General features: G+C 67.9%; 41 protein-coding genes and 7 pseudogenes (1 of these 48 cut by a window edge). 18 read left to right on the plus strand and 30 right to left on the minus strand.

What is annotated here, in order from left to right; genetic code table 11:
* Window positions 1–108: the beginning of a TIGR03620 family F420-dependent LLM class oxidoreductase gene (locus ACFYPA_RS34655; protein ID WP_389136490.1), read on the minus strand. Its footprint begins 774 nt before the window's first position; the window shows 108 of its 882 coding nt (coding positions 1–108); it begins with the start codon at window positions 106–108; its stop codon lies off the left edge, out of view.
* Entirely contained in the window at window positions 105–1,031 is a 927-nt protein-coding gene (locus ACFYPA_RS34660) for an NmrA/HSCARG family protein (RefSeq protein WP_389136492.1), read from the minus strand. Before ACFYPA_RS34660 ends, ACFYPA_RS34655 begins: the two co-directional genes overlap by 4 nt.
* 120 nt (window positions 1,032–1,151) lie before the next feature.
* Here ACFYPA_RS34660 and ACFYPA_RS34665 point away from each other — a divergent pair, with 120 nt between their 5' ends.
* The 4 genes from ACFYPA_RS34665 to pyrF all read left to right on the plus strand — a co-directional run bounded on the left by ACFYPA_RS34665 (window position 1,152) and on the right by pyrF (window position 4,439).
* On the plus strand, window positions 1,152–1,739 hold the full coding sequence (locus tag ACFYPA_RS34665; RefSeq protein ID WP_359086542.1) for a TetR/AcrR family transcriptional regulator: 588 nt from the start codon (window positions 1,152–1,154) through the stop codon (window positions 1,737–1,739).
* Between the two features lie 162 nt (window positions 1,740–1,901).
* Window positions 1,902–2,708 (plus strand): GPP34 family phosphoprotein, encoded by an 807-nt coding sequence (locus ACFYPA_RS34670; RefSeq protein WP_359086541.1) that lies wholly within the window; start codon window positions 1,902–1,904, stop codon window positions 2,706–2,708.
* A gap of 575 nt (window positions 2,709–3,283) precedes the next feature.
* The gene (locus tag ACFYPA_RS34675) at window positions 3,284–3,565 is read left to right on the plus strand and encodes a hypothetical protein (protein ID WP_389136496.1); all 282 of its coding nucleotides are present in this window, start codon (window positions 3,284–3,286) and stop codon (window positions 3,563–3,565) included.
* 172 nt (window positions 3,566–3,737) lie between these two features.
* Entirely contained in the window at window positions 3,738–4,439 is a 702-nt protein-coding gene (gene pyrF, locus ACFYPA_RS34680; RefSeq protein WP_359086539.1) for an orotidine-5'-phosphate decarboxylase, read from the plus strand.
* A 26-nt stretch (window positions 4,440–4,465) separates the two neighbouring features.
* Here the strand turns inward: pyrF and ACFYPA_RS34685 are convergent, their stop codons facing one another.
* On the minus strand, window positions 4,466–4,948 hold the full coding sequence (locus ACFYPA_RS34685) for a transposase (RefSeq protein ID WP_389136499.1): 483 nt from the start codon (window positions 4,946–4,948) through the stop codon (window positions 4,466–4,468).
* A gap of 75 nt (window positions 4,949–5,023) precedes the next feature.
* Between ACFYPA_RS34685 and ACFYPA_RS34690 the strand changes: the two genes are divergently transcribed.
* From ACFYPA_RS34690 to ACFYPA_RS34700, 3 genes are all read left to right on the plus strand, one after another.
* Window positions 5,024–5,518, plus strand: a complete 495-nt coding sequence (locus ACFYPA_RS34690; RefSeq protein WP_359086537.1) for a hypothetical protein — start codon at window positions 5,024–5,026, stop codon at window positions 5,516–5,518.
* 610 nt (window positions 5,519–6,128) lie between these two features.
* Window positions 6,129–6,596: a hypothetical protein gene (locus tag ACFYPA_RS34695; RefSeq protein ID WP_359086535.1), complete on the plus strand. Its 468-nt coding sequence runs from the start codon at window positions 6,129–6,131 to the stop codon at window positions 6,594–6,596.
* A gap of 702 nt (window positions 6,597–7,298) precedes the next feature.
* Window positions 7,299–7,724, plus strand: coding sequence for a DUF4259 domain-containing protein (locus ACFYPA_RS34700; protein WP_359086534.1), 426 nt, complete (start codon window positions 7,299–7,301; stop codon window positions 7,722–7,724).
* 156 nt (window positions 7,725–7,880) lie between these two features.
* Here the strand turns inward: ACFYPA_RS34700 and ACFYPA_RS34705 are convergent, their stop codons facing one another.
* From ACFYPA_RS34705 to ACFYPA_RS34720, 4 genes are all read right to left on the minus strand, one after another.
* Complete coding sequence (locus tag ACFYPA_RS34705) at window positions 7,881–8,294, minus strand: DUF6415 family natural product biosynthesis protein (RefSeq protein ID WP_359086532.1); 414 nt, start codon at window positions 8,292–8,294, stop codon at window positions 7,881–7,883.
* Window positions 8,295–8,615: 321 nt separating this feature from the next.
* Window positions 8,616–9,458: a helix-turn-helix transcriptional regulator gene (locus ACFYPA_RS34710; RefSeq protein WP_359086531.1), complete on the minus strand. Its 843-nt coding sequence runs from the start codon at window positions 9,456–9,458 to the stop codon at window positions 8,616–8,618.
* A gap of 177 nt (window positions 9,459–9,635) precedes the next feature.
* A complete protein-coding gene (gene bla, locus ACFYPA_RS34715; RefSeq protein ID WP_359086529.1) occupies window positions 9,636–10,595 on the minus strand; it encodes a class A beta-lactamase in 960 nt (319 codons plus the stop codon).
* A 62-nt stretch (window positions 10,596–10,657) separates the two neighbouring features.
* Entirely contained in the window at window positions 10,658–12,307 is a 1,650-nt protein-coding gene (locus ACFYPA_RS34720; protein ID WP_389136504.1) for a penicillin-binding transpeptidase domain-containing protein, read from the minus strand.
* Between the two features lie 224 nt (window positions 12,308–12,531).
* Here ACFYPA_RS34720 and ACFYPA_RS34725 point away from each other — a divergent pair, with 224 nt between their 5' ends.
* Entirely contained in the window at window positions 12,532–13,404 is an 873-nt protein-coding gene (locus tag ACFYPA_RS34725) for a LysR family transcriptional regulator (RefSeq protein WP_359086525.1), read from the plus strand.
* Complete coding sequence (locus ACFYPA_RS34730) at window positions 13,401–14,315, plus strand: serine hydrolase (protein ID WP_359086523.1); 915 nt, start codon at window positions 13,401–13,403, stop codon at window positions 14,313–14,315. The genes ACFYPA_RS34725 and ACFYPA_RS34730 overlap by 4 nt, the downstream gene beginning before the upstream one ends.
* 642 nt (window positions 14,316–14,957) lie before the next feature.
* Here ACFYPA_RS34730 and ACFYPA_RS34735 read toward each other — a convergent pair.
* A pseudogene (locus ACFYPA_RS34735) lies at window positions 14,958–15,164 on the minus strand (hypothetical protein); the annotation flags it as partial.
* A gap of 153 nt (window positions 15,165–15,317) precedes the next feature.
* Here ACFYPA_RS34735 and ACFYPA_RS34740 point away from each other — a divergent pair.
* On the plus strand, window positions 15,318–15,638 hold the full coding sequence (locus ACFYPA_RS34740; RefSeq protein WP_389136506.1) for an STAS domain-containing protein: 321 nt from the start codon (window positions 15,318–15,320) through the stop codon (window positions 15,636–15,638).
* A 175-nt stretch (window positions 15,639–15,813) separates the two neighbouring features.
* Here the strand turns inward: ACFYPA_RS34740 and ACFYPA_RS34745 are convergent, their stop codons facing one another.
* Entirely contained in the window at window positions 15,814–16,164 is a 351-nt protein-coding gene (locus ACFYPA_RS34745) for a PRC-barrel domain containing protein (RefSeq protein ID WP_389136564.1), read from the minus strand.
* A gap of 868 nt (window positions 16,165–17,032) precedes the next feature.
* Here ACFYPA_RS34745 and ACFYPA_RS34750 point away from each other — a divergent pair.
* A pseudogene (locus ACFYPA_RS34750) lies at window positions 17,033–17,391 on the plus strand (hypothetical protein).
* A 91-nt stretch (window positions 17,392–17,482) separates the two neighbouring features.
* Here ACFYPA_RS34750 and ACFYPA_RS34755 read toward each other — a convergent pair.
* From ACFYPA_RS34755 to ACFYPA_RS34780, 6 genes are all read right to left on the minus strand, one after another.
* The gene (locus ACFYPA_RS34755; protein ID WP_359312355.1) at window positions 17,483–17,794 is read right to left on the minus strand and encodes an SCO5918 family protein; all 312 of its coding nucleotides are present in this window, start codon (window positions 17,792–17,794) and stop codon (window positions 17,483–17,485) included.
* Window positions 17,795–17,850: 56 nt separating this feature from the next.
* Complete coding sequence (locus tag ACFYPA_RS34760) at window positions 17,851–18,255, minus strand: CBS domain-containing protein (RefSeq protein ID WP_359086514.1); 405 nt, start codon at window positions 18,253–18,255, stop codon at window positions 17,851–17,853.
* A 46-nt stretch (window positions 18,256–18,301) separates the two neighbouring features.
* Window positions 18,302–19,819: a DEAD/DEAH box helicase gene (locus ACFYPA_RS34765; RefSeq protein WP_359312352.1), complete on the minus strand. Its 1,518-nt coding sequence runs from the start codon at window positions 19,817–19,819 to the stop codon at window positions 18,302–18,304.
* A 318-nt stretch (window positions 19,820–20,137) separates the two neighbouring features.
* A complete protein-coding gene (locus tag ACFYPA_RS34770) occupies window positions 20,138–20,341 on the minus strand; it encodes a cold-shock protein (RefSeq protein ID WP_056786685.1) in 204 nt (67 codons plus the stop codon).
* A gap of 671 nt (window positions 20,342–21,012) precedes the next feature.
* Window positions 21,013–21,351, minus strand: coding sequence for a MerR family transcriptional regulator (locus tag ACFYPA_RS34775; RefSeq protein ID WP_389136511.1), 339 nt, complete (start codon window positions 21,349–21,351; stop codon window positions 21,013–21,015).
* Window positions 21,352–22,602: 1,251 nt separating this feature from the next.
* Window positions 22,603–23,256, minus strand: coding sequence for a hemolysin III family protein (locus tag ACFYPA_RS34780; protein ID WP_389136514.1), 654 nt, complete (start codon window positions 23,254–23,256; stop codon window positions 22,603–22,605).
* Between the two features lie 385 nt (window positions 23,257–23,641).
* On the opposite strand from ACFYPA_RS34780, the gene ACFYPA_RS34785 reads away from it, so the two are divergent.
* Window positions 23,642–24,196, plus strand: a complete 555-nt coding sequence (locus ACFYPA_RS34785) for a hypothetical protein (protein ID WP_359086506.1) — start codon at window positions 23,642–23,644, stop codon at window positions 24,194–24,196.
* A 78-nt stretch (window positions 24,197–24,274) separates the two neighbouring features.
* Window positions 24,275–24,609: pseudogene (locus ACFYPA_RS34790) on the plus strand (transposase); the annotation flags it as partial.
* Between the two features lie 101 nt (window positions 24,610–24,710).
* On the opposite strand, the gene ACFYPA_RS34795 reads toward ACFYPA_RS34790, so the two are convergent.
* The 3 genes from ACFYPA_RS34795 to ACFYPA_RS34805 all read right to left on the minus strand — a co-directional run bounded on the left by ACFYPA_RS34795 (window position 24,711) and on the right by ACFYPA_RS34805 (window position 26,658).
* On the minus strand, window positions 24,711–25,148 hold the full coding sequence (locus tag ACFYPA_RS34795; RefSeq protein WP_389136518.1) for a hypothetical protein: 438 nt from the start codon (window positions 25,146–25,148) through the stop codon (window positions 24,711–24,713).
* 126 nt (window positions 25,149–25,274) lie between these two features.
* Complete coding sequence (locus ACFYPA_RS34800; protein ID WP_389136520.1) at window positions 25,275–25,712, minus strand: hypothetical protein; 438 nt, start codon at window positions 25,710–25,712, stop codon at window positions 25,275–25,277.
* 77 nt (window positions 25,713–25,789) lie between these two features.
* Window positions 25,790–26,658 (minus strand): IS5 family transposase gene (locus ACFYPA_RS34805; protein WP_389136523.1). Its coding sequence is split into 2 segments (ribosomal slippage): window positions 25,790–26,266 and window positions 26,269–26,658, totalling 867 coding nucleotides; the frame shifts between segments, so codons are not numbered across the junction.
* A gap of 268 nt (window positions 26,659–26,926) precedes the next feature.
* Here ACFYPA_RS34805 and ACFYPA_RS34810 point away from each other — a divergent pair.
* Both ACFYPA_RS34810 and ACFYPA_RS34815 read left to right on the plus strand, forming a co-directional pair.
* Window positions 26,927–27,865 carry a MerR family transcriptional regulator gene (locus tag ACFYPA_RS34810; protein WP_389136525.1) on the plus strand — a complete coding sequence of 313 codons (939 nt, stop codon included), beginning with the start codon at window positions 26,927–26,929 and terminating at the stop codon, window positions 27,863–27,865.
* An 85-nt stretch (window positions 27,866–27,950) separates the two neighbouring features.
* Window positions 27,951–28,583 (plus strand): annotated as a pseudogene (locus tag ACFYPA_RS34815) (transposase); the annotation flags it as partial.
* 238 nt (window positions 28,584–28,821) lie between these two features.
* On the opposite strand, the gene ACFYPA_RS34820 reads toward ACFYPA_RS34815, so the two are convergent.
* The 3 genes from ACFYPA_RS34820 to ACFYPA_RS34830 all read right to left on the minus strand — a co-directional run bounded on the left by ACFYPA_RS34820 (window position 28,822) and on the right by ACFYPA_RS34830 (window position 31,373).
* Window positions 28,822–29,193 (minus strand): STAS domain-containing protein, encoded by a 372-nt coding sequence (locus tag ACFYPA_RS34820; protein ID WP_389136528.1) that lies wholly within the window; start codon window positions 29,191–29,193, stop codon window positions 28,822–28,824.
* Between the two features lie 162 nt (window positions 29,194–29,355).
* Window positions 29,356–30,579, minus strand: coding sequence for a PP2C family protein-serine/threonine phosphatase (locus ACFYPA_RS34825; RefSeq protein WP_389136531.1), 1,224 nt, complete (start codon window positions 30,577–30,579; stop codon window positions 29,356–29,358).
* Between the two features lie 455 nt (window positions 30,580–31,034).
* Window positions 31,035–31,373, minus strand: coding sequence for a MerR family transcriptional regulator (locus ACFYPA_RS34830; protein WP_389136533.1), 339 nt, complete (start codon window positions 31,371–31,373; stop codon window positions 31,035–31,037).
* A gap of 1,110 nt (window positions 31,374–32,483) precedes the next feature.
* Here ACFYPA_RS34830 and ACFYPA_RS34835 point away from each other — a divergent pair.
* Window positions 32,484–32,900: an ATP-binding protein gene (locus ACFYPA_RS34835; RefSeq protein ID WP_389136535.1), complete on the plus strand. Its 417-nt coding sequence runs from the start codon at window positions 32,484–32,486 to the stop codon at window positions 32,898–32,900.
* Window positions 32,901–33,114: 214 nt separating this feature from the next.
* On the opposite strand, the gene ACFYPA_RS34840 is transcribed toward ACFYPA_RS34835, so the two are convergent.
* The 4 genes and pseudogenes from ACFYPA_RS34840 to ACFYPA_RS34855 all read right to left on the minus strand — a co-directional run bounded on the left by ACFYPA_RS34840 (window position 33,115) and on the right by ACFYPA_RS34855 (window position 35,502).
* Window positions 33,115–33,807 carry a hypothetical protein gene (locus ACFYPA_RS34840; protein ID WP_389136538.1) on the minus strand — a complete coding sequence of 231 codons (693 nt, stop codon included), beginning with the start codon at window positions 33,805–33,807 and terminating at the stop codon, window positions 33,115–33,117.
* 324 nt (window positions 33,808–34,131) lie between these two features.
* On the minus strand, window positions 34,132–34,287 hold the full coding sequence (locus tag ACFYPA_RS34845) for a hypothetical protein (protein ID WP_010059700.1): 156 nt from the start codon (window positions 34,285–34,287) through the stop codon (window positions 34,132–34,134).
* Between the two features lie 305 nt (window positions 34,288–34,592).
* Window positions 34,593–34,918, minus strand: a pseudogene (locus tag ACFYPA_RS34850) (transposase); the annotation flags it as partial.
* A gap of 146 nt (window positions 34,919–35,064) precedes the next feature.
* Window positions 35,065–35,502, minus strand: coding sequence for a hypothetical protein (locus ACFYPA_RS34855; protein WP_389136541.1), 438 nt, complete (start codon window positions 35,500–35,502; stop codon window positions 35,065–35,067).
* Window positions 35,503–35,887: 385 nt separating this feature from the next.
* Between ACFYPA_RS34855 and ACFYPA_RS34860 the strand changes: the two genes are divergently transcribed.
* Window positions 35,888–37,996, plus strand: coding sequence for a HEAT repeat domain-containing protein (locus tag ACFYPA_RS34860; RefSeq protein ID WP_389136543.1), 2,109 nt, complete (start codon window positions 35,888–35,890; stop codon window positions 37,994–37,996).
* Between the two features lie 64 nt (window positions 37,997–38,060).
* On the opposite strand, the gene ACFYPA_RS34865 is transcribed toward ACFYPA_RS34860, so the two are convergent.
* The 4 genes and pseudogenes from ACFYPA_RS34865 to tap form a co-directional block, all read right to left on the minus strand.
* Window positions 38,061–38,657, minus strand: a complete 597-nt coding sequence (locus ACFYPA_RS34865) for a hypothetical protein (RefSeq protein ID WP_389136546.1) — start codon at window positions 38,655–38,657, stop codon at window positions 38,061–38,063.
* An 84-nt stretch (window positions 38,658–38,741) separates the two neighbouring features.
* Window positions 38,742–38,920 (minus strand): annotated as a pseudogene (locus ACFYPA_RS34870) (transposase); the annotation flags it as partial.
* Between the two features lie 581 nt (window positions 38,921–39,501).
* Window positions 39,502–40,056, minus strand: a complete 555-nt coding sequence (tpg, locus tag ACFYPA_RS34875; RefSeq protein WP_359080414.1) for a telomere-protecting terminal protein Tpg — start codon at window positions 40,054–40,056, stop codon at window positions 39,502–39,504.
* 10 nt (window positions 40,057–40,066) lie between these two features.
* The gene (gene tap, locus ACFYPA_RS34880) at window positions 40,067–42,211 is read right to left on the minus strand and encodes a telomere-associated protein Tap (RefSeq protein ID WP_389136549.1); all 2,145 of its coding nucleotides are present in this window, start codon (window positions 42,209–42,211) and stop codon (window positions 40,067–40,069) included.
* A gap of 495 nt (window positions 42,212–42,706) precedes the next feature.
* Between tap and ACFYPA_RS34885 the strand changes: the two genes are divergently transcribed.
* On the plus strand, window positions 42,707–42,943 hold the full coding sequence (locus tag ACFYPA_RS34885; RefSeq protein WP_389136552.1) for a hypothetical protein: 237 nt from the start codon (window positions 42,707–42,709) through the stop codon (window positions 42,941–42,943).
* Window positions 42,944–42,952: 9 nt separating this feature from the next.
* On the opposite strand, the pseudogene ACFYPA_RS34890 reads toward ACFYPA_RS34885, so the two are convergent.
* Window positions 42,953–43,515: pseudogene (locus ACFYPA_RS34890) on the minus strand (IS5 family transposase); the annotation flags it as partial.
* Window positions 43,516–43,609: the final 94 nt, after the last annotated feature.

Genomic DNA, 43,609 nt, shown 5'->3' on the forward strand with positions numbered 1-43,609 from the left:
GAGCTCCTCGATCGTGGTCACGGCCTCTCGGACACCGGCAGCCGAACAGGTGTCGAGTTCGCCGGCCCAGATGCCGATTCGCCCGAGGTGGGGCCTCTGACCGCTCACGCGTCCTGTCCCTCCACGTCCTGGGCGTCCAGGAATGCCGTGATCTGGGCCGCACCGGTTCGCCCCAACCAGGTGCGGAAGTCCATCGCGGCGGGGTGGATCCGCCGTGTGGCGGAGATGTCGGCGCGGTAGCCGCGTTCGCTCAGCCACTCGTGGGCGAACGCGAACTGCTCGTTGACGGCACGGATGGTTTCCATCGGGATCTGGGCGTACGGAAGGGGGCGCCCGATTGCCGTCTCGATGTGCGCGGCGATCTGGACCGGGGTCAGTTCGTCGCCAGCCAGGGCCGTCGATCGCCCAATCCACTCCTGGGGCCGGGAGAAGGCCAGCTCGGTGACGAAACCGAGGTCGTCCACGGCCGTGATCTGCAGCGGAGCGTCGGGGGCGATACCGGAGACGAGGTTGCCGCCTTGCAGGGCGTATTCACCGGTGTAGTTCTCCATGAAAGACACCGGCCGCAGAATCGTGGCGGGCAGGCCGAGCTTCGCGAGGTGCTGCTCGATCCGCCACTTGCTAATCAGGTTCTGGGGCAGCGCCTCACTGTCGTGGCGGTCCGCGCCGGCGACCGAACTGAAGACAAGGTGCCTGATGCCGGCGGTGTGGGCGGCCTCGGCGATGTTCATTCCCCAGCGGACCTCGTCCTCGGCGGAGAAGTCCGCCGCCGTGCCGGGGGAGCCCACCGTGGGCTGGACGCTGAACAGCCCGTAGGCGCCTTCGGCAGCGTCGACGAGAGAGGAGATGTCCTCCATCTGCGCGCGTACGATCTGCGCGCCGGCGCCCGCCAGGGCCTTGGCCGGAGCGCCGTCCGGATTGCGCGTGAGGGCGCGCACTTGCCAGCCACCGTCGAGCAGATGCCTGGTGACTGCCCGGCCCTGCGGGCCGGTCGCGCCCGTCACGACGATGGTCTTGTCCGTTGGTTCCACTGTCTCTCCTGGATCTCACACACACCGGGGAGGGGCACACCCATAAATGGGGTGACCCTCCGGTTAATGCTCGATACGATATGGAGGACCACCCCGGTTAGCAAGCCGTCAGGAGCTCCCGTGTCCCAAGACGCCACCATGCCGTCCTCGCCCAGGCGTCCCATGCGCGCCGACGCGCGGCGCAACTACGAACGGATCCTGGCCGCCGCCGGGGCCGCCATCGCCCAACACGGCGTTGAAGCCTCCTTGGAAGAGATCGCGCGCCATGCCGAGGTCGGATCAGCCACACTGCACCGGCACTTCCCCTCCCGGCAGACGCTGCTGGAGGCCGTCTTCAAAGACCGGGTGGAGACCCTCTGCGCCAAGGCACGCGACCTCGCGACCGAGCCTGACCAGGAAGCCGCGCTCGTCACCTGGCTACACGCCGTCGGGGCACACGCCGTAACCAACAAGGGCCTGGGGGCAGCCCTGATGCCTGGCGCCGGCGATCCGACGCTCGGGGACACCTGCCACACACTCATCGTGAACGCAGGCAGCGAACTACTCGCGCGCGCTCACCAAGCGCACGCCGTACGCCCCGAAGTCACCATCACCCAGCTACTCAAACTCGTCGGAGCCATTGCGCTGGCCACCGAACACGACAGCGACGGCGCGGCCGAAACCGACCGCCTGCTGACACTCGTCATCGACGGGGTGCGCCAGCACTGACGGCGCATAGAAAATCGTCCGACACGACACGCGATGACCAGTAGAGCGTTGCCATCGCCCTGAGATCCCTGGGCTTCCGCCGCCTTCGGGCCTATCCTCGGTCGCTTTAAGCATCCTGCCGAGCTCTCCCTTCCGCGGACCGCCGCGCCTACCCTGGCAGGCATGACTACGGGGGATGAACTACTCCTGCTCGCAATGGTCCCGGGCTGGCAGCGCATACGCATACGCATACGAAGCTTCAATCGGCTTCGGTACGCCCTGCGAATCTCGGAGTTAGCGGAGCTGTGCCAGGCCGGACGGACCGCCGTCGGGCGCCGACGGATCGAGGTGTTGGACACCCGGCCTGTCGAAGACCGTCGCCTGAACAATGTCCTCCAAGGTCTCGGCGCAGCTACTCCCCCGCACAGCCTCAAGGACTGGCTGCGCCGGACACCCCGCTCCCTGACCGTCGAGTACCTCTCCCGACTGGAGGACCAGAAGGCGGTCCGTGTCCGTCGGTGGCGCGATTCCAGCGGCCGTACCCGCAACGACATTCTTTCCCTGGACATGCCGCGCCGCCAGGCGCTACTGACCCGCCTCGACAGCGTGGTCCGCTCCGGCTCCGCAAGGTCCACCGCTGACCGCGACGTCACCCTCGCCGTGCTTGCCCAGGCCGCGGGCCTCGCCCCAGCCGCCTACCCTGGACTGCGCGGCATCATCGACCGCCGCCGTATGGCCGCCCTCGCCGCAACGCACCGTCTCACCCCCGCAGCCGCTGGAGCGGTACCGGTCGCCGACGTGGAGCTCGCTGAGGCACTGACCACCGGCGCCGACGTCCTCACCCGCCAACTCCTCGGCGAGCTCAGCGACCTCTACGCTGACTTCACCACCGGCGGCCACGATCTTGGCCACGGCTTGGACTCCGGCGGTTGGTCCGAGGGCGGCGCAGGCGGCACCGGCCACCACGGCGACGGGCACGCCGACTGGTGACTCCGACAGCCGGGAGGCGCACGGAACAGCTGCCGACCCTAATGCCGACGCGATTGAGGAAGTTGCCGCCTGGCCGTAGGCCTGGTGCCGCGGCCCGTCCGGCGGCTGCCGGTAGTGGCCGGCTCGGCGAGACGTACCGGGTTTCGTCAGGATCTGTGCCCGCACGCAACAACGGGGATCGGGCGACAACCCGGAGTTGTCGCAGCACAGCACCCCAGACACCTAGGGAAAGAATCAACAGAGTTTCCCACCCCCCTCTGACCTGCGGAAATGCCAGAGGGGAGCAACCCCGGACACCCCCCCGATTTGGCCTCGCAGTCGGCAGCCGCACGGGCCCGGTCGTTGGTCGGGTTAGGGGTTGGTCAGGTGAGGCGGGACAGCATGCGGTCGGCGCGCCGGCGCTTCGTCTCGTCGCGCTCGGTGGTGCGGGTGCGGGCGGCCCCGTACCCGGCACCCGGGGAGCAGCCGCGGCTGCAGACGGAACAACAATGAGGAGAGGAGCAGCTGCGCCGCACGCCTTCCGTCGGCAACCGCCCGGGAAGCTCCCACTTCCCCAGCCGCGGCAGGACCAGTCGGTGAAGGTGGAAGAGCCCAAGCGACCCGCCAAGAAGGCGGCTCCGGCCAAGAAGACCACGGTGAAGAAGGCGGGCTCCGCGAAGAGTGCCACCAAGAAGCCGGCAGTGAAGAAGGCCGCTGCCAAGAAGCCGGTGGCCGCTCAGACTCCGGCACCGGAGGCCGCCACCACCTCGGAGGCGCCGGTGGAGAAGGCAGCGGAGAAGAAGTCGGGGCCGACGCTGCGGCAGCTGATCCTGGACATCCCTGGGCCTGGCAGCGCGCTGGGGAACCAGTTGAGTTGAGCGAACAGGCCACTGTTCGCTGCCGTTACTTCGATTCTGCATGGGAGGGGAGACGGCGAGTGCTGTGACCGCATAGGTTCACCGGGTTCGATGGCCAGAGCTGCCGGTGAGGGCGGTCGGCCGCGACGGGGGCCGCTGATGCCTCCAACGCCGCATGGGTGACAATGACGCTGTGGAGCCAACCAGTCGGATCATCGTTGCTTTGGATTTTGACAACCGCCGAGGGGCCGAAGAAGTCGTCGACCGGCTTGGTGAGGAGTGTCGTTTCTACAAGGTCGGGATGGAGTTGCTCACGGCAGCCGGGCCGGACCTGATTGAGCACCTCGTAGCCAAGGGCAAGGAGGTCTTCCTGGACCTGAAGCTCTTCGAGATCCCGAACTCTGTGGCCAGCGCCGTCCGCGCCGCTGGCGCTCTGGGTGTCTCCATGGTGACCGTCCACAGTATGGGCGGCACCGGCATCCTGGCCGCCGCTGTCGCCGCGGCCCGCGACTTTCCACACCTTCGCGTGCTGGCCCTGACCGTCGTCACCAGCATGACGAGTTCCGATCTCGCTGACATCGGCATCACCGGCCCGACCACGACCGAGGAGCAGGTGCTGCGGCTGGCTCGGCTGGCGGAAGGCGCTGGTTGCCACGGCGTGATCGCATCGCCGCAGGAAGCTGGGCCACTGCGGGGGGTGTTGGGAGCCGGCAGCCTGATCGTCACGCCGGGAGTCGCGCTTCCTGGCGAGTCTCCAGGCGAACACGCCCGGCCCGGCACCCCGCGTGCTGCCGTTGCCGCGGGTGCGTCACATGTTGTCGTGGGCCGGACGGTCACCCGTGCCGCGGACCCGGCGGCCGCATTCCGTCTCGTCAGCGCCAATCTGGAGCTGTGAACGGAAGCGATCAACGGACTGGATGGTCAGGCCGCTGCCGACGAGAGCGGCCGGCCGCTCCAGCGGATGCCCTTTTCACCGCGGATGCGAGCGCGTTCTTTGCGTTGGGCGGCCAGGACATCGGGGTGGCGGGCGTTGCGCCAGCGTAGGTAGGCGTGCAGTGCGCGGGTCTGGACGGTGTGGTTTGGGTGGTTGGAGTTCGCCAGGGTGAACTGCCGCAGCGGCCCGAAGTGCGCCTCGATCGGATTCGCCCAGGAGGCGTTTGTTGGGGTGAAGCACAGCTCGGCCTTGTTCTTCCGTGCCCACTTGCGGATTTTGCTGCCCTTGTGTGCCGAGAGGTAGTCCAGGATCACGTAGATCGGGGCGCCGTAGTCACCGATCAGGCAGAGCGGGTTGCCGGCCTGGACCCACGCCGGCTGGTTGAGGGTGTTGATCACCTCTTGCGGGACGTTGGTGTCTTCATTCCTGACGTTTGTCACCGCCTCATCATCCACACCGCCACACGCCATCGAAGGGGAATGCCGCCTGCGGAGCGGGCAGAAACGCGGCGTAGCCGACGGCGATGGTGGGGTAAAACGGTCGACATGACGGTCTTCTACTGCGCGAAGTGCGGTGTCCAGCTCACACCGGACCTTCAGGAGCTTCCAGAAGTCCCCGACGCCTTCGTGCACGACAAGGAGCGCGACCGAAGAACCAGGCTCTCGCCCTCGACCGTCCCGCGCGGCCACTACGCCATCGACACCGAGCCGTGGGGAGCCCCCTTCGCGGCTCCGGACCCCATGCAACCAAGCGCTTCGGGAAGTCGCACTCTGCTCATGCCGCCCGACATGACGGGCATGGTGTCCGCAGGGCCCAGGAACTCCGTGGCCGTTCACCGGGATGACACGGCCACCCTCCAGCTGATCGGGGCCTCAGACATCCACTGGGGGTGCTGCGGGCCGCTCGGAACCGGAGGCCGCAACATGGCATGTGCCTGCGGGACACTCGTGGCCACCCTCGCGGCAGACTGCCTGGGCCCCTATGAACTGCACCTCGATCCAATCCGCGTGTACGCCTATACAGCCGACCCGATGACGTGATCACAGATCGCTCGGACACCGCAGCGAAGCTCCCCCGGCACAGTTGCAGGAATCGGGCAGCTGCAAGCTGCACTATGACCGCCCGGGCTGTTGGGGCGTTTCAACTGGCGGGCCGTCGGCATCGACGTCACCCAAACTCACCGGCCACGCACTTGAATCGTCGGCCTTCGAAACAGCGGGCCAGACGCCCCCGCCTCGTCACACGGCCGAAGCGTCCCCTCCGGTCCCGCGCTCGCCTAATGTGCCGGCATGACCTCGACAGAGACGTCCTCGCTGGTGCTGCACGGCAGACGCCGTGCCTCCGCCCGGCTGCGGGACGGGGCGGTGCTGCTGGAGACGGACGGCGTGCGCGCCGGATACCGGTGACGGCGATAGAACGAGTCGACGTTCACGGCGCCAAGGCCCGACAGCTGACCGTCGTACTGACGGGCGACGAGCCCGCGGCGTACCACCTAAGGTGCCGCAGTGCCCCCGCCGTGCACGAGTTCGCGCAGGCCGTCCGCCGTGCACTGCCCACACGGGACGCCAACGAGCCGCGGCCAAACGGGGTGGAGCTGGTGAGCGAGAAGCCGCTGGAGCGGGCGGCACCGAACCGGATCTTTCTGCTCTGGTGGGGCTCGGGGGCGGGTATGTGCTGGTGCTCGTCCTGCTGCTGGTGAAGGGCGCTTTTTCCGGGGTGGTCCCTGTGGTCCTCTGGGCGGTGGCCCCCCTCGTGATCGGCGGCGGGGTGGGGGGCGTGCAAGCCGGGTGGCAGGTGTTCCGGGAGCCCTGGGTGCTGCGGACCCGGGGGATCACCGTCGAGGGAGAACTACAGGAGACCCACTGGCACGAGGGTGGCAAGCAGTACTACTACGCGTACGTCGACAGTCACGGCGTACGGCGTGAGTGCAAGAGCTCGGACGGAGGTGCCGAGCGGGCCGAGATCACGTACGACCCCGTGAACCCCGATACCGCCATGGTCGGTCACCGTACGACGGGATGGCTCGTGTTCGGTGCGGTACTCATTCTGCTCATGGGCTCCGTGCTGCTGGCCGGTGTCGCGTCCGCGGTGGTGGGGGTGATGGCGCTGGTCATCTGATCCTCTGCCGAGCCCGCAGGAGATGCCCTCCGGACTCTCTGCTGTGGGGTGGCGGCCAGATCATCCGAATCAACGACCTGCGAAGTATGGGTCTAGCGCCGCAGCGTCGCCGAGGACCATGCCACATCGGTCGACCGGCAGGTCGCCGAGGTGCAGGGTTCGCCGTCCTGGAGGCCGACCGAGGCCGACCTCCAGGACGGCGATCGTCGGTTCCCCATCGAAGGGCGAGGCCGATGTCTGGGCCCGAACCCGCAGGGGCCGGTCTGTAGCGGCTGCTACGGCGATCGCGTCGCACATCCAAGCAGACGGCTCACTGTCCTCGGGTCCGTGCAAGTGCCGCCGCCGGTGGCTATTACGACCCGGGGCCCGCTCGGACAGCGGTCGGCCCACCTACGGCCAGTAGCCGATCCAGCCCGCCATTCCCAGCACGAGCAGCCCGGGGGGCGCGGTGACGGTGCCAAGGTAGCCATCGGTCTCAGTCATCTGCTGATTGAGCAGGCACGGAACCGAAAGGAGCAAGATGCCGCCGCGTCCGCGGCCCACGTGGAGCGGTCCTGCGGGGTGCGTTTCTTCAGGAGCGGGCCGAGGTGCAGGTGGCGGTCCCTGCGACGGGACACGAGTGGCCGCCCCGGTTCGGACCGCGCGGCTGCTGTCAGTGGTCTCTGTCAGCATTCCTCTGTCAGCACCATGATCGGGGAGGCTATGGGCACTTGGGACGTCGGCTCCTTCGATAACGACACCGCGGCGGATTTCTGCGGCGACCTTGACGAGGCGGCCGCAGGCGAGCGTGAGGGCATCGTTCGCGGCGCTCTCACACGTGTGATCGACATCGTGGGCTACCTCGAAGCGCCCGAATCAGAGGTAGCCGTAGCTGCGGCCGCCCTCGTCGCGGGGCAGTGGCCAGGGGGTAAGCCGGCTGATCCCATTTATGGGCCCAAAGAGCTCGTGCCTGCTCTCACGGGCCTGCGCGATCTCGCCCGTGAGGCCCTCGACCGCGTCATGACCGAGCCGTCCGAGCTGATGGAGCTGTGGGCCGATGCGGGTGGCGACTCCTGGCGTGCGAACGTCCGCTGGTTGCAGAACGTGCTCCTGCCACATCCTCCTGGAGAGCAGGTCAGCCTGATCTGACCGACCGCGACCGCTACTCGAGTCCTACCTGAAAGGCCACCATGAGCTGGGACGTGCTCCTCCTCCGCCTGCCCGACGACGTCACCTCGATGCACGAGCTTACCGACGACTACTCGCCGGAACCGTTCGGCCGGCCACGCGACGTGCTCGCGGCGGTCACCCCTGATCGGCTGTGGGCGCGGCAGACGGGCCGTTTGCGGTCTCCAGGCGGTCCAGGCGGGCGTAGAGGGCACGAACAAGCCGGGCACGGTTCTGGGCACAGCGGACGGTGCCCTCGATCATCGTGGCCAGTCGGCCTTCTGCCTCACGTAGGACGACGTCGGCGAGTGCCTTCGGCCCGCTGTCCTTCGGCAACTGGTCGGCGCGGCGGCGGACGTTGGCGGCGACCGCGCGGGCGTAGCCGGTGAGCTGGAGGGCGATCTGCTCCAGGTCGCGGGTGGTGAGCGTGTCCTGCCCGGTCCACGCCAGGACGGCCTTGACGAGGCACTCGTACGGCTCGCGGTCGAGCGGAAGCTCCGCCTCGATCAGCCCGTCGGGGTCGTACAGGACCGTGTGGGAGCTGGTGTGCATGGCGGGCCTCGTTGCCGGGAGTGTCGTGTGCGGGTGGCTGGCGGTCACCGCTGGGGGTCCTCGCTGCCGCCGGCTTGGTCGTCCTGGTCCTCGTCGTGCTGGCCGAGGAACCGGGCGAAGCCTCGGTCGGCGCGGGCCAGTAGGGCCGGGGAGGGGACGCCGTAGGCGGGCGGCTGGGCCGCGGCGCTCCGGGGCCTGGGCGGTGGAGTCGGTGGGTGCGCGCATGAGGCCCCGCCTTTCCGGCTGGTGGTCCGTCGGTGCCTTCGACGCTACGCACCTGCGGTCCGCGCTCTCAACGAAGTTGCGGAGAATTGCGGAGGTTCACTCCAGGGCGTCGATCGCGGCCCGGATGAGGGCGCGGGCGGCGTCGCCGTAGACGGCCATCTCCGCGAGGCCGGCGCACGCCTTCGCGTAGTCGGCGAGCTCGCGCGGCTGCGTCACCTTGGTCTCAGCCGTCAGAGTCTCCACCACGGCCATGGTGTCGTCGTGGACGTAGAACGCCTCCAGCGGCCACACGGTGCGCTGCGCGGTGAACGGGATGATCCCCAGCGAGACGGAGGCGAGCGGCATCACGGCCAGGAGGTGGCGCAACTGTCCGCGCATTGCCTCGGGGTGGGCGGTGCGGAAGCGCAGGACGGATTCCTCGAGGAGGACGACGTAGCGGTGGCCGCCTTCGTAGAGGAACCGGGAGCGGGCGATGCGGGCGGCGACCGCTTCGGCGACGTCGTTGGGGGTGCCTTGGAAGGCGGTGATTTGCTTCATGAGGGTGGTGGCGAAGCCGGGCGTCTGGAAGAAGCCCGGCGGGACGTTGGAGGCGTAGACCCGGCAGACGCGGGTCCGCTCGTGCAGGGTGTTCCAGTCCTGCTGGACCTTGCGCATGCCGTTGCGGTGCAGGCGGCGCCACTCCAGGTACATCGAGTCGACCGCGCGGGCGGTGGCGATGAGGTCCTCCGCCTGGTCGTCAGCGCCGCACGCCGAACACCAGGTCCGGATGTCGGTGTCCGAGGGCGCAGCGTCGCCCTTCTGAAGGCGGGTGGTCTTCGCGGGGTGCCAGCCGCACCGGGCGGAGATGTCCTTCCCGGTGAGGCCGGCGTCCTTGCGCGCGTGCTGCAGGCGTACCGCGAGCGCTACGCGGGCCCCTTGGGCGCTGGACGAGGGCAGCACTGCCGAGGCGGCCCTCGCCCTCCACGCGGATGATGTGCGAGGCGCCGGCGCACCCACCGGACACTTCGTCGCCGAAGAAGACCCCGACTGGTTCACTACAACCCTGACCAGCTTCCTCGCCTGACGCCACCTCGGGGTCTGTGGGGGTCCGTCTGCGGGCTGTGACAGTCGGCGGCTTCAGAAGCGTCCTGCGTCGTGGGCGAAGGTGCCGAGGGTGACTTCGGTGGCGTGGGCGATGAGGACGTCATCGTGTTCGGCGTTCTTGGTGTCGCGGCGGGTGAGGATGGCCAGGGTGATGGGAGCGGCGGCCGGGGGCCAGAGGATGGCGATGTCATTGCGGGTGCCGTAGCCGCCGGTGCCGGTCTTGTCTCCAACCTGCCAGCCGTCAGGTGTGCTGGCGCGGATGGTGTGGTCGCCGGTCGTGTTGCGTGTGAGCCAGTCGGTCAGCACGGCGCGCTTGTCCGTGGGGAGCGTGGCACCGAGGACGTACGCACGCAGGTCACCTGCGAGGGCGCGGGGCGTACTGGTGTCGCGGAGGTCCCTGGGGACCGCGTCACTGAGCGCGACTTCATAGCGGTCGCAGCGGGTGACGTCGTCGCCGAGAGCGCGAAGGGCTGTCTGCAGGCCCCGAGGGCCGCCGAGTTCGCGGAAGAGAAGGTTGGCGGCGGCGTTGTCGCTGTAGCGGACGGCGGCGTCACACAGTTCGCGCAAGGTCATTCCGGTGGTGACGTGCCGCTCGGTGATCGGTGAGTTGCTGAGGAGGGCGTCACGTCCGTAGTTCACGAGCCGGTCCATCTGCCGGAGGGAGTTCTTGTCCAGCACGGCGGCGGCGAGCAGTGCCTTGCAGGTAGAGGCGTAGGCGAAGCGTTCGTCGGGCCGGTGGGTCAGGGTGCGGCCACTGCCGGTGTCGAGCGCGTAGAGCCCCAGCCGGGCATCGAACCTGCGTTCAAGATCGGTGAACGCGCGTTCTATGCGGGGGTCGGTGGACGCCGGTGGGGAGGTCTTGGCAGCGGAGCGAGTCGGACCGGTGGAGATGGGCGGGGAGGAGGTGGCAGTGCAGCCGGAGAGAGGGAGGGCCATGATTCCGCCCAGCGTGGCGAGTGCGGCACGACGGGCGACGGGGGTCGGGGTGTGCATGAGGTACCAGTTCCCTTCTGACGACTTCCGAGCGCGTTGTTCCGGTCCGGCCGTTCTGTGCTTCAGCGGGCCAGGCCGCGAAGAAACCGTGCGGCGACCGGGCCCGCGTCGGCGCCGCCGGAGCCGCCGCCTTCGAGGAGCACCGCCCATGCCAGGTCGGAGTCGCCCTGGTAGCCGATCATCCAGGCGTGGGTGCGGGGCGGATCGTCGCTGCCGAACTCTGCGGTTCCGGTTTTCGCGTGGGGCCGGCCGGGCAGGTCCTTCAGCGCGTGGGCGGAACCGGAGGTAACGGTGGCACGCATCAGCTCGCGAAGCCGGCCGGTGACCTCGGCGTCCAGTTCGGCCGGGGCACGGTGCTTGTTCTTCACCGCGCTCGGCACCAGCACCGGCTGGTCGAACGTCCCGCTCTTCACGGTGGCCGCGACGGATGCCATCACTAGCGGTGACGCCTGGAGACGTGCTTGTCCGATGGTGGCGGCGGCCTTGTCGTTGTCGCTGGTGGTGACGGGAACGCTGCCGTCGAAGGTGGTCGTGCCCACGTCCCAACTGCCACCGATGCCGAATTTCTGGGCCGTGTCGCGCAGATCGGTGTCGGAGAGCCGGCTGCGGGCGTCGACGAAGTAGGTGTTGCAGGACTGGGTGAAGGCGTCCGCGAAGGTCGATCCGGCCGGGAGGTCGAACTGCTTCTGGTTCTCGAAGCGCTGTCCGTCGACGTGCGCGAACTTCGGGCAAGGCGCCGGGTCTTCGGTTTTCGCGCCGCTTCCCAGAAGGGCTGCTGCGGTGACGACCTTGAAGACGGAACCGGGCGGATAGCGCCCTTCGAGGGCGCGATTGAAACCGCCGGGCCGGTTGGCGGCGGCGAGGATGTGGCCGTTGCGCGGGTCTATGGCGACGATGGCCGCGTTGACCTCGACACCGGTCAGTGCGTCGGCTGCCGCCTCCTGGACGCGAGGGTCGATAGTGGTGCGCACCGGGCGGCCCTCGGCGGACGGGGCCTCGCTGAGGTCTTTCACGGCGCGACCGCTCTCGCGGTCTGCGATCACCAGGGATCTGTTCGGCTTCCCGCCGCCTCCGGAGAGGATGTCGTCGTAGCGGGACTGAAGACCGGACACGCCTTTGCCGCTGACGGGGTCGACGGTTCCGACGAGGCTGCCGGCGTGGAGCGGGTCGCCCTTGGCGTCGAGTACCTTCGCTCGGTGGTCGCCGCTCTTCAGGGCGAGGGTCTGCCCGGGTTCGAGGTCCGGGTGGATCGTCGGCGAGGTGAACTTAATCTTCCACGTTCCCGATGTGTCGACCACCCGCGCCTGGGAGCGCCAGGTGATGTCGCCCGCTCCGGGCACCGCCATGGTCACGGTGAAGGGGAAGCCCACTTCTCGCTCGCCGTTCTTCCGTCCTTCTCCGTCGATGGCGGTGGTGGTCCTGGAGGGCTTGAGGTTCGTCATCACTGACGTGAGGAGTGAGGCGGCGGCGTCAGGGGTGTCGGTGTTTCCGGCCGCTTTCGTCGTGTTGTTGCCGGCCCAGGCTGTCAGGAACGCGGTCAGGGGTCCGCGGGCGGCTGTCACCTGTGCGTCGTCCTCCCGGAGATCGTCGTCCCGGAGGTTCAGGACGGCGTACCCGCCTCCCGTCAGCAGGAGGAGGGGTACGACGATGCCGAGCAGTCGCCGTGGCCACTTCCGTGGGGCGGGAATGGTCCGGTTGTGGGTACCTGCCATGGTGCTCTCCGTTCCAGGTCCGGTCTGGGTCGAGCCGCGGAGTGGCCCCCGGCGCTTGCGAGGCCGGCGTCCATGCTTCGTCGGCAGCCTGGTGACGGTTCTGCCGGTGCCGGTGCGGGTGGCCCCGGTTCGGAGTCAAGCCCGCCCCGGAGCGGCATGTCGAATACGCTCTCGGCACCTCGGCGATTCACAAGACATATCGCCGCACGCCAGGGGGGCTCGGAGTGCTGACCGAACGGCATCTGGAAATTTTCGTCGCGCTGGCGGAGGAGGAGCATTTCGGGGCCGCAGCGCAGCGGGTGGGCATCACCCAGCCGCCTCTGTCCCAGGGGCTGCGACGGTTGGAAGCCCTGTTGGGTGTCCGCCTGTTCGACCGTGGGAGAGGGGTGTCCCTCACGGAGGAGGGGATGGCGCTGCTCCCGCACGCTCGTCGGGCCCTGGCCTCGCTCGGGGAGCTGCACGAGATCGGGGCCCGGGAGCATGCCGACGGCCGGCGGCTGCGGTTGGGGCTGGCTCCCGAGGTGCCGACCTCCCTGGCGGCCGAGGTGGCGGCCGCGCCGGTCCGGGCGGGTGGTCGGGTGCGTATCGGCATGGTGACGGCACCGACCGCCGGGTTGCTCGGCGACGTGGCGGCCGGGCGGCTCGACGTCGCCGTGGTCCGTCACCCCTCGGTGCTGCACGGCCTGGCGGCCGGCCGGGTGATCCTTCTGCCGACCTGGGTCCTCGCCCCCTCCGGGCGGGGGGATGGGGAGGGCCGATCGGTGTCCCGGCTGCCCGTTGCCGTGCGTCCGCGTGCCGAAGCCCCGGCGGCGCACGACCTGTTCGTCGATGTCCTGGCCAGTCGCGGCCGCCGGGTGGAGACCGTGGTGGTCTCCGACGAACGCGCGGGCCTCGCCCTCGTAGCCGCCGGGCAGGCGGTGCTGGTCACGGCGGACGGCGCATTGGGGGCCTCCGGGGTCGAGCGGCGAGCGGCGGTGGATCCACCGCTTCCGCTGCGGCTGCGGGTGACCTGGGACCCCCGCCGCCCGGACGCGGAGGAGCTCGCCGGGACGGCGCGACTGCTCGAGGAAGCCCTGAACCGGAAGGTGGCGCCATGAGCGGAACACGGCGAGGTGGCGGTGTGGAGCAGGCCATCCGCGGCATGTTCGACGACGCGGGCGTCCGGGGCTGGCTGCACGTGGCGGACCTTCAGCGTCCGTCGGACCGGGTGACCATAGATTCCGACGAGCAACTGCCCATGGGCTCGGTCTACAAGGTGCCTCTGACGGTCGCCTTCTGCCGACTCGCGGACGCGGGGCTGATCGATCCCTGCCACCGGCTGACGCTGGAGCCCGGGGAGCGCGTTCCCGGCCCGACCGGGATCTCCCTGCTGCAGGACGCGGTCACCCTGTCGCTGCGGGACATGGTGGTGCTGATGATGACCATCTCGGACAACACCTCGGCCGACGCCGTGCTCCGGGTGGTCGGTGCGGAGGTGGTCGATGCCGTGTGCCGTGAGCTGGGCATGCCCCACACCCGTATCCATGGGGGCGTCGTCAGTACGTTCGACCGGCTCATCGCAGAGACGGGCGCTCACTCACTGGAGGCGGCCCTGGCGCACGTGGCGGACAACGACACCGTCGTCCCGCCGGGCGTGTACGACCCGGCGTTCAAGGCGTCCACCACACCCTCGGACATGGCACGGCTCCTGCGGGCGATCTGGACCGGCCAGGCCGCCTCCGAGAACCGCTGCGCCTTCATCCGCGAGGTGATGCGGAGGCAGCCGTGGACCCACCGACTCGGGGCCGGATTCCCCTACGACGACGTCACCGTCTACGGCAAGACCGGCACCTTCGGCGCGCTGCGCCACGAGGCGGGCGTCGTCGAACTCGCCGACGGCAGTACCTACAGCGCTGTGGTCTTCACCCAGGCCGCCCGCTCCGACCACAAGCTGCCCCGCGCCGACGCAGTGATCGGTGCTGCGGCCCGGGCCGCGGTGGAGGAACTTCGGGGACGCCAGGGCATTTGACCGCGAGGCCCCCGCGTCCTGGGCGGGTCCTGGGCGGGGGTGCCGGCTGGCGGTGCCCGGCAGCGGGCGGGCCCGGATCGAGTGGGTACTGTCCGTGCCTACGGGAGCGAGGGGAGTGGACCATGGGAGTAGAGCCGTCGATTCCGCCGAGTCGCTGGTGGAGCGGAGCCGGTCGGGGCGCTCTTGCGGGTGGTGTGACCGCGGTGGTAACTACCACTGTGATCGGCAGGGCGTGGGCTGCTTGCGACGTCGGCGGCAGCGCGGCTGCCAACGGCATGGCTCTGCTGTTCCTCATGCCTCTCATATGGGTTGCCGTCGCGGTTCCGTGGGTGGTCCTGCACGGCACCGTCGGGAGACGTCATCACACGGCAGCCCTGACTGCGGGTTTCGTCCTCACCCTGTGGCTGTCCTGGTTCCTTGTCACATGGCCCGGCATGCCGGACTCCTACCCCGCCCCGCTGTGCCCGGACAACATCCCACCCTGGTGGCCGTCCTTCCTCCCGTCGTGACTCACCCCCTCAGTGGGTGCCTGATTGGTACGGAAGGCCGACGTGCAGCGGGTGCACGGGCTTGAGTCTCCAGCAGGGGGAGACCTGAGAAAGAGGTCATGAGCGGCCACACCTTCTACTCGATCGGCGAGCTGGCCTTCAGACCCTCCCACCCCGGCTCCCAGCCGCCCGTGATGTAGACGGCGGCATACAGCGGCGCCCACAGCCACACCGGGGCGCCGAAGAGATCCAGCAGGAGAGCGACCACGAACAGCACCAGCGCAGCCAGCGCCCACCGGGCCTCCGGCAGCGCCAGCACCCGGGTACGCCGCTTCCGCCGAAAGCCCGAAGGGCTGTTCATGGAAGCGCCTGATGCCTTTCCGGGGTGCACGAGGAGAATTCGCGGCGCCAAGGCGATGCTGGCCACCCGCGGCCGGCTCAAAGGCGGTCGCCCGCAGACCACTTGGCACTCTGATCAATGACGCGAGGGTCGACGGCGAGCGATACTCTCTTTATGGCGTCTTCCGCCCCCCGGGGTCCTGGTTTCGGGCCACTGCAGGTGATCGCCCCTCGCGGAGAATTCGACTTCGAGTCCCTGCCGTCTCTGCAAGCGCAGATCGAATCTGCTGTAGCGGCCAGCGGGGGAGTGATTCTGGATGCCAGCGGCATCACGTTCGCCGATTCGATGTTCCTCGTGCTGATCCTCACCACCCATCAGCAGGCCGACCTGCGCATTGTCAGCCCTTCTCCCAAGCTCACACGCCTGTTCAGCATCCGCGGCATCGACGCAGTCCTGGACATCTACCCGACCCTCGACGCGGCTCAGATCATCTGATCACACTGCAACACACGACCGACGCCCTCGCTGCCGCTCCGCCCCGAACAGGGGCGGAACGGCTGTCCGTCGGCACACCGAAACCGCAGCTGCCGAGGTAGGCGTACCAGGGCCGTTCTCTGCGCGGCGGAGGACCAGCGCCCCTGGTAGGTGGGCCCGCCGACTGCGCCCAGGTTCAGCGAAGGGGCGCGGAGCGGAGAGAAAAGTAGTAGTCACCGACTGCCGACAGGTAGTCGGGATCACCTGTCTCGCTGTCGGTGGTGAATCGGGGAGCGGCTTTGATCTCCTCCCGGGACGGTACGACCTTTACCGTCTGCGCCCTGGTGTCGATGGCAATGACGGCACCGGCCGGGATCAGGACGCTTCTGCCGAACTTCCACACACCGGTGTCGACGACCAGGTGCTGCATGCCGGGCTGGTCCTGCTGCCGGTCTACATGGCCGATGCTCCCGTCCGCGGCCTCCACGGTGAAGCCCACCAGCGACTGACCGTACGTATGACCGCTGTCCTGCGCGTACACCCACATGCTGCTCACAGACCTAGCCCTTCGTCCCGGCCAACCGCGGACGGTGGCCTGGTCTCCTACTACGGTCTCTCCTTTCCCTGCCACGCGCCGAGCAATCAGGCTTTCGATGCGATGGTCGGTGCGTAGGCAAGTCAAGTCGGCTGCCGGCGGTGCGGGTTGGGTGGTGGCGCCCGCGACCGCTGAGGCCCTGCGGCAGAGGCGGCCGTTGTGCGCAAGGCGGGCCAGGGGCGGCCCGAAGAAGTACGGCAGCAGTGTCCGGAGACGTGGAGCAATCGTTCTGGCACATGTGACGAATGATCTTGGGGCCGAATCGGACCACGGCGCACCGACCGGCAGCGGCAAGCGCAGAACTGGCCCTCGCCTTCCGGAACAAGCGCGCGGCAGACATTCCAGCAGCCCGGCCCACGCCCGAGGGCAGGCCTCTGACGAAGCGATCGCTCCCCTTACTCGCCCGTCCGCGGACCCCCGAGGCCCCACGCCTGCGCGCTTGCCGCCACCGTGATGTGTCTGGACTGGTTCGGAGCCGGCTCCACCCGCCGCGACGCGGACCACGGAGCCGACGTCTCCGAAGCTTCCCCGACGGTAGGACAGCACATCTCTCCCCCACCACCCGCAGGGCCTGGAGCTGAAGGTGCCCGGCCGGACGCATCCCCGTAACGGAGCATGTGCCGAGCGCAAGGACCGACTCGATACGGAGGTGAGCCGACTCGTCTCCCTCTCGGAGCAGGCGTCCGGAGGCAGGAGGAGTGTTGGCTGCGGTGCCGCTCACAGGCGGTTCAGCGCCTCCGGCAACAGGGCTTCAGCGCTGTCCTGCCCGGAGCGGCAGCGCGGGAAGGCCTGCCAATGTTCGACGAATATAATCGGCCTCATGTCGAAGCCTGACGCGCTGCTTTTTGACGTTGTCGCCCTGGTGGAGTCCGGGCGCAGCAATCAGATGCCTCTGACCGTGGTCGCCGGTGGAGTGTGGTCACGGGCCGGCTGGCTCCCGAAGCCGTCTGGCGGCAGCGGGTGTCGGAGGTCCTTGCGGACTCGGCCCGCCTGAGCGGCTTTTCCGCCACGTTCACCAGCGCTGCACCCGAGGAAGGGCCGCCCACGCATCTGCACTTTCACGTGGCGCGGATTTTGCAAGGCGCGGTGGGGATCCCGGAGACGGGCGGGATGTACCGGGTCGCGATCGAGGACGTCAGCGCCTGGACGATGGGCGACTTCAGCTATTCCGACCACTGACCCGCTGCCTCGCCGGGTCACCTCGATACGCGGTGAGGGTCCGGCCGGACCCTCACCCATGCTTGCCGACCGGCTCGCGCCTGCCCGTCCGTCAGGCGGCCACAGGGGCGCCGAGCATCGCGGATGCCTGCTGCATCGGGTTGAGAGCCCGGGTGGGTGCGGGGGCCTGGGGAAGTTCGCGGCAGGTGAAGCCGAGTTGGGTCATGGCCCGCAGGACTTCTCCGGCGCTGAAGTCGCGGCGGTCCTGGCGTGTGATGACCTGTCCGACCTGCTTGACGGGGTAGGTGCGTCGGCCGATGATCACCGAGTCGCCGGAGGCGTGCTCGGGCTTGATGCCCTTCATCGATTCCAGGACGCCGCTCCTGGTCAGGTCGAACGGGAATCGGGCGATGACACAGCGCATGTTGCCTCACAGGGAGAGAAGCGAAGAGGGAGAGGTCCTGCTGCGGTGGGCACGGCTCAGCGGGCAAGGGCGAATACGCCCAGGGCACTGCCGTGTTCGTCGACTACAGGCAGGGCATCGACGTCGCTGTAGCGCATCATGTGGCCGGCTTCGACCATGGTGGTCACGGGCGAGGTGAACGGCCCTCGGTCGCCGAGAATGTCCCGCAGCCGGACCCTGTCCGAGTACGCGGAGCCGTCACGATCTGCTGCAAGCTGGGCGTGGGTGACCAGTCCGGTACACCGGCCTGTGTCGTCGCAGACCAGCAGATGCCCGGTACGAGCACTGGCCATGACGGACAGGGCCACCTCGACGGTCATGTCGTCACTGACCTGCGGCCCGGCGGTGTCCATGGCGTCGGCCACCGTCCTGCCGACGGCAGTGGCATGCGTCGTGCCGGGCTGCATCTGGACGAGCGTCAAAAGGTACCTCCTGCAGTGGTGGGTGAGTTTCCGGATCACGGAGTTCTCAGGCCGCCGCGTCGAAGGAGGACTGATGTGTGGTCACGCGCCGGGCTGCCGAGGCGGGGCTGCGCCGGCCGCGAGAGGATGCGCTGCGGCTGCGCTCGCGCCGCGCGGCCACTGGCGCGGTGATCGTCACGGGAATGCCTGAGGGGGTCTGGGCGCCGGTGATGCGGCCGAGTGCCTCTTCGCCGGAGCGGACCTGGGTGGTCTGGGGCACGATGCCGGCGGCGGTCATGAGGCGGGTCATGTCGCGGCGCTGGTTGGGGGTGACCAGGGTGACGACGCTGCCGGACTCCCCTGCCCGCGCGGTACGGCCGCCGCGGTGGAGGTAGTCCTTGTGGTCGGTCGGCGGGTCGACGTTGACGACGAGGTCGAGGTTGTCGACGTGGATGCCGCGGGCGGCGACGTTCGTGGCCACGAGCACGGTGACGTGCCCGGTCTTGAACTGGGTCAGGGTCCGGGTGCGCTGCGACTGCGCCTTTCCGCCGTGCAGAGCCGCCGCCCGCACTCCGCTGGCCAGCAGGTGGTCGGTGAGCTTGTCCACGGCCCGCTTGGTGTCTAGGAACATGATCACCCGGCCGTCTCGGGCCGCGATCTCGGTGGTCGTACGGTTCTTGTCCGCGCCATGCACGTGGAGCACGTGGTGCTCCATCGTCGTGACCGCGCCGGCGGAGGGGTCGACGGAGTGGACGACCGGGTCGCTGAGATAGCGGCGGACCAAGCGGTCGACATTGCGGTCCAGGGTGGCGGAGAACAGCATCCGCTGGCCCTCGGGGCGGACCTGGTCCAGCAGCTCGGTGACCTGGGGCATGAAGCCCATGTCAGCCATCTGGTCGGCCTCGTCCAGGACGGTGATCGCGACCTGGTCGAGTCGGCAGTCACCGCGGTCGATGAGGTCCTTGAGCCGGCCCGGCGTCGCCACGACGACCTCGGCGCCCATGCGCAGCGCGTTGGCCTGCCTGCCGATCGACATTCCGCCGACGACGGTGGCCAGGCGCAGCTTGACCGAGCGGGCGTACGGGGTGAGCGCGTCGGTCACCTGCTGGGCCAGCTCACGCGTCGGCACGAGGACCAGGGCCAGCGGCTGGCGGGGCTCCGCACGCTGACCCGCGGTGCGGGCCAGCAGGGCCAGGCCGAACGCGAGAGTCTTGCCGGACCCGGTGCGCCCACGGCCCAGGGCATCGCGGCCGGCGAGGGTGTTGGGCAGGGTCGCCCCCTGGATCGGGAACGGAACGCTCACCCCCTGCGCGGTCAGCGCCGCCAACAGCTGCCCCGGCATGTCGAGATCGGCGAACGCCTCGACCGCGGGCAGCGCGGGAGTGACCGTGACCGGCAGAGCGAACTCGCCCTGTGCCGCGGTGGGCCTCCGCCCCTGGCCACCCGAGCGGCCCGAACCGCCGGAACGGGCCGGGGCAGTCGAACGGGTCGGGGCGGTCGAGTTGAAGCGGCTGCCGCCTCGACCGGAGTCGGCGGTACGACTGTGTGCGCGCGCAGAGCGGTTGTTCGTACGTGTGGGGTTCATTCAGAACCTTCCTTGATACGGCACGTATCAAGGAATTCCCGCAGCGGAAGAACAGCGCAAGGAATCACAAGAACGGGCCGAGCGAAATGTAAAATCAAATGAGACCTGCGGTTTATCCCGGAGTGGGATACAGGTCATGGAATGAGTGACACCATAGGGACGAGAAAGCCAGCCCGCTGGCGAGTGGGACTCCGCAGGAGTGGGCAGCGACTCTGCGGTCGAAGGCCCTGCCGCAGGTGGCCCCGATCCGGGAGGGTGCCCGTAGCTGGGTCCCGGACCCGGAAGGATGCGGGACCCAGCTACGAAGTGCGCGTCACGTCAGGCGGGAACGATGTTCTCGGCCGTCGGGCCCTTCTGGCTCGGTGCGATGTCGAAGGTGACCTTCTGGCCTTCGAGCAGCTCGCGGAAGCCCTGGGCGGCTATGTTCGAGAAGTGGGCGAACACGTCAGCGCCGCCACCGTCCTGCTCGATGAAGCCGAAACCCTTCGCCGCGTTGAACCACTTCACAGTGCCTGATGCCATGTCACATCTCCTTCGGGGGGGCAGGTACGCCGAGACCCGTGATGTGCGGATCCCGCGTCGCCGCGATGATGCCCCGACCGGAGGAAACCGGAAATACAGTGAAGCGTCCGCTGATCGAAAATGCCCAGGCAGAGGCTTGAAGTTTTGGGAACCACAACTGCAACTGAGATCGACAGTAGCATGCCGTAATGATCCGCGTACGGTGAATAACTCCACTCTGTTTGCCGCCGTAATAACACTCCTGGCACAGCGCGTTGAACCCTCATGCCGTGGCCATAGATATTGGCCCACCCTGAGCACAGCGTTGCAGGAAGGACGCTTCCTTTTCATAGCGCGAGGATGTCGGCCACTCGAAGTGGGTAGCGCGTCGCCCGCCGGACGAAGGGTCAGGGAAGGCACACCTGGTAGGGCTATCACGAGCTGAGCAGTACGCCTCGGGGCAACATTGGTGCTGCAGCCGGAGGCCTTCACTGTGATGAAGCCGCCTCGCAGAGGCCGTCCCGACCAGCCGATGGACATCCTGCGCGCAGAAGCCGCGGCACGACAGAGCGCCCACGCCCAAGGCGAGGGCGCACTTTCGAGCATGACAACCGCAGCGGGAGACAGCCCTTGAGCGAACTCCCGGCAGGTGGGTGGGGCATCTGGCGGTCTTCCACCGGGCACACAGGGCTTCAGGCTGCGGGTGGCGTGCTGGGCGGCTTGGTGTCTCGGTGGTGTTCGGCGTTGATGCGCTGGGCTTCTTCGAGTTGGTCCTCAAGGATGACGATGCGGCAGGCGGCCTCGATCGGGGTGCCGGCGTCGACGAGTTCGCGGGCGCGGGCGGCGATGCGGAGCTGGTAGCGGGAGTAGCGGCGGTGCCCGCCCGCGGAGCGCAGGGGTGTGATGAGGTGCGCCTCGCCGATGGCGCGGAGGAATCCCTGTGTGGTGTTGAGCATCTCGGCTGCCCGGCCCATGGTGTAGGCGGGGTAGTCGTCGTCGTCGAGGCGGCCGAACGAGTCGTCTGCTGTCATCTGTACCTTCCTGTGGCACACGCGTGGGAGGGGCCCTGGTGTCATTGGCACCAGGGCCCCGAAGGAACTGCTACACCATCAGCCGGCCTTGATCGGCTACGCCGGCTCTGTGTTTCCGCATACCTGCCGGGAAGAGGTCCCGGGGCTGCGGGGATCGCGGTTGCTTGACCGGAGACCACCTCACTCACGATGTCCTGCGGTACCCGGGCCCACATCGTTCGCCCGGGCGATCCTGATGGCGCTCTGGCTCCTCCGTTCCTTCCCTCTGGACAATCAACTTTTGTACTCCTGGTGGCCTTTCGGAGCGCCACTTCGACAGCCAGCCCCGTCGCCCGTCCTGCATCTGCTCTGGCTTAGAACCCCACTGCCGAACCTCCCGGCACGCGCGCCGCAGCCTGACGCCATTTACCGAGGAACCACTGGTACTGCCGACTGCACTTGCGTACTGCGGTCCTGCTCACGGCGGCCCCTGAAAACCGTGGGCCACCCGGTCCGGTCGCCAGCCCCGTCACCATCGTGCAACAACCCTGGCTTCGGAACTCCGCCACCGCACCGACCTGCAACTGCTGAGTACTGCTGTCTGGCAGTTCAACTCTGCCAAACTCTATTGTCCTTCTTGGCTACGAGAGAAACCATAACCACCCCGCACGCCAATGTCTACATCAGCCGGAACAGATTTCCAGGCGTCGGTCGTGGAGACTATCCGGTCCAGCCGCCGCCGGAGCACGAGCTGGCCATCCCGGCCGAGCCCATTGCACCCTGACCAGGACCGCTAACCAAGCAGTCAGCCTCTCCGACCGTGCCGTCGATCCGATGGACACGCTCCACAGTCAGGGCGCATCCAGGTGGAGCGCGGCAGACCGGGGCACAGCACTGCGGCAGACAGGCCACGGCACTCAGGACAGGTTTGCTGGTGGGCTCGAAGAGCGCGACGTCTCTCCCGTCCGGACGGGAGTTCATCGAAGCGCTCATCCCAACGATCCCAACGGGAGCCGTCGGCACGGTGATCCCAGTCGTCTCGGAGCTCGTCATCAAGGCGTTGCGTCGCGGCGGCGGCACCTGTGCCTGGTCGCCTGCCAGGACAGCAGCTCGGTGGCCGCCCACGACAACAGCCCGCGGGCCCCACGCATGCGGACCCCTCGGCTGAAAGCCCGTCAGCACCTTCCCGCCCGGTACGACGGCGCCTGAGCCCGCTGCTTGAAGTCATCACGGTTGGTTGCGCCCTGGGCCGTCGCCGAGAGGGGCGGCAGGTCAGGATGCGGCCAGGAGGATGGCGATGTAGTGCGCGGCGAAGGCTGCCACAGTGAGCGCGTGGAAGACCTCATGGAAGCCGAACCAGCGAGGTGAGGGGTCGGGGCGCTGGAGTGCGTAGACGACCGCGCCCGCGCTGTAGAGGAGCCCGCCGGCCACGATCAGTGTGAGTACGGCCGCTCCTCCGGTGTGCAGGAAGTCGGCCAGGTACCACACCGGCGCCCACCCCAAAACCAGGTAGCACGGGGTGTACAGCCAGCGTGGCGCTCCGACCCAGAGGACCCGGAACGCGATGCCGGCCAATGCGCCGACCCACACGGTCCACAGCAGCACGGACCTGTCGTTGGGCGGTAGAAGCAGCACGGCCAGGGGGGTGCAGGTGCCGGCGATGATCAGGAAGATGTTGGCGTGGTCGAGACGTCGCAGGAGAGCCTCGCCCAGCGGCCCCCAGGTACCGCGGTGGTAGACGGCACTCGTCGAGAACAGCAGCCAGGCAGTGACCGCGTACACGGCGCAGGCCCAGACCGCCTGCGGCGTGCGAGCCAGCCAGATGAGCGCGATGCCCGCAATCAATGAGGCGGGGACCATCCCCGCATGCAGCCAGCCACGCAGCCTCGGCTTGACCGGCTCCACCAGGTCGACAGCCTGCTCCACCAGAGCAGCGACCAGATGACCACTATTCGCTCCATCGTCACCCGGTGCTTTGCGGGGCAGAGCGGCTTCGCCGCGCTCTCCACGCCCTGAGCCGACGTGGACAGTTCCGGCTTCAGCTGCATCGCGGGGCATAGCTGCCCGACCTCCACCGGACTCATGGGCGTCACTGGCAATCATGCGCTCATGCTACGAAAACCCACGCGAAACCCTTCAAGAGGTCCGGGCGAAAGGGGGCGTGTCGCCGAGGCGGGACCGAAGCCGTCAGACGAACCCCCGCGACCCGATGTCGGTTGGGCCTTCCGGAGCCGAGTAGACCGATCGGCCGTGGGGAACGCTCAGGGCTTCCGAACCGGCATCTCCGCTCGCCTACCCGCAAGGAGCGCCCATGCTTCCTGAAGTTCGTCCCCACCTGTCCACCCCTCTGACCGATCAGTTGGAACATCAGCTGGGCCCCGCTTCGGAAACCATCCAGCTTGACGTGGAACGCATCGCAGGCATCGCAGTCGTCGCAGCTGCCCACTCCGGTGGCTACGCGGCAATTGGCCATCTCCTCGGACTACTGGCCGCACTCCCCGCCCCCACCGAGGCAGGGGAACGCTTCTGGTCGGACCTGTGGAGGTCCTCCGGCACCGCCTACCTACTGCCCGCCACCATCAAAGCCGGCGTACTCGAGTCGCTTTCAGGCGAGGGAACCACCCTGGCCCGACAGATTCTCTCAGCCGTCGACGAGATGACCCCGCCCCAACGCAACGCAGCCGGAGAGGTCATCGGCCAAGCCCTCATCGAGTCCGACCACCTCCCCGACCTCAAGACACAGGTCGTCGGCGAACTATGGCTCCGCGATCTCGAACTCACCGCCTGGCACGTCCTGCACGCCGACCGCAGGTCGGACGATCCTGTCGGGCGGAGCGCTTTCCTCAAGGCTTGGTCCAACGTCTGAAAGCGAGCTCTCGCGCTTGGAAGTCATCTCAATTGGCTGGGTAAACTGGGGGCCGTGGCGGGGATTGTTGAGCGGTTAATGCCGGATCAGTTGTGGAGTTGTTCCAGCGGGTAGTACCGGAGGTGCCGACTCGGCCGCAGGGCGGAGGCCGGCGTCGGCACGGCGACCGCGAGGTCTTGGCCGCGATCGTGTTCGTCGCGGTGTCGGGCTGCACGTGGCAGCAGCTGCCCGCAACATCATTCGGACCGTCCGGTGCCACGGCCCATCGCCGGTTCACCGAGCGGACGAAGGCCAGGGTCTGGGCCAAGCTGCACCGCCTGGTCCTGGACAAACTCGGCTCCCAAGGGGAGCTGGACTGGTCGCGGTGCGCGATCGACTCGGTGAACACGCGAGCCCTCCCCTCGGCCTGTACGTGAACCGGGCCGACGACCACCACGCCCGGGTGCGGACTTGGCAGCGCGACGGGCCGCCCCGCAGGGCGGAGCAGTTGAGCAGGCAGCGTTCCGAGTCTGCGCTATTGGGGGATGATGACCAGGGTGCTGCCGTGGCCACCGCGGGCGTCGACGTGGTCGTGTGCCTTGGCGATGTCGTCCAGCGGGTGTCGGTCGCCGACGGCGACGGTGAGGGCGCCGATGGCGGCTGCGGAGGTGAGGTCGCGGGCGGGCCTGGCGCTTGGCCTCGGCGGGGAAGTCGTCGAGCCGAGCAGCCGCAGGGTGACGTTGTTGAACAGCAGCGGCCAGGAGGGGATCTCCGTGCGGTCCGTGCGGGTGGCGTAGGCGACGATGACGGCGTTGCCGAGACCGGCGTTGTCGGACAGCGCGACCTCGACGATCCGGTCGACGCCCCGCGGCGCTGCGCAGAAGGGAGTAGGCGCCCAGCAATGGACACCGGTGTGTGGACTCTGGTGCAGAGGTATGTACGGGTGAGCTGCAGGGGGATCCGAGAATTTCACTACTACGCTTACCTCATGCCGAATGCCACGTCACACTTCGCCAGCTACCTACCGCGGCCAGCATCCCGCCCGGCGCCGGCCTCCCCCGAACTAGGGTCTGTTTCATAAGCCCGCCTCGAGAAGCGGTCAGTCAGCGGCAAGGATGTCGGAAAGGCTGACGGCAGGGCGGCCGAGCGTTGCTGTAAGCACACGCTGCTGGCGTTCGGTCAAAGAGGCTACGAAGATCACCGCGTCGGCATTGGCCTGGCTGCACGCCTGAGCCACCTCGCGGACCTTTCCGTAGCTCAGCAGGGTCCGCGAGGAATATGGCAGGCTCATCTTCTGAACCCCGCCGTCCGAGACGCCTCGCCGCTGCACGAGCTGCATGGCCACCCAGGCGCCCCGTGCTGCCAGCTCTTGGGCTGCAGAGGCCATGAGGCCTTCGAAGTTCTTCTGCTTCGCTGAGAAGTACCCAACCAGCACCACGTCAGCTCCGGCGGCCGTGAACTGCGAAGACTGGCGTCGGGCTCGCTCCGATGACTCGCGGCGAGCAAGGCGCCGGTCGCGCCGTCTGGGCTGGTGCATGGACCACAGGCTAGAACCCCGGTCACCTGCAGCGATACCGCGTTTCCGATGGCCGGGGCCGACCAGGGAGATCAGAGTCATTCGTTGATGATGGCGATGGTGACGGTGGCCTCGTAGCGAACGGCGAGCTTGTCGTACCTGGTGGCCACCGCGCGATGGCGCTTGAGGCGGTTGATCCCGCACTCGACCGCGTGGCGCTCTCGGTAGTCGATCTTGTCGAACTTCGGCGGACGCCCACCGTGGGCGCCCAGCTTCTTGCGGTTGCGGATCTGGTCGGACTTCTCCGGGATCGTGCAGCGGATCCCACGTCTGCGCAGGTAGTCGCGGTTGGCTCGGGACCCGTAGGCCTTGTCAGCCCTCACCCGTTCAGGACGCCGACGCGGCCTGCCGACGCCCACGCGCGGCACCCGGATGCACTCCAGGACCGGTTGGAACTCGGGGCTGTCGTGCCGCTGGCCAGCCGTGATCAGGAACGACAACGGCTTCTGTCCGTGCTCGACTGCCAAGTGCACCTTCGTGGTCAGACCACCGCGCGAGCGTCCGAGCCCGTGGTCGGCGGGCTCGACTGCGACTCCGCCAGGTTTGTCCCGCTGCAGGTCCCCCTTTTGCGGGCGTCGGCCGCATGCTGATGCGCCCGCGCGACCGTCGAGTCCACGCTCACGTCCCAGGTGATCAGGCCTCTCGCGTCGGCTTCGGCCTGCAACTGGGTGAGGATCCGGCTCCAGGTGCCGTCGCGCTGCCAGCGCCGGAAGAGGCCGTAGACGGTCTCCCGCGCGCCGTAGCGGGTGGGAACGTCGCGCCAGGGCACACCTGTCCGCGTCCGCCAACGTATGCCGTTGATCAGCTGCTGCTTGGACCAGACCGGAGGCCGCCCCGGCTTCTTGCCCACCGGCAACAACGACTCCAGCCTGGCCCATTGCTCGCTCGTCAGATCTCCACGCCCCACAGGTGGATCATGGCAGGTCTTGATCCACTTATGAAACAGGCCCTAGATGATTGAGTCCAAGGGTTCGTAGCCGTAGGCCGCCAGCGAGCGGTGTCGCATGTCGCTGCCATCGCTCGCCCAGCACGTGCAAGGCGTGCCCGTTTCATCCTGGCGGTCAGCGGAGAGAACGTGACGCATGCTTCGGCAACTCGGAGGAGGTCTCGTGGTCGGGGCCTTGCTTGGGAATGGCCTTGAGTCTCCAGTGACTGGAGACAGCAGAGTGGGGGACATGAACGTTACGACCCTCTACTCGATCGGGGAGCTTTCCCGGCGGACCGGCTTGTCTGTGAGGACCATCCGGTTCTACTCCGATTCGGGGGTGGTAGCGCCGACCACCCGTAGTCCCGCCGGCTATCGGCTCTACGACCTCGACGCACTGTTTCGTCTGGAACTCCTCCGCACACTGCGCGAGCTGGGCATGGACCTGGCCACGATTCAACGGGTACTGGACCGCGAGCTCTCGGTGGCGGAAGTCGCCGCGGCGCACGCCGACGCCATGGACGTCCAAATCCGGGTGCTGCAACTGCGTCGGAGCGTTCTGCGAGTCGTGGCCAGACGCGGGTCCAGTCCCGAGGAGACCGCACTCATGCACAGGCTCACACAGTTGTCCGGCGAGGAACGCCAACGTTTGATCGACGATTTCGTGGATGGCACCTTCGGCACAGTGGATGCCGACCCGACCGCGGTGGCCATGGTTCGCGCTGCCACTCCCGACCTCCCCGATAATCCGACCAGCGAGCAGATCGCCGCGTGGGTGGAGCTCGCCGAGCTGGTCGGCGACGAGGATTTCCGTGCCCGGATGCGCCGGACGGCCGTACGTCAGGCCGCCGGGCGCCCGCTCGACATCGAATGCGATGCCGGCGAGGAACTGATGGAATTCACCCGTCAGAAGGTGGCCGAGGCCATGGCGTCGGGCATCGACCCGCTCGGCGACAGGGGCGCACCCGTCATCGACGACCTCGTGCACCGCTTCGCCGAGGTGCTCGCGCGCACTCCTGACACGGAATTCCGGGACTGGATGGCCCAGCAGTTCGAAGAGGCGCACGATCCCCGGGTAGGCCGATACTGGCGGCTGGTGTGGATCGTCAACGGCTGGCAGGTAGTACTGAACCTGATCCCGGTGTACCCCTGGCTCATCCAGGCCCTGCGAAATGACCGTGACGCATAGTCACCGCAGTGGGCACGCCCCGGATCCCTGAATGAGTCCAGGGGATCGCCTGCGGACATGAGACAAGGGTGTCCAACGTCGATGTGTGACTATCGACCTGGACACCCTCGCAACGGCACTCTATGCCCGGATTGACGACGAGTTGAAGGCTTCTCCGTGGCTGACGCCGTGGCGGCGTGCCGTCGGAATCACGCCCACGCTCAGTGACGCCGAGCTGATCACGCTCGCGGTCATGTCGGCGCTGCTCGGATACACCTCTGAGCGGCGCTGGCTTCGCCGCGTCGGGCGGGACTTCGGCCACCTGTTTCCCTACGTGCCCCAGTAGTCCGGCTACAACAAGCGGCTGCGCGCCGCGTTCTCACTGCTCACCAGCATGATCCGGATCGTGGCCCGCGATACCTCACTGTCGAGCGACGATGTGTGGATGGTCAACTCCACACCGGTCGGTTGCGGTTGCTTCCGTGAGACGGCCAAACGCTCGGACCTGGCAGGCTGGGCCCAGTACGGCTACTGCGCATCACACTCGCGATACTTCTGGGGGCTGCGACTGCACCTGGTGTGCACACTCGGCGGACTGCCGGTCCTGTTCGCACTCACCGGGGCCAAGGCGGACGAGCGCGAAACGCTGCGCGACATGCTCGATACCGCGCCAGACGTCCTCGCCGTTCACCCCGGGCAGACGATCATCGGGGACAAGAACTACTTCGGCCGCGAGCTACGCGGACCTGGGAGCGGGCTGACGGCAGACCGACGATGCAATGGAGCCTCGCAAGCGATGGATCTCGGCAGATCCTTCCTCCTACCCGAGGTTGGCCGGACCGTGCGCCGTCGGCATCGAGGCGGCCCACAGACGACGGCGCTGGCACGGAGGCGGGCGGCACAGTGGTTCGACTCGGCCGGCGGCGGCCGAGGACCCGGAAGGAAGGCGTACAAAAGCGCGGCCTGCGAAGTGGCCTTCAGGCCAGAGCTTGGGTGAGATCGTCGTACAGGGAGAAAAGCTCGGCTGCCCCGGTGATCTGCAGGACCCGTCGAAGGGGAAGGCTGGGGTTCACGAGCCGTAGCTCGATGCCGCGCTCGTGAGTCTCCTGCCGGGCCTGCAAGAACACGTTGAGGCCGCTGGAGTCGCAGAAGCCGACGGCGGCCAGATCGATAACCAGCAGGCGCAGGGGTGGATCCATACGCCACGCACTGGCCAGGGACTGTTTGAGGGGATCGAGCTGATGGAGGTCGAGCTCTCCGGTCACGCTCAGGACGCGCACGCCGTCGTCGGTGTCATGGGCAGTGACGGTCAGCACCGAGCGGCTCGCCGGACGGTTGGCAGGTGTCATGGAACCAGCTCTCCTCATCGGGTCATGCTTTCACCGGAATATGCTGCCGTAACTTTGGGCGATCCCGCGTTCGAAGACGCCGCGGCAACCCTCGGGCTCTCTCCGCCTGCCCCGGGACCGCTCGGGAGGTCGGCTGGACCCGGCCCGCATGTGCCTTCGCGGTCAGTGACCATCCAGGGCAGGCCGCGTCGGTGACAGCGCGGACGCGTCGGTGAGGCTGGCACCGGTGTCGGCGTCACGCTGGGAATGGCTGATGCCGTGCCAGTCCAGACAGATGATGGTCGCGTCGTCCTGCAGATGGCCCTCACCGGCGTCGACGACCGCGCCGATCAGGGAACGGGCAGCTTCGCGGGGGTGCAGGGCGCCGGTGCGGACAATAATGTCCGGCAGGTCCAGGGCCTTGACGTTGCGCTCCAGCATGCCGTCGCTGAGCATCACCAGCCGATCCCCGGGCCTCAGATCCAGCGCCTGCACCCGGTAGTCGTGCGGGGCCTGGACACCGAAGGGCAGATCGACCTCAGGGGCAATCTCCTGCACCTGGCCGTCGCGCAGCCTCAGCGGCCACGGATGCCCGGCGTTGACGAACTCGGTTGTGCCGTCGCGCAGGCTGATCCGCAGAAGCTGACCGGTCACATATCCCGGTTGGTAGTGCCCCCGCAACGCCCGGTCGGCCTGGCGTGCCTGTTCCACCAAATCGGCGCCCGCCCGCCGTGCCCGGCGCAGGGCGCCCACCGCCAGCGTGGCCAGCAGCGCGGCCCGCACGTCATGACCCATGGCATCGGTGATCGACAGCTGCACACTGTCGCGGTCCAGGACGTAGTCGAAGGTGTCGCCCCCCACGTGATCGGCCGGCTCCAGTGCCCCCGCCACCGCGAACTGCGCCGCCTCGCACGTCAGCGACATCGGGAGCAGCCGGTGCTGGATCTCCGCGGCCAGACTCAGCGGCAGGGTGCGCCGCCCCCATTGATACAGGTCGGTGAAGGACCGGTTGGCGATGACGACATACGCGAGAGCGTGCGCCGCCTCACCGACCTCCCGCAGTACCGATGTGTCCGGCGCGACGGGCAGGAACAGCTCCAGGAGCCCGATGGCGTCGCCACGGTTGGTCACCGGAGCCACAACCTGAACCAACGCTCCTGGGCCAGCATCCTCCACCGCCGGACGCTGGGTGCGGATCACATCGTCGTAGACGGTGCCCGCCAACGGGATACGCCGGGCCTGCTCCCCGGTCTCGACACTGCCCGCAGCGCCGAGGCGCACCACCGAGCTGCCCGTGAAGTCGGTGATCAGGAACGACACAGCCACCGCCCCGAGCCGGTCCTTGAGAATCCGGGCGACCACATCCAGGGACTCCGTCGGAGGCGCGGTCTCCGCCGCCTGCAACATCTCCGCCAGCGTCGTCCCAGCGCCTCCACGACCCGCACCCCCGTCATGGCGGGAAACCTTCCCGTTGCCGGCGTCCGGCTCGCTCACGGTCACTACGGCACCTCACTGCTCGACAGAACCCAAGGCAACACCCTCAGGCATGGGTTGTCCGTGCCAGTTGCGCCCCGGACAGACCATCGTGCCACGGGGAACCCACCGCAGCCGCAGCCGACCGTCACCCACCTCGGCTAGTGCCCGCCCCAGAGGCTCTACACACGTACGAACGGCGCCGATCCCGACGGACGAGAATCCACAAACCAACCCTGCCAGACGATCTACACCTCAGGCTGCCGCCCCGCCACCAGCCCAGGCACCCCGAAACGCCGACAACCGGCTGTCACCGGGAGAAACGAGCACACGACATGCCCTGCCCCGGGTGCGCGCAAACCGCCGAGGGCCGGCAGGCACGCCCCAGCTCAGGCCGCAGTTTCCCGGTTCACTGGGTCGGCGCCGCGGTGGTGTTCGGCGTTGATCCGCTGGGCTTCCTCGAGCTGGTCTTCGAGGATGACGATGCGGCAGGCCGCTTCGATGGGGGTGCCCTGATCGACGAGTTCCCGGGCACGCGCGGCGATACGCAGCTGGTAGCGGGAGTAGCGGCGGTGGCCGCCCGCGGAGCGCAGCGGGGTGATCAGGCGGTGCTCGCCGATCGCGCGCAGGAAGCTCTGGGTGGTGCCGAGGAGTTCGGCGGCCCGGCCCATCGTGTAGGCGGGGTAATCATCGTCATCGAGACGGCCGAACGAATCGTCTGCTGTCACTTGCACCTCTCTGTGGAACACGTGGAGGGGCCCTGGTGCCTATCGCACCAGGGCCCCGAAGGAACTGCTACACCATCTGCCGGCCCTGGAACTGCGCCGGCCTACTGTGTCCGCGTGGCCGCCCAAAAAGCGGGCGGGATGCGGGGATCGCAAATTGCGTGACCGGAGACCACCTGCCTATCGATGTCCTGCGGTACCCGGGCTCGAGACATCCGCCCCGGGCGATCCTGATGGCGCCTCAACTCCTCCGTTCTTCCCTCTGAATCAACTCTGTACTGGTACTGCGAACTACTGATTCCACTCTTCGGCAGCCAGCCCCGTCGCCCGTCCTTCGTCTGCTCTGGCTTAGAACCCCACTGCCGAACCTCCCGGTACGCGCGCCCGCAGTCGACGCCTTCACCGAGGTACTACTCACTTCACTTCACTGCTGAGCACTACGAACTGCACTTACGGGTAATGCCACTGCGGTACTGCTCGCGGCGGCCCCTGAAAACTGCGGGCCGCCCGGTCCGGTCGTCAGTCCCGTCGCCGTCCTGCAACCACCCTGGCTTCGAAACTCCACCACCGCACCGACCTGCTGGTGACCTGAGTAAGCACCACTCTCCGACAGCCAGCCCCGTCGCCCGTCCTGCAACCACTCTGGCTTAGAACCCCACTGCCGAACTTCCCGGTACGCGCGCCGCAGCCTGACGCCATTTACCGAGGGACCACTGGTACTGCCGACTGCACTCGGGTACTGCTCGCGGCGGCCCCTGATCACTGCGGGCCGCCCGGTCCGGTCGTCAGCCCCGTCACCATCTTGCGAAACCCTGGCTTCGGAACTCCACCACCGCACCGACCTGCACTTACGTGTACTGCTTCCCGGCAGTTCATCTCTGCCGGGCCTGCTCGACCTCTTGGCTACGGGGAAAACAATAACCACAGCGAAGCGCGGATGTCTACTCCCGCTAGGACAGGTTTTCTGTGAGGGCTGACAGTGCAGAGCTGTGGTCCGCGCCGCTTGGAAACTGCCCCGGCCCGCACCCTCCCGAGGTGTGGAGACCGCCGGATCGGGCAGGTGGGGTAAGACGTCACAAGCGGTACAACCGATCACACGTGGGGTGTACGCGCATGAACAGCACCATGATCAGCATTACCTCGACACCCCCCGTACCGACCGTGGTCCAGGGCGACAACGCAGTCGGCATCAGCCAGGCCCGCCGGGCTGCCCGCGCCTTCACCGATCGCCTCACCCCCGCGCCCGGCCCGGACATGGCTGACACTCTCGTCCTGGTGGTCTCCGAGCTCGTCACCAACGCCCTGCGCCACGGTGGCGGCCACTACACCCTGGAACTGACCGCCGGCCCCGACACGGTCACCGCCGCGGTCAGCGACCCCAACCCGGCACACCCGCGCGAGCGCAACCCCGATCTGGGCGGCGGCAGCGGCGGCTTCGGCTGGCACATGATCCGCCGCCTCACCCACCACCTGACCATCACCCCCGGCCCCGGTTACGGCAAAACCATCCACGCCCAGCTCCCCCGCTGACAGCAACCGGATCCGCGTCGTGCTACCGCAGGACAGTTGACCATCCCTCGTAGCGCAGAGCCCTTGGGGCAATGCGGCGAGGGCGGCGCCGACGTCGGGGGTCAGGTCGGGCCAGACGGTCAGCAAGGCGCGCGGGCCGAGACCGGCGCTCTTGACACCCCCAGCCGGTCGGGTCTTTCTGCCCCATGAAGATCGGGCACCTGTGCATCTACGTCTATTCCCGGCCGTAAACGTCCCAGGACGAACGACTGGTGTGGCAGGGAAGCGAGCCCTTCGGACAGGGCGGCCGAGGACTGGTTACGGACAGCAGTCCGAAGACGTCCGGGTAGCGGTCCTCGGTGCTCGCGTTGAAGAAGTCACCGTCCTGCACCCCGCGCTTTTCGTCACTGAGCGAGAGTTCGGCCCGGGCCTTGATCTGTGGGAACAGCAGCGCTGCCGCGTGGCCTTCGACGGAGAGGTACATCCCGAGCCACGTGGTGAGCTGGTCCGGGTAGAACTGCGGCTTCAGCTCCTTGCCGGACGTCTTCCACAGGGGCTGGCGCTCGGCAATCAGGGCCTCGGTGACCCGCTGGTGCTGCGTGGGGTGCATCATCTCGCCGGCAAGCAGCCTGCGCCGTACGGGCTCGTCCAGCAGGCCGAACCCGATCGCGGCAGCGGACGGCCACGGCAGAACCCGCACCGGATCCCCCTCGACGCGGACGAACACGCGGTCGTTGGCCAACAGCCGCCACCCGGCACGGACCAGCAGGAAACCGCACGTCGTCTTGCCCGCGCCCTTGTCGCCGAGGGCAAGCACCGTCGCACCCCCGGGGTTGATGACGGCGGAGGCGTGGAGGATCTGCCAGCCCTCGGCCAACAGCTGCCCGCACACCACCTCGCGGGCCAGCCGCGCCGCGGATGTGGCCACGGCGGTCTCGTCCTCTCCCCCGACAATCAGTCGAGATCCTGCGGACTCCCACCGGTAGGCGAGGCGGCGGTCCCGAACGCTTCGAGGCGACCGATTTTCCCGGTGCTGAGGTCTCGGACCGGTTGGTCGCGGCCTGGGCCGTCGCTCAACGTTACTCCTCGCAAATTGACTCGCCCCGACCATGAGCCAGGTCAGCGATCGATCACAGGTCACCCCGGGGAGGTCAGTCCCATGAGCCTTTTCCAACCTCACGCCGAAGCGTGAGGTTGGAAAAGGCTCATGGACACGTCACTCGTCACAGAGAGTTGGTGAGACGACCTGACTTTAGAAGAAGTGTTTGCGTCCACCGACCGCACGACCGGTCGCACCCAGGATCCACAGGATGGCGCCAACCAGAATGAGGATGCCACCGATCGTCGTCAGCAGACCCATACCGACAAGCAGGCCGATGATCAGCAGAATAAGCCCAAGAATGATCATTTTAAACCCTATCGTCAATTCCGACTCAGGCGCGTGTGCGTATGAGTTTCACAATGGCCCCGAGCTCGGCCCTTGGTGAGATCCCGACCAGCTCCAAATGCCAAGACCTCGGTGCGATAGGCCTTGTGCCCGGCGACGCGGTGTTCACGCCCACCTTCGAAACTTCTTTCAGTACGTCATCTCCTCGACCGTCCTCTGCTCCGGAAGGTCCTTCCGCCCCGGACGGTTTGGAGCGATCCGGCGGATTTGCCGGTGTGCTGGGGGTCAGGGCCCGCGTGTACGCCGATACCCGGCGCGTCGGCACCGTGGTCGTAGCCGCGGTCGCCCAGCACCACATTCGGGCGGCACCGGGGCTGGCCACGCCTGCCCCACAGGGACGGCACAGCCTGGAGAAGTGGGATCAGCTGGTGACATCGTTGCGGTTGCCGCCGGTCAGGGTGGCGGCGAGCGGGATGCCGGTGGCATCGGTGATCAGATGATGCTTGCTACCCGCCCTGCCACGGTCAGCAGGGCTTCGTCCCGTCTTGGAGCCCCCTTTAACGCGCGGATCGAGACGACCGCGTGATCGTGGAGCACTGGCTTCGACTCGGCAGCCCGCGACTCGTAGTGCCGGAACACAACGACGATCAGCCCGTCCCGGGGCATAGGCGAGGGAGGGGTGGGCTCCGGTTGCGGAGCCCACCCCTCCCTACTTGGGGCACGGGACGACGCGCTGGGTTCGAGGAGTCACCATGGTGAGCGGACTCGGCACGAGACGCTGTTCGAGCTCAGGGCCCCTCAAGGCAGGCTAACGGTCCAGGGGAACTCTACTGAGGCGCGCAACTCCCGAAGTGCGGCCGCAACGTCAGGAAGTCCCTGACTTCTGCGTTCCCAGAGAAGCTCATTAACTGCCTTGACCTCAGCATGTCCCAGAGGGTGGTCGGGTGCCGGCCAGTCGCACCCCATCACGATGAGCCGTCCCGAGGGCGCGTGGAGGCTCGCCTCGACGACGTGGTCGAAGCCGTCGCTGGCGTCGTACGGCTGATCTGCGAGGACATGGACACTGACCGTCACGGTGTCGTTGACAGCCGTGCCGATGGCCAGGGCATCATCAATAACGCCTAGCCCGTCAACGACGGTCTGTTCGGTCCGCACGCCGCTGAAATCACCTCCGGATCCCTCATCCAGGATGTGAATCTGGAAGTAGTCCGCGAAGAGCTCAAGGTGGGTTGCCACGGAGGCATCATCCCTGCTGCCCAGCAAGGACAGCACCGCAGGGCGAGGCCGATTCGCACGAGGCCGCTGACCGGGTGATCCGGGCATGATCACCCGCCTGCTTCTCGAGGCGCCGGCTGATCAGTGCAGGTCAGGCGGAGGTGTCGGTGCTGGTTCCGACGGGCTGTTGGTGGAGCATCAGCTTCGGCAGGGTCTGCTGACTTGCCCGGAGTGTGAGGCGATTCTGGCGCCGTGGGGGCACGGCCGGCGGCGGACGATCCGGGCGCCTTGGGGCCCGCTTGTTTCTGCGGCCACGCCGTACGCGCTGCTCAGGCTGCAAGCGACAGGCACCCACCCGCCCAAGTGCCGGGAGTCATTGTCAGTGCCCTCCGGCAGAGTGCCGCCCATGATCAACGAACTGGACCTCATCGACTGGTCGTCGATGAGCCACGCCTATGGCCCCGCCGTCGAAGTCCCCGTGTGGCTGGGGGCGATGGCCTCCCCTGACCCAGCAGTCAGGGACAGGGCATTCGACGACTTCTACAACGCGGCCCACCACCAGGGTGACGTGTATCCCTGTACGGCGGCCAGCCTGCCGTTCCTCTTCACCATGGCCGACGACGCAGCGACCCCCGACCGGGCTTCCATCGTGCAGCTGCTGCTCAGCATCGGCCGCGAATCCGCCGACCGGAGCGATGGCCTCTACTTTTCACCGGAGGGCACCGAGTCCACAGCAGGCGCAGACAGCCTGGCCCTCATACGCGAGCGCGCCGACATCTTCATCTCCCACTCCTCCCACCCCGACGCCTCCGTACGCCAGCCGGCGATAGAGGGCCTCGGCCACTTCCTCGAAGACGCCGACCACGCCGTTGCGCTCCTGCGTGACAGGCTGTCCGCAGAACGCGGGACGGTCGAGCGGCTACTGGTTGTCCGTACGATGGCAGACCTGGCGCTGCGGCTGCCGGCAGCCCGCTCCTCCGTCACGGCATGGCTCGACACCCTGGCCGGCGAAGCCACCGCAGATCCCGACATCTGCCTGGCCGCCCTCGTCCACAAGGCGCGCTGCTCCCCCGCGAGCATCGACACCGACACCGTCCCCACAGCGATCAGGCTGCTCCGACAGCTCACGCCCGCACCCCAGCCCGGACCACGAGGTAAAGAGTGCGAGCCCGACGCCGACGCCTACGCGCGCGCTGCCGGGCCGGCAACCACAACGGCGCAGGATGTGCCGCCGCAGATAGCTGCCGCGTTCGCCGACCTTGAGCAGCACAACCGTGTACACGCACCCACCACCGATCTCCTGCGCCGCTTCCACGCGGTGCTCGACGCACGCCTGCCCGAGCGCACCGCGCTGCTCACGGAACAGCTCCGCAGCCCGGACCGCGCCACCCGGTACGACGCGATCCGTATGGCCAAGGACCTGATCAGCTCCTGGAGGGGCGAGCACACCGCCCTCGTCATGCTCCTCACGGAATGCCTGATACCCGAGGATCCGTACACCGCCGCCGCGGCCGCCGAAACTCTTGGATCCCTGCCTTTTGTCTGCGCACCGGCCCGTGAAGCCCTCGCCGCCTATGTCGACGCCCACCGCGCTGCGCACGGAATGGACGTGTGGGCGACTCCCCACCCGCTGCGGCGCCGTGCACATCAGGAAGCCGTCATGGCGCTCGCACGCCTCGGCGACGTACGCGCCCTGCCCTGCCTGCTGACCGCGCTGGACACCGGTTGCGACGCATGGCGTGCCATTCAGGTCGCCGGGCACCTGAGCCCGGCCGCCGAGGAACTCGTGCCGAGACTGGCCCGGCTCCTTGCCGAGGCCGACCTCTCAAAGCAGTGGCCCGCAACGAACACCGGCGCCCTCATATCCGCCCTAGCCACACTGCGTCACCCCGCGGGCCTACCCGCACTCACCCATGCCGTCAGCGCTGCGGCCCGGCATGAACACTGGTCCACCGCCACCTCCGCCGTGACCGCCCTCGCATCCTTCGGCCCCGGAGCCGCACCTGCCCTCACGGTCATCCGCCCGCTGACCGACGCCAAGGACGTGAATCTCCGCGCGGCCGCCGCAACCGCCGTGTGGGAACTCGGGCGCAACGCCGCCGAGTCCGTGCCAAGACTGGAGGCCCTGCTCGACAGCCACTGCAACCGCGACGCCGCCGACACCCTCGGCCGCATCGGCCCACCCGCCCAGACCGCACTGCCACGCCTGCGCGAACTACTTGACGCTGGATACGAGTGGACCCGCGTCCACGCCGCAGCCGCCATCTGGGACATCGGAGGCGAGACCGAAGCCGACATCGTCGTGCAGACCCTGCTGGCCGCCTGGGAGCAGAACGACGCGACAGGCAACCACGTCCTGGCCTGCCTCGACCGAATGGGCCCCGCCGCAGCACCAGCACTCCCCCGCATCCACGCCGAGCTCGCGCTGCCCCAACGCGGGGGACGATTCCGGAGCATCGACAACGACGCAGAGGTACAGCTCCTCTGCCGCAACATCCAGGCTCGCCTTAGCTAACACGATCTGGCCTTCGACCTGCCGAAGGGCGAATTGACCACTCATCGGCTCTAGGGGTCGTTTCTTATGGCTGAGGTGCGGAGTGGGCGGCTTCAGGGAAGCCCAGTTCATCCAGGAGCACGTCGAACAGTTCTTCCACGAAGGTCTCCCGTGCGCGCAGCAGTTCCTCGATCCGGGGCTGCTGTGCTGCGGCCTGGAGACCGGCTGCTGAAGCCCATATTAGAGCGCCTTTGGCGTCGGCCGGCACCTCTGCATCGAGCTCTGCGCGCTTGTGTCCGATGGCTTCTTCGAACTCGGGGGTGGCTATCCACACGCTCATGTCGTCCACGTCCTCGGGTTCCTTGACGAGGAGGGCAGCGGCGTGGTCCAGGTTGAGCCATGCCTGCCAGCGGTTCCCGTTGGTGTCCAGGCCTGTCACGAGGGCGATGCTGCTGTCGGAGACATCGGCGACGCAGGCCGGTGCGCCGGACCATTCGACCAAGATGGACAGGTACTCGTCCTCCCAGATGCCTTGTTCCAATTGCAGGGTCTGCCACCCGCCCGGTCGCGGCTGCCACTCATGCACGTCGTCCTTCAGCCCTGGATCAGCACCGTCGAACAGGGGTGCTTCCAGCCAGGGGCGCTCGTAGCGCGCAAAGACCAGATGACCGGAAAAGCCCATGGAACCTCCTCGTCGAATACCAGCGCACCCTACGAGCTGTCACTGACACCACAGGCGTCGCCGACGGTCGCTCCCGGATCACCGTCACTGGATCAACCGGCAGTAACCGATAAGAGCCGCGGTTACGCCAACGAATGCGAGGAAGTGCCCAGCTTTGCGTTCGTAGCGGCGGTGGAGTCTTCGGCAGCCAGCCAGGACACAACTCTCTCGACCACCCAGCGATGACGGCCCATCCGCTGTGAGGACTCGACGCCCTTGCGGGCGCGGAGCCATCGGCACAGGTGACCGCAGCCCGACCAATCTGCCGCCGTGTCGGGCGAGATGGTGGCGGTGCGCGGGGCGCTCGAACTCGTTGTCATTTAACGCCTATACATCGTCATACCACCCTCTTACGCGTCTGCTTCCGCGATGCCCTTCTTGAGCTTGCAGGTGTCCAGTTCCTTCCACGCAGGGAACATCATGTTCACAAGGACGACGGCGAAATACCTCGACCTCGGCACCCGAGGGCACAGTGCCGTCTCCGACGAGCAAAGACATCCGCTTGGTGTCACTCATCAGGTGGACGACCGCGTGATCTTCTTGGAAGGCCAGGATCAGCACCGGGAACTCCCTGTTCGGCGACCGTACCTCGAGATACCCCTGGCCACGGGAACGCAGGTTGGTTGAAGCGATCTGACAGATCCTTCACCTCTGAACATCTCTCAACCGGATGGAACAGTCCGGATTCCGGGGATGTCGCCGCCCACATCACGCTCATCCAGCCCCTCTTCCCCACACAAGCCGTCGGCCACGATCCACCACGACGGGACTACTGGGACTGTGCCGCATGATCCTGTTACGAGGGCTATAGGTCGAATTCGATGTGCTCGACGTCGGTGAACTCCACGAGGAGCCCGCCCGCTCGGCGGCCGCCGTCCCTGAAGTAGGTCTCCTGGAGCCCTTCGGCGGCGATGTTCTGGAGCTGTTGGTCGCTGGCGCCTTGGTCGCGGGCTTCGAAGAGGCGTGCGGCGTAGGGGGGCGGGAGAGCGATGGTGAGGTGGCGCAGGCGGGCGTCGTCGGTGCTGCCGGGGGCTGCGGTGTAGCCGAAGCGGGCGCGGGTGTCGATGATGATGCCGTGGGTGGTGGCGGCCTTCTGTTTGGCCTGGGCGCGGATCTGTGGCTGCCAGCGCTTGTTGACCTCGCTCTCCAGGCGGATGGCGAGGTCCTTGCGGGGTGTTTTGATCTGGTTCTTGACGTAGCGTTCGACGGTGCGCTGGCTGATGCCGAGCCGCTGGGCTGCGGCTCTGGTGGATTTCAGCTGCCGGACGAGGTAGCGCATGCGGGCGCCGGCCGAAGTGGGGATGGGTCGGGTGAAGGCTTTGTGGACGGCTTTGTCGAGCCCGTCGGCGAGCTGTCCCATCGGTTACTTCCTACTCCCCGTTGTCTGTTCGGGTGACGTGGCCGTCCTTGATGTACCGGGCAATGTTCTCGTCCCGGCCGTGCTGTTCATGGACGCTCTCGGCCCACAGAGTGCTCTGGGTGCCTTCGTGCTTGACCATGCCGGGGCTGACGCCGAGGCGGAAGCCGCCCGGCAGTGGCTTGCCGTCCTTGTAGGGGAGGAAGTCGAGCGGGCTGGGGCCGTCGCTGGCGTAGACGGCGCAGTCGGAGAGGACAGCGAGCGGGTACTGGCCGGTGGCGTCGGCGAGCTTGAGCATCTTGCGGTGCATGTTTGTACGGGCCTTGGAGATGACGGCGGCACGGATGTCGGGGCGCCAGGTAGGGCGGGACAGGGCCCGCCAGGGCTCCCCCGGTTTCCAGCTCTCGCCGCGGGGGCGTTCGCGGAGCTTGCCGAGGCCGCCCTTGACGGTGGCCTTGACCGCGGACAGGACGGTTGCCATCTGCGGGTCGCGAAGGCGGTGGCCGTCCATGGCCGCCAGGAATCCGGCCGGGGTCAGGTCGGTGGTGACGCCCAGGTCGGCCATCGTCGTCATGTAGGCGTCGCGCAGGCGGTTGTACCAGCCGTCGAGGTAGCGGCCGCTGTCGTAGCGCACCCAGGCCTCGACGGGGGTGACCTGGTAGCCGAGCTCGACGGCGTAAGCGACGCTCGGTGTCGCGTACCACGCGGGCCCGGTGGGGCGCTCCCCCCGGGGGGTGAACGGTGAGGGGAGCCGGTCGCCGAGCTCGATGTGCGAGAGATCCACGAGCCAGGAGCCGGGCAGCTTCGGGTCGAAGGCGGGGTTGCGCAGCTGGGTGGGTGCGCCCAGGCCGACGGTGGTGCCGTTCGCGGCTGCGGCGAAGGCCATGTTGACGTCGATGCCCACCACATACCGCTTGGTGCATTCCTCGTCGGTGAGCGGGCGGGTCCAGTCGTAGGCCTCTTCCATCAGCATCTCGGCCGGGGTGCGCTGATGGAAGCGCGGCAGATCAGCCAGGAGCGGGTGCCCGTCGGGCGCCTCGCACGGTGCGCAGCTCACGGGTTCCTTGCCCAGGGAGCCGGGGTTGTGCTGGCTGTGCCGCTTGCCGGCGCCATCGGGTTCGCTCGCCCGGGTGGGCGGGTGCAGCGCCGTCATCAGCTCCAGGCCGGTGACGGCCGTGGATCCGCGCGGGGTGATCACGCGAGTGGCGTAGGTGCCCAGCACGCGGGCGAGTTCGGGGGCCGGGAGCTGTCCGGCGTCCCCCCAGCTGCGGGTGTCGAGCGCGTCCCAGGAGGGGATGCACAGCTGCACGCAGGCCCGCTTTCCGCCCTGGGCGGGGCGGTAGATGCGGGCCCAGGGGCCGAAGCCCCGGCGGGTGAGCTGCCAGTCTGCCCGGGCGAGCTGCTTGCTGACTTTATGGCCTTCCGGGAGCCGCCCCGAGGTGCGTTCCTCGTCGCTGAGCCGCACAGGCAGACCGTAGCGTTCACACGCGGCGGGGGTCAGCACGATCAGCGGGTCGGCGTCCTTACCGGCCCCGTTGAGGCGGGATGCGCCCAGCTTCGCCTCGTTCAGCGTCCAGTCGACCAGAGCGGGGACGGACTTGGCGGGCACGTCCAGGACGAGGCCGCCGACGCAGTACGCAACCGGGTGCCCGTCCTCGATGTCGACGACGGCCAGCGGGCCGTTCGCGAACCGCGGATCGTTCACCGCCGGTGCGGTGGTGGCCTCCGCGGGTGCCGGGCGGCGAACCATCGTGCGTGGTGGCCTCGCGGCCGTAGGAGCAGGTTCGGGCCCGGCGGCGCCGGCTGCTGCGGTGGGCTCCCGGCCGGGCACGGGCGCGGGCACGGCCTGGGTAGACGCGGCGGTCGGTGACGCCGCAGCGGCCTCGCCGGCCGCTGGTGCCGTCCGCGAGACCGGCGGGGCGGGGTACAGCTCGGCGAGCCCGTCCAACAGCCGCGCATACGCCTCGCGTTGCGGAGGGCGTGGCTCGGTCTTGCCGCTCTCCCATGACACCACGGTCGCCCGGCGCACACCCAGCGCGGAGGCAACCTGCTCCTGCGTCAGACCGTGCGCCTTACGCAGCCGTTCCCGCTCTCCCGGTTGTGGCAAGGGCGCATGGCCCGCAATGAGGGCATCAACCGCATCGAACAGCTCAGACATCACAAGCCTCCCCGATCACACCTAAACAATACACCGAAACAAACCATCAACAGACTTCCAACGCACTACCAAACGTTCATCACGCGCACTTCCAAGCACGGATAGGACCCGACCGCCGGTACCCTCTCCCGCAGCAAACGCATACAGGGCTTCTCGGACGAACAAGAGCCGTGTGCTTCGCCGCCGCGGCCCTCGCAATCAATGACCTCTCCCCCAACCTCGCCCACCGCCCCCTCGGACCACTCCGCCTCGCACCCGGCGACGCCCACACCTATCCCATCCCCTTCTGGGCCCACAGCACGTAGCTCACGGCGACTGCGGCTAGGGACTGTCTCTCAGGTCCGTCTGTGGGATCGTCGTGCTCATGATCGAGTCGTGGGTTGTCGATGACGGCAGTGCTGTGCAGGTGGTGCTGGAGACGCCCTCCGGGCGAAAATCGGCGAGGGGCAGCTTGAGACATGGCTGGTCAGTTCGTCCGGCCGCAAGTTGGCCTTCGTGACCAACGCCGAGCGCGCGCTGGTGGTGTTGATGGATGGTGAGGATGATGCTGGCGAGCATGCCGTCGACCCTGGAGCTGAGGGATCGAGTGGCGGTTTCGTTCTGTCCAATGGGCAGTACGACGAATACCCGGACGTGGACACCGTGCCGCTTGAGGAAGCGTTCAGGATCGTCGACCACATCGTCAGCAGGGGGACTTGGCCCGCGGACGCGCGCTGGGCGGTCGACCGTTGACCGAGCCAGCTACTGCCGGATCCAGATGAGGATGGCGGCAAAGTGGAGTGCGGCCTGATAGGCAATGGCGAGCTTGTCCGTTCGCATCGCCAGGCCGCGTCACTGTTTCAACCGATCGATGCACCGCTCGACAGCATTGCGCTGCTTGTACGTCTCAGCATCGAAACCAGGCGGGCGTCCTCCTGCGCTGCCTCGCCGTAGGCGGTTCCTTACCTGGTCGGTGGGCTGAGGAATGACGGCACGGATGCCGCGACGACGAAGGTGCCTGCGGATCGCGCGGGAAGAGTACGCGCGATCCGCGAGAACGGTCTCTGGCCGAGTCCTCGGTCTGCCGACTGTGCTCCGGGGCACCCGGATCCTCGCCATGACCGCCTCGAAGGCCGGTGCGTCTCCGGCCTGGCCCGCGGTGACATGGAAGCCCAACGGTCGCGCCTGGCCGTCACTGGCAAGGTGAACTTTCGTGCTCAAGCCACCACGTGAGCGTCCGAGTGCATGATCGTCGGGTTCGGCCCGATCGGGATCCCCTTTTTCCTGGCTCCGGCGGCGTGCTGGTGAGCCCGACAGACTGTTGAGTGTGCGGTTCGTGAGTTGATGTCCGTTCCTGGTTTGGCTAGTGCTGCTTACTGAAGGTGCCGGGCTCAGTTTCGGTGAGGATTCCTAGTGTGA

The sequence above is a fragment of the Streptomyces sp. NPDC005775 genome, from assembly GCF_042871565.1.
Classification (GTDB): Bacteria; Actinomycetota; Actinomycetes; order Streptomycetales; family Streptomycetaceae; genus Streptomyces.

What these genes read in the sequence shown, in the direction of transcription:
- ACFYPA_RS34670 (WP_359086541.1), top strand. Translation starts at nt 1,902, where the DNA reads ATGACTACGGGGGATGAACTACTCCTGCTCGCAATGGTCCCGGGCTGG.
- ACFYPA_RS34685 (WP_389136499.1), bottom strand. Translation starts at nt 4,948, where the DNA reads ATGGCGTGTGGCGGTGTGGATGATGAGGCGGTGACAAACGTCAGGAAT.
- ACFYPA_RS34690 (WP_359086537.1), top strand. Translation starts at nt 5,024, where the DNA reads ATGACGGTCTTCTACTGCGCGAAGTGCGGTGTCCAGCTCACACCGGAC.
- ACFYPA_RS34700 (WP_359086534.1), top strand. Translation starts at nt 7,299, where the DNA reads ATGGGCACTTGGGACGTCGGCTCCTTCGATAACGACACCGCGGCGGAT.
- ACFYPA_RS34705 (WP_359086532.1), bottom strand. Translation starts at nt 8,294, where the DNA reads ATGCACACCAGCTCCCACACGGTCCTGTACGACCCCGACGGGCTGATC.
- bla (WP_359086529.1), bottom strand. Translation starts at nt 10,595, where the DNA reads ATGCACACCCCGACCCCCGTCGCCCGTCGTGCCGCACTCGCCACGCTG.
- ACFYPA_RS34720 (WP_389136504.1), bottom strand. Translation starts at nt 12,307, where the DNA reads ATGGCAGGTACCCACAACCGGACCATTCCCGCCCCACGGAAGTGGCCA.
- ACFYPA_RS34730 (WP_359086523.1), top strand. Translation starts at nt 13,401, where the DNA reads ATGAGCGGAACACGGCGAGGTGGCGGTGTGGAGCAGGCCATCCGCGGC.
- ACFYPA_RS34740 (WP_389136506.1), top strand. Translation starts at nt 15,318, where the DNA reads ATGGCGTCTTCCGCCCCCCGGGGTCCTGGTTTCGGGCCACTGCAGGTG.
- ACFYPA_RS34745 (WP_389136564.1), bottom strand. Translation starts at nt 16,164, where the DNA reads ATGTGGGTGTACGCGCAGGACAGCGGTCATACGTACGGTCAGTCGCTG.
- ACFYPA_RS34755 (WP_359312355.1), bottom strand. Translation starts at nt 17,794, where the DNA reads ATGCGCTGTGTCATCGCCCGATTCCCGTTCGACCTGACCAGGAGCGGC.
- ACFYPA_RS34765 (WP_359312352.1), bottom strand. Translation starts at nt 19,819, where the DNA reads ATGAACCCCACACGTACGAACAACCGCTCTGCGCGCGCACACAGTCGT.
- ACFYPA_RS34770 (WP_056786685.1), bottom strand. Translation starts at nt 20,341, where the DNA reads ATGGCATCAGGCACTGTGAAGTGGTTCAACGCGGCGAAGGGTTTCGGC.
- ACFYPA_RS34775 (WP_389136511.1), bottom strand. Translation starts at nt 21,351, where the DNA reads ATGACAGCAGACGACTCGTTCGGCCGCCTCGACGACGACGACTACCCC.
- ACFYPA_RS34785 (WP_359086506.1), top strand. Translation starts at nt 23,642, where the DNA reads ATGCTTCCTGAAGTTCGTCCCCACCTGTCCACCCCTCTGACCGATCAG.
- ACFYPA_RS34800 (WP_389136520.1), bottom strand. Translation starts at nt 25,712, where the DNA reads ATGCACCAGCCCAGACGGCGCGACCGGCGCCTTGCTCGCCGCGAGTCA.
- ACFYPA_RS34810 (WP_389136525.1), top strand. Translation starts at nt 26,927, where the DNA reads ATGAACGTTACGACCCTCTACTCGATCGGGGAGCTTTCCCGGCGGACC.
- ACFYPA_RS34820 (WP_389136528.1), bottom strand. Translation starts at nt 29,193, where the DNA reads ATGACACCTGCCAACCGTCCGGCGAGCCGCTCGGTGCTGACCGTCACT.
- ACFYPA_RS34825 (WP_389136531.1), bottom strand. Translation starts at nt 30,579, where the DNA reads ATGTTGCAGGCGGCGGAGACCGCGCCTCCGACGGAGTCCCTGGATGTG.
- ACFYPA_RS34835 (WP_389136535.1), top strand. Translation starts at nt 32,484, where the DNA reads ATGAACAGCACCATGATCAGCATTACCTCGACACCCCCCGTACCGACC.
- ACFYPA_RS34845 (WP_010059700.1), bottom strand. Translation starts at nt 34,287, where the DNA reads ATGATCATTCTTGGGCTTATTCTGCTGATCATCGGCCTGCTTGTCGGT.
- ACFYPA_RS34860 (WP_389136543.1), top strand. Translation starts at nt 35,888, where the DNA reads ATGATCAACGAACTGGACCTCATCGACTGGTCGTCGATGAGCCACGCC.
- ACFYPA_RS34865 (WP_389136546.1), bottom strand. Translation starts at nt 38,657, where the DNA reads ATGGGCTTTTCCGGTCATCTGGTCTTTGCGCGCTACGAGCGCCCCTGG.
- tpg (WP_359080414.1), bottom strand. Translation starts at nt 40,056, where the DNA reads ATGGGACAGCTCGCCGACGGGCTCGACAAAGCCGTCCACAAAGCCTTC.
- tap (WP_389136549.1), bottom strand. Translation starts at nt 42,211, where the DNA reads ATGTCTGAGCTGTTCGATGCGGTTGATGCCCTCATTGCGGGCCATGCG.